This is a genomic window from Haloferax sp. Atlit-6N (assembly GCF_003383195.1).
Lineage (GTDB): Archaea > Halobacteriota > Halobacteria > Halobacteriales > Haloferacaceae > Haloferax > Haloferax gibbonsii.
This window is the reverse complement of sequence record NZ_QEQJ01000004.1, coordinates 224,933-280,153: the sequence shown is the minus strand read 5'-3', so window position 1 is coordinate 280,153 and position 55,221 is coordinate 224,933. Positions and strand designations below refer to the sequence as shown.

General features: G+C 68.9%; 57 protein-coding genes (2 of these 57 only partly in view). 22 read left to right on the top strand and 35 right to left on the bottom strand.

What is annotated here, in order from left to right; translation table 11 throughout:
• The 3 genes in view from DEQ92_RS15390 to DEQ92_RS15380 are tightly spaced (at most 24 nt apart) and all read right to left on the bottom strand, a layout consistent with a single transcriptional unit that may run on beyond the window.
• Window positions 1–280, bottom strand: the 5' portion of a protein-coding gene (locus tag DEQ92_RS15390; protein WP_115805356.1) for a phosphate ABC transporter ATP-binding protein. The gene continues 587 nt to the left of window position 1, outside the view; only the first 280 of its 867 coding nucleotides appear in the window; its start codon is at window positions 278–280; the stop codon falls past the left edge of the window.
• Window positions 277–975 carry an ABC transporter permease gene (locus DEQ92_RS15385; RefSeq protein ID WP_004976378.1) on the bottom strand — a complete coding sequence of 233 codons (699 nt, stop codon included), beginning with the start codon at window positions 973–975 and terminating at the stop codon, window positions 277–279. Before DEQ92_RS15385 ends, DEQ92_RS15390 begins: the two co-directional genes overlap by 4 nt.
• Window positions 976–999: 24 nt before the next feature.
• Window positions 1,000–2,028: a substrate-binding domain-containing protein gene (locus DEQ92_RS15380; RefSeq protein ID WP_115805355.1), complete on the bottom strand. Its 1,029-nt coding sequence runs from the start codon at window positions 2,026–2,028 to the stop codon at window positions 1,000–1,002.
• A 231-nt stretch (window positions 2,029–2,259) separates the two neighbouring features.
• Here DEQ92_RS15380 and DEQ92_RS15375 point away from each other — a divergent pair, with 231 nt between their 5' ends.
• The gene (locus DEQ92_RS15375; RefSeq protein ID WP_115805354.1) at window positions 2,260–2,736 is read left to right on the top strand and encodes a PIN domain-containing protein; all 477 of its coding nucleotides are present in this window, start codon (window positions 2,260–2,262) and stop codon (window positions 2,734–2,736) included.
• 39 nt (window positions 2,737–2,775) lie between these two features.
• On the opposite strand, the gene DEQ92_RS23930 is transcribed toward DEQ92_RS15375, so the two are convergent.
• The 12 genes from DEQ92_RS23930 to DEQ92_RS15320 form a co-directional block, all read right to left on the bottom strand.
• Complete coding sequence (locus DEQ92_RS23930; protein WP_004976375.1) at window positions 2,776–2,949, bottom strand: hypothetical protein; 174 nt, start codon at window positions 2,947–2,949, stop codon at window positions 2,776–2,778.
• Window positions 2,950–3,167: 218 nt separating this feature from the next.
• Window positions 3,168–3,575 (bottom strand): ACT domain-containing protein, encoded by a 408-nt coding sequence (locus DEQ92_RS15370; protein ID WP_115805479.1) that lies wholly within the window; start codon window positions 3,573–3,575, stop codon window positions 3,168–3,170.
• A gap of 97 nt (window positions 3,576–3,672) precedes the next feature.
• Window positions 3,673–4,305 (bottom strand): non-canonical purine NTP pyrophosphatase, encoded by a 633-nt coding sequence (locus tag DEQ92_RS15365; protein ID WP_004976372.1) that lies wholly within the window; start codon window positions 4,303–4,305, stop codon window positions 3,673–3,675.
• A 54-nt stretch (window positions 4,306–4,359) separates the two neighbouring features.
• Window positions 4,360–4,638: a DUF5808 domain-containing protein gene (locus DEQ92_RS15360; RefSeq protein WP_004976371.1), complete on the bottom strand. Its 279-nt coding sequence runs from the start codon at window positions 4,636–4,638 to the stop codon at window positions 4,360–4,362.
• Window positions 4,639–4,703: 65 nt separating this feature from the next.
• Window positions 4,704–6,362, bottom strand: coding sequence for a bifunctional N(6)-L-threonylcarbamoyladenine synthase/serine/threonine protein kinase (locus DEQ92_RS15355; protein ID WP_115821102.1), 1,659 nt, complete (start codon window positions 6,360–6,362; stop codon window positions 4,704–4,706).
• A gap of 33 nt (window positions 6,363–6,395) precedes the next feature.
• A complete protein-coding gene (locus DEQ92_RS15350) occupies window positions 6,396–6,701 on the bottom strand; it encodes a 30S ribosomal protein S24e (RefSeq protein ID WP_004976369.1) in 306 nt (101 codons plus the stop codon).
• Between the two features lie 68 nt (window positions 6,702–6,769).
• Window positions 6,770–7,309, bottom strand: a complete 540-nt coding sequence (locus DEQ92_RS15345) for a GTP-dependent dephospho-CoA kinase family protein (RefSeq protein WP_004976368.1) — start codon at window positions 7,307–7,309, stop codon at window positions 6,770–6,772.
• A 2-nt stretch (window positions 7,310–7,311) separates the two neighbouring features.
• On the bottom strand, window positions 7,312–7,509 hold the full coding sequence (gene spt4, locus DEQ92_RS15340; protein WP_004041779.1) for a transcription elongation factor subunit Spt4: 198 nt from the start codon (window positions 7,507–7,509) through the stop codon (window positions 7,312–7,314).
• Window positions 7,509–8,081 (bottom strand): DNA-directed RNA polymerase, encoded by a 573-nt coding sequence (locus DEQ92_RS15335; RefSeq protein WP_004041780.1) that lies wholly within the window; start codon window positions 8,079–8,081, stop codon window positions 7,509–7,511. The genes spt4 and DEQ92_RS15335 overlap by 1 nt, the downstream gene beginning before the upstream one ends.
• 7 nt (window positions 8,082–8,088) lie before the next feature.
• On the bottom strand, window positions 8,089–8,457 hold the full coding sequence (locus DEQ92_RS15330) for a hypothetical protein (protein WP_004062994.1): 369 nt from the start codon (window positions 8,455–8,457) through the stop codon (window positions 8,089–8,091).
• Between the two features lie 22 nt (window positions 8,458–8,479).
• Window positions 8,480–9,715 carry a translation initiation factor IF-2 subunit gamma gene (locus DEQ92_RS15325; RefSeq protein WP_115821101.1) on the bottom strand — a complete coding sequence of 412 codons (1,236 nt, stop codon included), beginning with the start codon at window positions 9,713–9,715 and terminating at the stop codon, window positions 8,480–8,482.
• Window positions 9,716–9,952: 237 nt separating this feature from the next.
• Window positions 9,953–10,762 (bottom strand): DUF6517 family protein, encoded by an 810-nt coding sequence (locus DEQ92_RS15320; RefSeq protein ID WP_115805352.1) that lies wholly within the window; start codon window positions 10,760–10,762, stop codon window positions 9,953–9,955.
• Window positions 10,763–10,887: 125 nt separating this feature from the next.
• On the opposite strand from DEQ92_RS15320, the gene DEQ92_RS15315 reads away from it, so the two are divergent.
• Entirely contained in the window at window positions 10,888–11,871 is a 984-nt protein-coding gene (locus DEQ92_RS15315) for a DUF5787 family protein (RefSeq protein WP_199522923.1), read from the top strand.
• Window positions 11,872–11,895: 24 nt separating this feature from the next.
• Here DEQ92_RS15315 and DEQ92_RS15310 read toward each other — a convergent pair whose 3' ends face one another.
• From DEQ92_RS15310 to DEQ92_RS15290, 5 genes are all read right to left on the bottom strand, one after another.
• Window positions 11,896–12,078, bottom strand: coding sequence for a hypothetical protein (locus DEQ92_RS15310; protein WP_231608255.1), 183 nt, complete (start codon window positions 12,076–12,078; stop codon window positions 11,896–11,898).
• Window positions 12,079–12,140: 62 nt separating this feature from the next.
• Complete coding sequence (locus DEQ92_RS15305; RefSeq protein WP_115821100.1) at window positions 12,141–12,353, bottom strand: hypothetical protein; 213 nt, start codon at window positions 12,351–12,353, stop codon at window positions 12,141–12,143.
• The gene (locus DEQ92_RS15300; RefSeq protein ID WP_115821099.1) at window positions 12,350–13,174 is read right to left on the bottom strand and encodes an MBL fold metallo-hydrolase; all 825 of its coding nucleotides are present in this window, start codon (window positions 13,172–13,174) and stop codon (window positions 12,350–12,352) included. The genes DEQ92_RS15305 and DEQ92_RS15300 overlap by 4 nt, the downstream gene beginning before the upstream one ends.
• Window positions 13,175–13,224: 50 nt before the next feature.
• The gene (locus tag DEQ92_RS24120; RefSeq protein ID WP_233516881.1) at window positions 13,225–13,836 is read right to left on the bottom strand and encodes a hypothetical protein; all 612 of its coding nucleotides are present in this window, start codon (window positions 13,834–13,836) and stop codon (window positions 13,225–13,227) included.
• A 50-nt stretch (window positions 13,837–13,886) separates the two neighbouring features.
• Window positions 13,887–15,308 (bottom strand): ATP-binding protein, encoded by a 1,422-nt coding sequence (locus DEQ92_RS15290; protein WP_004976356.1) that lies wholly within the window; start codon window positions 15,306–15,308, stop codon window positions 13,887–13,889.
• A gap of 348 nt (window positions 15,309–15,656) precedes the next feature.
• On the opposite strand from DEQ92_RS15290, the gene nasA reads away from it, so the two are divergent.
• The 6 genes from nasA (at window position 15,657) to DEQ92_RS23925 (ending at window position 22,352) form a co-directional block, all read left to right on the top strand.
• Window positions 15,657–17,771, top strand: coding sequence for an assimilatory nitrate reductase NasA (nasA, locus tag DEQ92_RS15285; RefSeq protein WP_199522922.1), 2,115 nt, complete (start codon window positions 15,657–15,659; stop codon window positions 17,769–17,771).
• A 58-nt stretch (window positions 17,772–17,829) separates the two neighbouring features.
• Window positions 17,830–18,462 (top strand): molybdenum cofactor guanylyltransferase, encoded by a 633-nt coding sequence (locus DEQ92_RS15280; RefSeq protein ID WP_004976353.1) that lies wholly within the window; start codon window positions 17,830–17,832, stop codon window positions 18,460–18,462.
• Window positions 18,463–18,727: 265 nt separating this feature from the next.
• Complete coding sequence (locus DEQ92_RS15275) at window positions 18,728–20,482, top strand: nitrite/sulfite reductase (protein ID WP_115821097.1); 1,755 nt, start codon at window positions 18,728–18,730, stop codon at window positions 20,480–20,482.
• Between the two features lie 2 nt (window positions 20,483–20,484).
• Window positions 20,485–20,664 (top strand): hypothetical protein, encoded by a 180-nt coding sequence (locus DEQ92_RS15270; RefSeq protein ID WP_004976351.1) that lies wholly within the window; start codon window positions 20,485–20,487, stop codon window positions 20,662–20,664.
• A gap of 130 nt (window positions 20,665–20,794) precedes the next feature.
• Entirely contained in the window at window positions 20,795–21,928 is a 1,134-nt protein-coding gene (locus DEQ92_RS15265; RefSeq protein WP_004976350.1) for a thiolase family protein, read from the top strand.
• 253 nt (window positions 21,929–22,181) lie between these two features.
• Window positions 22,182–22,352, top strand: a complete 171-nt coding sequence (locus DEQ92_RS23925) for a hypothetical protein (protein ID WP_004976349.1) — start codon at window positions 22,182–22,184, stop codon at window positions 22,350–22,352.
• Window positions 22,353–22,401: 49 nt separating this feature from the next.
• Here DEQ92_RS23925 and DEQ92_RS15260 read toward each other — a convergent pair whose 3' ends face one another.
• From DEQ92_RS15260 to DEQ92_RS15245, 3 genes are all read right to left on the bottom strand, one after another.
• Complete coding sequence (locus DEQ92_RS15260; protein ID WP_050459271.1) at window positions 22,402–24,309, bottom strand: cation:proton antiporter; 1,908 nt, start codon at window positions 24,307–24,309, stop codon at window positions 22,402–22,404.
• Window positions 24,310–24,438: 129 nt separating this feature from the next.
• On the bottom strand, window positions 24,439–26,439 hold the full coding sequence (locus tag DEQ92_RS15255; protein WP_115805345.1) for a long-chain fatty acid--CoA ligase: 2,001 nt from the start codon (window positions 26,437–26,439) through the stop codon (window positions 24,439–24,441).
• 231 nt (window positions 26,440–26,670) lie between these two features.
• A complete protein-coding gene (locus tag DEQ92_RS15245) occupies window positions 26,671–27,579 on the bottom strand; it encodes an MBL fold metallo-hydrolase (protein ID WP_115805344.1) in 909 nt (302 codons plus the stop codon).
• Window positions 27,580–27,809: 230 nt separating this feature from the next.
• On the opposite strand from DEQ92_RS15245, the gene serS reads away from it, so the two are divergent.
• Window positions 27,810–29,192, top strand: a complete 1,383-nt coding sequence (gene serS / locus DEQ92_RS15240) for a serine--tRNA ligase (RefSeq protein ID WP_004976345.1) — start codon at window positions 27,810–27,812, stop codon at window positions 29,190–29,192.
• Window positions 29,193–29,262: 70 nt separating this feature from the next.
• Here the strand turns inward: serS and DEQ92_RS15235 are convergent, their stop codons facing one another.
• On the bottom strand, window positions 29,263–29,616 hold the full coding sequence (locus tag DEQ92_RS15235; RefSeq protein ID WP_004976344.1) for a nuclear transport factor 2 family protein: 354 nt from the start codon (window positions 29,614–29,616) through the stop codon (window positions 29,263–29,265).
• A 112-nt stretch (window positions 29,617–29,728) separates the two neighbouring features.
• Here DEQ92_RS15235 and DEQ92_RS15230 point away from each other — a divergent pair, with 112 nt between their 5' ends.
• A complete protein-coding gene (locus DEQ92_RS15230; protein WP_004976343.1) occupies window positions 29,729–30,226 on the top strand; it encodes a DUF367 family protein in 498 nt (165 codons plus the stop codon).
• Window positions 30,227–30,265: 39 nt separating this feature from the next.
• Here DEQ92_RS15230 and DEQ92_RS15225 read toward each other — a convergent pair whose 3' ends face one another.
• Entirely contained in the window at window positions 30,266–31,042 is a 777-nt protein-coding gene (locus tag DEQ92_RS15225; RefSeq protein ID WP_115821096.1) for a hypothetical protein, read from the bottom strand.
• Between the two features lie 137 nt (window positions 31,043–31,179).
• Window positions 31,180–31,542, bottom strand: a complete 363-nt coding sequence (locus DEQ92_RS15220) for a DUF5518 domain-containing protein (RefSeq protein ID WP_004976340.1) — start codon at window positions 31,540–31,542, stop codon at window positions 31,180–31,182.
• A gap of 211 nt (window positions 31,543–31,753) precedes the next feature.
• Here DEQ92_RS15220 and DEQ92_RS15215 point away from each other — a divergent pair, with 211 nt between their 5' ends.
• On the top strand, window positions 31,754–32,731 hold the full coding sequence (locus DEQ92_RS15215; protein WP_049967425.1) for an NOG1 family protein: 978 nt from the start codon (window positions 31,754–31,756) through the stop codon (window positions 32,729–32,731).
• A 145-nt stretch (window positions 32,732–32,876) separates the two neighbouring features.
• Here DEQ92_RS15215 and DEQ92_RS15210 read toward each other — a convergent pair whose 3' ends face one another.
• The 4 genes from DEQ92_RS15210 to DEQ92_RS15195 form a co-directional block, all read right to left on the bottom strand.
• Entirely contained in the window at window positions 32,877–33,614 is a 738-nt protein-coding gene (locus tag DEQ92_RS15210; protein WP_115821095.1) for an SIMPL domain-containing protein, read from the bottom strand.
• Between the two features lie 90 nt (window positions 33,615–33,704).
• Window positions 33,705–35,009 (bottom strand): TIGR00341 family protein, encoded by a 1,305-nt coding sequence (locus DEQ92_RS15205; RefSeq protein ID WP_004976337.1) that lies wholly within the window; start codon window positions 35,007–35,009, stop codon window positions 33,705–33,707.
• Window positions 35,010–35,051: 42 nt separating this feature from the next.
• Window positions 35,052–35,774 (bottom strand): 5-formyltetrahydrofolate cyclo-ligase, encoded by a 723-nt coding sequence (locus tag DEQ92_RS15200; protein ID WP_115805339.1) that lies wholly within the window; start codon window positions 35,772–35,774, stop codon window positions 35,052–35,054.
• Between the two features lie 84 nt (window positions 35,775–35,858).
• On the bottom strand, window positions 35,859–36,521 hold the full coding sequence (locus DEQ92_RS15195; protein ID WP_049905171.1) for a helix-turn-helix domain-containing protein: 663 nt from the start codon (window positions 36,519–36,521) through the stop codon (window positions 35,859–35,861).
• 485 nt (window positions 36,522–37,006) lie between these two features.
• Between DEQ92_RS15195 and DEQ92_RS15190 the strand changes: the two genes are divergently transcribed.
• On the top strand, window positions 37,007–37,339 hold the full coding sequence (locus DEQ92_RS15190) for a hypothetical protein (protein ID WP_115805338.1): 333 nt from the start codon (window positions 37,007–37,009) through the stop codon (window positions 37,337–37,339).
• 139 nt (window positions 37,340–37,478) lie between these two features.
• Window positions 37,479–38,096, top strand: a complete 618-nt coding sequence (engB, locus tag DEQ92_RS15185) for a GTP-binding protein EngB (RefSeq protein ID WP_004976333.1) — start codon at window positions 37,479–37,481, stop codon at window positions 38,094–38,096.
• Window positions 38,097–38,141: 45 nt separating this feature from the next.
• On the opposite strand, the gene ddh is transcribed toward engB, so the two are convergent.
• Window positions 38,142–39,068, bottom strand: coding sequence for a D-2-hydroxyacid dehydrogenase (gene ddh / locus DEQ92_RS15180; protein WP_049905169.1), 927 nt, complete (start codon window positions 39,066–39,068; stop codon window positions 38,142–38,144).
• 334 nt (window positions 39,069–39,402) lie between these two features.
• On the bottom strand, window positions 39,403–40,635 hold the full coding sequence (locus tag DEQ92_RS15175; RefSeq protein ID WP_115805337.1) for an NUDIX domain-containing protein: 1,233 nt from the start codon (window positions 40,633–40,635) through the stop codon (window positions 39,403–39,405).
• Between the two features lie 60 nt (window positions 40,636–40,695).
• On the opposite strand from DEQ92_RS15175, the gene DEQ92_RS15170 reads away from it, so the two are divergent.
• From DEQ92_RS15170 to DEQ92_RS15160, 3 genes are all read left to right on the top strand, one after another.
• Window positions 40,696–41,190 carry a metallophosphoesterase family protein gene (locus DEQ92_RS15170; RefSeq protein WP_004976330.1) on the top strand — a complete coding sequence of 165 codons (495 nt, stop codon included), beginning with the start codon at window positions 40,696–40,698 and terminating at the stop codon, window positions 41,188–41,190.
• Between the two features lie 118 nt (window positions 41,191–41,308).
• Window positions 41,309–42,064, top strand: coding sequence for a coenzyme F420-0:L-glutamate ligase (locus DEQ92_RS15165; protein ID WP_004976328.1), 756 nt, complete (start codon window positions 41,309–41,311; stop codon window positions 42,062–42,064).
• Window positions 42,065–42,105: 41 nt separating this feature from the next.
• Window positions 42,106–43,092, top strand: coding sequence for a 5,10-methylenetetrahydromethanopterin reductase (locus DEQ92_RS15160; protein ID WP_004976327.1), 987 nt, complete (start codon window positions 42,106–42,108; stop codon window positions 43,090–43,092).
• Here the strand turns inward: DEQ92_RS15160 and DEQ92_RS15155 are convergent.
• Entirely contained in the window at window positions 43,046–43,282 is a 237-nt protein-coding gene (locus DEQ92_RS15155; protein ID WP_004976326.1) for a hypothetical protein, read from the bottom strand. The genes DEQ92_RS15160 and DEQ92_RS15155 overlap by 47 nt on opposite strands.
• A 154-nt stretch (window positions 43,283–43,436) precedes the next feature.
• Between DEQ92_RS15155 and DEQ92_RS15150 the strand changes: the two genes are divergently transcribed.
• Window positions 43,437–43,724 (top strand): hypothetical protein, encoded by a 288-nt coding sequence (locus tag DEQ92_RS15150; RefSeq protein WP_004976325.1) that lies wholly within the window; start codon window positions 43,437–43,439, stop codon window positions 43,722–43,724.
• A 111-nt stretch (window positions 43,725–43,835) separates the two neighbouring features.
• On the opposite strand, the gene mutL is transcribed toward DEQ92_RS15150, so the two are convergent.
• Both mutL and mutS read right to left on the bottom strand, forming a co-directional pair.
• Window positions 43,836–45,539 carry a DNA mismatch repair endonuclease MutL gene (mutL, locus tag DEQ92_RS15145; RefSeq protein WP_115821094.1) on the bottom strand — a complete coding sequence of 568 codons (1,704 nt, stop codon included), beginning with the start codon at window positions 45,537–45,539 and terminating at the stop codon, window positions 43,836–43,838.
• Window positions 45,536–48,298, bottom strand: a complete 2,763-nt coding sequence (mutS, locus tag DEQ92_RS15140; RefSeq protein WP_115821093.1) for a DNA mismatch repair protein MutS — start codon at window positions 48,296–48,298, stop codon at window positions 45,536–45,538. Before mutS ends, mutL begins: the two co-directional genes overlap by 4 nt.
• Window positions 48,299–48,505: 207 nt before the next feature.
• Here mutS and DEQ92_RS15135 point away from each other — a divergent pair, with 207 nt between their 5' ends.
• From DEQ92_RS15135 to DEQ92_RS15115, 5 genes are all read left to right on the top strand, one after another.
• Window positions 48,506–49,462, top strand: a complete 957-nt coding sequence (locus tag DEQ92_RS15135) for a MoxR family ATPase (protein WP_004976321.1) — start codon at window positions 48,506–48,508, stop codon at window positions 49,460–49,462.
• A gap of 5 nt (window positions 49,463–49,467) precedes the next feature.
• Window positions 49,468–50,496 carry a DUF58 domain-containing protein gene (locus DEQ92_RS15130; protein WP_115805333.1) on the top strand — a complete coding sequence of 343 codons (1,029 nt, stop codon included), beginning with the start codon at window positions 49,468–49,470 and terminating at the stop codon, window positions 50,494–50,496.
• Between the two features lie 61 nt (window positions 50,497–50,557).
• Window positions 50,558–52,855, top strand: a complete 2,298-nt coding sequence (locus DEQ92_RS15125; protein ID WP_115805332.1) for a transglutaminase domain-containing protein — start codon at window positions 50,558–50,560, stop codon at window positions 52,853–52,855.
• Window positions 52,856–52,907: 52 nt separating this feature from the next.
• Complete coding sequence (locus tag DEQ92_RS15120) at window positions 52,908–54,182, top strand: hypothetical protein (protein ID WP_115805331.1); 1,275 nt, start codon at window positions 52,908–52,910, stop codon at window positions 54,180–54,182.
• Window positions 54,183–54,329: 147 nt separating this feature from the next.
• Window positions 54,330–55,221, top strand: the 5' portion of a protein-coding gene (locus DEQ92_RS15115; protein ID WP_004976317.1) for a hypothetical protein. 146 nt of this gene lie beyond the right edge of the window; only the first 892 of its 1,038 coding nucleotides appear in the window; its start codon is at window positions 54,330–54,332; its stop codon lies beyond the right edge, outside the window.

Here is a 55,221-nt window from a genome sequence, read left to right as displayed (position 1 = left end):
CTTCGACCGTCCCCTCGTCCGGCCGCTCGAACATGGCGAGCAGTCGGAAGAGCGTCGTCTTGCCCGTCCCCGAGGGACCGACGACGGCGAGAATCTCCCCCGGTTCGACGGCCAGCGAGATGTCTTCCAGCACCGCGCCGTTGCCGAAGCCGTGGCCGAGGTCGTGAGCCGCGAGTCGGGTCCCGCCGCGCCCCGCCCCGTTCGACGCCGGGTCGGGTGCGGTGGACCCGTCGGACTCGCCGACACCGGGCCCGCCGGTTCCGGGTCTCTCGGTCGTCATCGTCCCCTCCCGTTCCGTCCGGGGGTCCGGTCGCGGAAGCGCGCGCCGAGGGCGTTCACGCCGAGGACGAGCGCGAGCAGGATGGCTCCGAGCGCGATGCCCGTCTCGATGTTCCCCTTCCGCGCTTCGACGGTGATGGCCGTCGTGAGCGTCCGGGTGAACGACGTGCTGTCCGAGAAGACGATGTTGCCGCCGACGATGAGCACGGAGCCGACCTCGCTGATGGCGCGGCCGTAGGCGGCCAGAAGCGCCGTGACGATGCCGTAGCGCGCCTCGCGGACGACCAACAGGGCGACGTCGGTCGAGGTGCCGCCGGCGGCGAAGGCGGCGTCTCTGAGGTCCTGTGGAACCGACTGGACCGCCGACAGCGAGACGCTCACGAGGACGGGGAGCGCGAGGATGGTCTGCGAGAGAATCATCGCCTCGGGGGTAAACAGCAGGTCGAACGTCCCGAGCGGTCCCGAGCGGGACAGCGCCAAGAGGACGACGAGGCCGACGACGACGCTCGGAAAGCCCATCCCCGTCGAGATGACGGAGGTGACGACCGACTTCCCGTAGAAGTCGCGGAACCCGACCGCCAGCGAGATTGGGAGGCCGAGCGCGGCGCTCAGCGCGACCGCCGCGGTGCTCACGTACAGCGAGACGGCCGTGATGCTGACGAGGTAGGTGAGGTTCAGGTCGCCGAGGGCGAACACGGGCGGTGGTGGGGTCCGGTCGGACTAAAAGTCCTCGGGGACGTGCTGTGCCACCCACGACTCGAACTGGGCGTCGGAGACCGACGCCGACGACGAGGCGTTCTCCCCGCCGTCGTAGTTCTCGGGGACGTACTGGCCGAACTGCGGGTCCTCAGAGAGCGCGTTGGGGAAGAAGAGCTGCGACCCGTTCGCCGTGTAGTTGCTGATCATCTCCTGTCCCTCGGGGCTCGTGAGGAAGCCGGCGTAGGCCATCGCCAGCGAGTAGTTCACGTCGGGGTACTTCGCGGGGTTGACCGGGATGACGCCGTAGGGGTTCTTCAGGATGGTCGGGCCGCCCTTGAGCGGGCCCTGCACATGGATTTCGAGGTCGATGTTGTCCTGCGTCGCGAGGAACGTCCCGCGGTCGGCGAGCGTGTACGCGCCCGACTGGTCGGCCTGGACGAGCGTGTCGCCCATGCCCTTGCCGATTTCGCGGTACCACGTCCCCGACGGTTCGACGCCGGCGGCCTCCCAGATGAGGAGTTCCTTCTTGTTCGTCCCCGAGTCGTCGCCGCGGGAGACGAACGTCGCCTCGGCGTCCGCGATGGTCGCGAAGGCGTCGGCCGCGCTCGACATCCCCGAGATGCCGGCGGGGTCGTCGGCCGGGCCGACGACGACGAAGTCGTTGAACATCACGTCGCGGCGGTTGACGCCGTAGCCCTCTCGCAGGAACTCGTCTTCCGCGCCGCGGGCGTGGACGAGAATCACGTCCGCGTCGCCGTTCCGCGCCGTCTCGATGGCCGCGCCGGTCCCCTGCGAGATGGTCTTCACGCGGGCGTTGAACTTCTCTTCGAACACCGGGTTCAGCGCGTCGAGCAGGCCCGTGTCGTAGGTGCTCGTCGTCGTCGCCAGCGTCAGTTCCTGGGTCGCGCCGCTCCCGCTTTGGCTCCCCTGAGACTCCTCTGTGGTCCCGTTGTTCGCCTGCGGGGGATTCGCGTCTCCCGTGCATCCGCTCAGTCCGAGAACCGCGCCGACACCAGCAGCCTGTAAGAAACGCCGTCGCTCTATCGCCATGCATTGTGGTTCGCCGAACGCGGATTAACTGTTTCCCACGCAACGTAATCACAAACAATTTCAATACCAGAGAATCGTAACGATTCGAGTACGAAACCGGTTGCGTCGGATTCTTTTCGAGCCGTCCCGTGGTGACGGACATGAGTTGGGAGTCGCTTTTCGCTCGCGCCGCCGCCTACGAGACGACCGAGGCCGACATCACCGAGGCGCTCCGCGCCCGCCGAGGTGACGATGCCTGAGTCGGAGCCCTCGCCCGCGCGGGTCGTCGCCGACGCCGACGTGCTCGCGGCGGATCTCCTCGCCGACGGCCCCGCCAGAGCGGCGCTCGACCACCTCCGGCGGCACTCGTGGACGGCGCTCGTCGCCAGCGACCCGCTCCTCGACGACGCCGAGGCGGTCATCTCGTCGCTCGCGGACGCCGACCTCGCGGCCGACTGGCGCGAGAAGGTCGAGTCGTGGGCCGAGCTCGTCTCCCACCCGGACGGCGACAACCCCGCGCTGGCGTCGGCCTACCGCGGCGGCGCGATGCACCTCCTCACGTTCGACGACCGCCTCAGTTCGGCGCAGGCGGGCGCGGCGCTCGGCGGTCGCTTCCCCGTCAGCGTCCGACACCCGAAGGCGTTCGCGACGCTGTTCGCGCCAGAGAGCCTCTACGTCGAGGTCGAAGGCGGGTCGTACCCCGGCCCGGACCGCGACCCGCGGGCGTAGACGCCGGCAGCCCGCCCGACTGCCGGCCCAACCGCCGGCTCAGTCGTTGAGGACGCGAGTCACCGCGAAGATGGCGAGAACGGTCACGAGACCGAAGGCGAGGGCGACGCCGAGGCTCCGGGAGGCGTCGCCGAAGAACACCGCGATGGCGGCGAAGACGGCGATGCCGTAGCCGCTCGCCGCGCCGGCGGCGACGACGTTCGCTCGGTTCATGCGTCTCCGTAGGCGCTCGCCGACCCTGAGTGTGAACCCCCACGATTGTGGGGAGTGGCGGGGCCAGGGCCGGCTGTCAATCGGACGGAGCGCATGCAGTCGATACCGTTGGAGGGGTCGGTGACGAGTGGGAGGGGTTCGTCGCAGTCGGGGAACATCACGACTAGTGTGCCACCCCCGGACGTATCAACCTGTTTGCTCGCGAACCAGTTTTGACGTTAGTTCTCGTCTCCAGAGCTCCCGGCGTGCTCGACGGTACAGCCGAGCGATTCGAGTTTCGTCGCGGCCGCCGCCGCGTTATCCTCCCGGACGAGCACGTGGTCGGTCGAGTACGCCGACAGCGCGAATATCGAGATGTCCTCCTCGGCGAGCGCGCCCGCCACCTGCGCCAGAAAGCCGACGAGTTCGAACGGCAGGACCATCTCGAAGGTGAGCCGCTTCCAGCCCCGCTCGACTTCGACGGCGGTCGCCTCGTCGACGCGCCCCTCTTCGACGACGACCGTCGTCTCGTTCTCGTCTCGAATCGTCGCGAAGGCGTCCGGGTCGCCCCGCTCGGCCTTGACGACCGCGTAGGTCGCCGCCGAGACGGTGACGGTCCCGCCCTCGAAGAAGTCGCTCGGGTCCATGCGGTTCGGGGTTGCGCCGGCGAAGTAAACGTAGCGGTCGGTGGGGTGGTCGGCGACGGCTCCCGTTCGCTCGGTTCGCCAGACGAGATTCGCCTCGCTACCGCTCGGCGTACCACGTCGCGAACTTCGCTAACGCCCGCCCGCGGTGGGAGATACCGTTCTTCTCCTCGGCGCTCAGCTCCGCGAACGTCGCGCCGTCGTGTTCGAAGATGGGGTCGTAGCCGAAGCCCCCCTCGCCGCGCGGCGGGACGATACGGCCGTTGACGCTCCCCGTAAAGAGCTTCACCGGGAGCGCCTCCGTCTCCTCCGCGTCTTGTTCCGCGCCGCGGGCGGCCGCCACGGTCCGGTCGTCGCGGTCTATCGGGTCCGGACTCGCCTCGAAGGCCTCGCCGTCGCAGTACGCGAGGACGCAGCGGAACGAGGCCCGACGGGGCTCGTCGAGTTCGGCCGCGGCCAGTCGGTGGACCGCCTCGACGCCGAGGGTGTCCTCGACGTACGAGGAGTACGGGCCGGGAAAGCCCTCGAAGCCGTCGATAAAGAGGCCGGCGTCGTCCACGAGCACCGGCTCGTCGGCGTAGCGGTAGGCCTCGCGCGCGCCGTGCGCCGCGATGGGACCGAGTTCGGACGCCTGTACCTCGGTGTAGTCGAAGTCGAGTTGGGTCACGTCGTCGTCGAGGTACGAGAGCGCCTCGCGGACCTTCCCCGCGTTCGTGGTGACGTATCGGAGCATGCCCGCCCCTCCGCGGGCGGACGTGGAAAAGTCGTCGGTGTCGGTCGCTTCGCCTCAGTCGACGATGACTTCGACGGGGCCGTCGTCGGCCTCGGCCTCTTCTTCGGACTCCTCCGCCTTCTGGCGCTCGTTCCAGAGCAGGCCGCCGGCGACGAGGAGGACGACCCACGACCGCCAGCTCGCGAGGTTCAGGGTGTAGCCGATGCCGAAGGGCTTCTCGACCAGCATGCCCTTACCGGGCTGCCAGTACGACGAGAGCAGTCGGCCGGCGCTCGGGCGCTCGAAGTTGTACGGGATGCCGAAAAGCGTTCCGCGCTGCGGTTTGTCTGCCATGTGAGACGAATACGCCGGCTCGGGATAAATCGTTTTGGCCTTCCGACGAGTTCGGCCGCGGCGACCTACCGGTACCGACCGCGGGATTCGACCTCTCGCAACCGGGCGATGACCTCCTCGGAGCCGACGGCCTCGTAGCCCGCTTCGAGCGCGTCGAGGAGGGGTTCGGCGTCGTCGGCGGTCCCCTCGACGCTCTGGGCGAAGACGTGGAGGTCCATCGCGTGGTCCTCGACGTGACCCGTGTGGAAGCCGAGGCCGAAGTCGATGAGGTACACGCGCGGTTCGCCGTCCGGTCCGGTTCCGACCCGAACGTTCCGCGTCGTCGGGTCGCCGTGGACGATACCCGCCTCGTGGAGGCGCGCGAGGTACTCGCCGACGACGCGGACGGCCTCGGGGTCGAGTCGCTCCGCGAGGTCCGCGTCGCCGACCCGCTGGAACGTGATAACGCCGTCGACGGGGTCCACGTCGCGGACGACGGGCGTCCGGACGCCGGCGCGCCGGGCGTCGCTCGTCAGCCGCGACTCGGCTTTCGTCCGCTCGCGGCGGAGTTTGTCGTCCAGTTCCGGGTGGCGGTACGTCTTCGGGACGCGCCGCTTGACGACCTCCTCGGAGCCGATGTCGACGGTCGCCTCGGCCCCGCGAATCGCGCCGTCGTCGGTGTAGGCGCGCGCGACCGACTCGTCCGCGCCGCGCCACGTCACGTCGACCTGGTCGGGACGGAAGTTCGGGTCCACGGTGGATTTCTCGACCGCGAGCGTGTCGCCCGCGGCGAGCATCCGCGCGCCGAGCACGGCTATCATGCCGGCGTTGTCGCGAAGGAACCGCGGCTCGGGCGCGTGGAACTTCGCGCCGCGCTGGTCGCACATCTCGGCGAGCATCTCGCGCAGGCGGGCGTTCTGGCCCACGCCGCCGCCGAGGACGAGTTCGTCGGTCCCCGTCAGCGACAGGGCGCGCTCGGCCACCTCGGTGAGCATGGCGAAGATGGTCTCCTGCAGGCCGGCGCAGATGTCGGGCACGGGCGTGCCCGCGTCCGCCTCGTCCTTCGCGGCGCTCATGATGCCGGAAAACGAGAAGTCCATCCCCTTGACCACGTACGGCAGTTCGACGTACTCGCCGTCCTTCGCGGCCGCCTCGACTTTCGGGCCGCCGGGGTGGGTCCAGCCGACGTGGCGGGTGAACTTGTCGATGGCGTTGCCGACGCCGGTGTCCATCGTCTCGCCGAGGACGCGGTAGCGGCCGTTGTGATAGCCCAAGAGGTGGGCGTTCGCGCCCGAGGCGTTCAGACAGACCGGCGAGTCGAAGCCGGACTGGTAGCGGCCGATTTCGAGGTGCGCGACCATGTGGTTGACGCCGAGTAGCGGCACGTCGAGCGTCTGGGCGACCGAGCGCGCCGCGGTGCCGACGATGCGGAGACACGGGCCGAGCCCGGGGCCGCGGGAGAAGGCGACGCCGTCGACGACGGGACCGTCGCCGTCGTGTCGCTCCGCGGCGTGCGCCAGTGCGGTCTCGACGACCTCGGGGATGGCGGTCCCCATGTGCTCTGCGGCCTCTCGCGGGTGGATGCCGCCGCTGTCGGGCTGGTACGGGTCAGATTCGATGAAGACGTGGTCGGCCGAGGGGTCCGGCGTCCGCCCGGTTCCGGAGCGGAGCGCGTCGGGGTCGTCGGTCTCGAAAACCGCGGCGCTCGCGGCCCACGCTGTACCTTCGATTCCGAGAATGCGCATCGAGTGTGAAGAAACGGCGGTTCGAAGCCGGGACTACGCCTCTTCGGCTTCGACTTCGGCGTCGGTGATCTTGTTGCGCTCGAGCATGTGCTCCTGCTCGACGTCGCGCGCGAACTCGGGGCTCTCGTAGACCTTCGCGTAGCCCGCGGTCTTGCGCATGCCGAACTTCGTGTCGAGCTCGTGGACGACGACCTCGTCGGAGTCCTTGTTCAGCTTGGCCGCGAGCGAGTCGCGAACCGACAGACGCGAGGGCGTCGCTTCCTCGTGGACGATCTCGAATCGAACGTCCGTCCGGTGCAACATGGGGTTCTCCTCCTCGGAGATGATTTCGATATCCATGGTTCAGTTACCAGTAATTCCCCCCGAAGCAAGTAAAAGGATTTCGAAGGGACGAGCGCGCCCGCGTCTCAGGCGTCGATGGGCGCGACCACGGCGTCGAAGTCGCCGTCGAACTGCGCGAGGAGGTCCCGCATCTCGGTCTTGGCCGCGTCGGTGACGGTCACGCGGACCATTCCCTCGTCGGGCTGGCCGTAGACGACGGTCGAGCCGACGGGCGCGGCGAGCACCGCCGGGAGCGTGGCGAGGTCCTCTTCGCCCTCGACGAGGAGCGTCGTCGGCTCGTCGGCGTCGAGCGCAGTCACGAGCGCGGCCACGAGGTCGACGGAGACGGTTCCCGGTTCGTTTTCGACCTCGACGAGACGGCCGGTCTCGACCGCCCGGCGAATCTCCTCGCCGACGGCCTCGCGCTTCGTCTTGCCGTCGATGACTGCCACGTCCGGCGGGCGACCGGCGCGGCGGAGGTGGAAGGTGACGACGTCGCCGACGGCGACGAGCGGCGCGTCAGCGTCCTCGCTGGATGCGTCTGCGAGGAGCTCGTCGGCCTCGGTGTACACCGGGCCGAACGGCTCTTTGAACGCCGCCCGAAGCGCCGTCGGCAGGGTGAGCATGCTCAGCGGACCTTAAGCGCGTAGCCGCCGGGTTCGGTGACGTTCATCTCGGTGGCGATTTCGCTGTCTTCGGGGTGGGTGATGACGACGTAACCCGCCCAGTCCTCGGTGAGACTGCTCGACCCGCAGTTCTCGCACGTCTGTTTGTCCGGGTCGTTGACGAAGTGGCACTCGCGGCAGGCGAGACGGGGCTTCGCCATCAGTTACCCTCCGCCGAGGCCTCGCTCTGCTGGCGCTTCGATTCGAGCCAGCCGTGCTTGCCGAGCCCCGGCTGTTTGGCCGTGAGGCCGATCTTCGAGTCGCGCGGGTTGCGCTCGTCGATGCTCTTGGTGACGATGCGTGCGCGAACCTCGTCGTCGACGGCGAGCGTCTGGTTGGACTCGGTCGACGCGAGCTGTTGGTTCTCGCCGTCGTAGGCGAGGTATTCGTCGGATATCTGCGAGACGTGGAGCAGCCCGTCGACCGGCCCGATGCCGACGAAGGCACCGAACTCGACGACTTCGACCACGATGCCGTCGACGACCTCCTGCATGTCGGGGTCGTAGGTGATGGCGTCGAAATCGGCCTCGTAGTAGACGCCGGGGCGGTTGGGCAGCACGGTGCCCTCGCCGATGTCGTTGACGTTCACGACGCTCACGACGCTCCCCACGTCCTCGTCCATCCGTCCTTCCAACTTGTCCTGCAACAGTCGCTTGACCCGCTCGGGCGTCACGTCGCCCAGGTGTCGGGGTGGGACTTCGACTGTATCTTTGAGTCGTACCCGTTTGTACATAGTTTCGTTAAGGTTCCGTGATTGCCAGCGTGGCGTGCCCCCGGATGCCGACGACGGGAATCCCGCAGTCGAGCACCCGGTCACGGAGGGGCTTGTCGTTCGTGACGACGTAGTCGACCTCGCCCGATTCGGCGAGTTCGACGACCGCGTCGTCGGCGTACGATTCCTCGGTTTCGACCGCCCGGCACCGGGTCGCCAGGTCCGCGCCCACGCTCGCCGCGACGCCTTCGGTCCCGCCGCCCGACGAGAGCTTCTCCAGCTCGTCGAGGACGGCCGTGGGGACCACGAGGTCCGCGTCGGCCGCGAGCAGCCGGTCGAGTTCGTCGAACACGCGAACGTCGAGTTCGACCGGCATCATGAGCGCGTTCGTGTCCATGACGACTACGGTGGCGGTCACGTCACTTGAGCGTCCCGATACCGATGAGCCGCCAGCGGGCGCCCACGCGGCGGTTGATGGCTATCTTCGCGCCTTCGGCGGCGCAGACGGGGCGCTTGAGCGAGACTTCCGCCTCGCCGCTTCGCGCGCTCGTCACCGCGCCGACGGTCGTCGCGGTGCCGACGGTGAGCATCAGGGGCTCGCCGGTGGATATCTCGTCGATACCCTCGTCTTCCTCGCCGCCGACGACGCGGTCGAGCAGTTCGACGTCCATGGTGAACTGCTCGCGCGTCGGCGGGAGCGTGCCGGGCTCACCGGCGACCTGTCCCGCGAGCGCGTCGCCCTTCGTGAAGCTCGGGTCGAGACCGGTCCCGACGCCGCAGAGGCCGCCGGGCCGGACTTCGTCGACCATGTTGCCGCCCGCCTGCAGCGAGCGGACCTCGGTCGTGATGGAGCGCCATTCGGTCTGGCCCTCCTCGTCGACTTCGCGGCCGGGGCGGAGTTCGAGTTCGTCGCCCTCCTCGAGCTTGCCGGCGACGACGCTGCCGCCGATGACACCGCCCATGAGGCCGTCCCAGGTCGTCCCCGGGCGGTTGATGTCGAAGCTGCGCGCGACGAACATCCGGCTGTCTTCGGTCTCGTCGCGGTCGGGCGTCGGAATCTCCTCCTCGATGGCCTCGATGAGGAGGTCGAGGTTGACCTCCTGCTGGGCGCTGATGGGGACGATGGGCGCGTCTTCGGCCACCGTTCCCTCCACGAACTCCTTGATCTGTTCGTAGTTGTCGAGGGCGCGCTCGCGGTCGACGAGGTCGACCTTGTTCTGCGCGATGACGATGTTCTCGATGCCGATGATATCGAGCGCCATCAGGTGCTCCGCCGTCTGGGCCTGCGGCACGTCCTCGGTCGCGCTCACGAGCAGGATGGCGCCGTCCATGATGGCGGCACCAGAGAGCATGGTCGCCATGAGCGTTTCGTGGCCGGGCGCGTCGACGAACGAGACGGTGCGGCGCACTTCGGTCTCTTCGCCGTCTTCTGTCTTCTCTTCGACCGTGTAACACTCCGGCGCGTCAACGCCGGGAATCTGACGGAACGTCGCGTCGGCGTACCCGAGTCGGATGGAGATTCCGCGCTTCATCTCCTCCGAGTGCTGGTCCGTCCACGAGCCGGACAACGCTTGAACGAGCGTCGTCTTTCCGTGGTCGACGTGACCGACGAGTCCGATGTTCACCTCCGGTTGTTGTGGGTTTTTCGTCACCATTGACCTCCTGAGAGTAATCTTGCGTGAACTTGGCTCCGAACGACTGATAAAGGTGCTGTTCTCGGACCGGGGCTGCTGTGGCTACGTCGGGCGGTCACACACCGCGCGCGGCGATTCAGCGGCGTCTCCCGCTCCCGGCGCTGCTTCGGAAAATGGTTCGTCGTGCCCCCCAGCACGACGGTTCGTAGACCGATTCGAGTAACCCCTCGAACGGCTATCGGCTCCGGAATCCGTCGGTTATTCGACGCCCTTGACGAGCGAGCGAAGCTCGTCTCGGTAGGCGTCCGGCGTGAGTCCGAGGTCGATGTCGACCGAGACCTCGATGGCCTCGGTCGGCTCCTTGGTCACGCTGAGTTCGATGTTCTCGCCGGGGTGTGCGCCACCCGCGACGAGAATCGTCCCGTCGTGCTCCCAGACGGCCAGCATCCCGCTGACGTCGAACTCCTGTCCTTCGATTGTGAACTCCTTTTCGTCCGTGAACGGGAACGTAATCGTGTCGAAGGAAATCGTCGCCCCGTAGTCGGTAACGCGCGCCGAATCGCCGGTATCGACCGTCGTCGACCGGGTGTCGGTCTGTTCGATGTCCGTGACGCCAACGTCCGATAACTGCGTCTCGTAGTGTTTCCGCGCGTGCTTCTCGACCAAGTCGACGACCGTTCCGCGGACCGTCTCCGGGAGGTTTGACAGGCCCGGGTCGAGCGTCACGCGCGTCGCGAAGAACAGCGAGAACTGCCCCTCGGCCTGCCCGAGCGTCTTCTCTTTCAGCGTCTCCGAGAGGTCCATGTCTTCGTACACGACCGTCTCGAACGCCGCGGAGACGCTCGCCGGGCCGACCGACCGCTCGAACGCCGGGTCGAGGGAGTGCCCCCCGATGTACTCCCAGCCGCCGGCTTTGAGCGCCCCCTTCGGAACCTTCGGCGGTGCCCGCGCGGCGCTCGCGGTCGTTCCGGAACTACAGCCGGCGAGACCGGCGAGCCCCGCGCTGGCCGCGATACCGAGGTACGTTCTCCGTCTGATACTGTGGGTTGCGTTGTCTTCCCCCTTCATCGGTCAGTACTGCCCCGCTCTGTTTCAAATAGGTATCTCCCCGAAAATCAAATGCGAGAACACCGACACGACGGTCGACCGCTCTGAGAGCGAGCTTTTTGTCGCTCCGCCTCCGACCGTCTCGCGTGCCCGCTCCGGTGTCGTCACCCTCGGAGTTCGCCTTCGAACTGACGCTCTGCGCCCGGCTCGAACAGACGACAGACTGGCTGCCCGCGCGCCAACTCGGCGCGTCGGTCGCCTCGCCCGGGAGCCGCATCATCGACGTGTGCGCCGTCGTTCCGGGCCCGGAATTCGACGAACGCGCCCGCATCACCGACCGCGCGATTCCCGCGGCGGCCATCGAGAGCGACGTGGGGGCCGGAAGCGCCGTCTTCTGGCGCGACGGCTTCGACTGCCACCCCGGCCGCGCCCGCCGCGCCACCGACCGCGCCGTCGAGGTCGGCTTCTTCGAGTCCGAGCGCCGCCGGAGCAGGGAGTACGTCCGCCGCGCCGCCCGCTATCCCGACGACTGGTTCTCCCGGCTCGTCGGCATCGAGAACAAACCCGACCTCGGCAGTCCCGGCGACCTGCTCCGACAGCTCCGCCTCGACGTGAGTCTCGCGGTCTTCGACGAAGTGATTCTCTCGACTGAGAGCTACGTCACCGGCGCGCACCTCAACCGCATCCCCGGGGAAGTCGGCGTCTGGCGCTTCGACCCCGACACCGGCGACCGCGAGGTCGTCCGCGAGCCTCAGCCGCTCTCGCCCGGTTCGACCGGCGTCGAACCCACCGAGTATCACTCGCTACACACCGACGTGGCGCTCGTCTCGCCCGCCGAAAAGCGAACCGCCCGCCTCCGACTCGCCGAGCGCGCCTACGGAAAAGGGTGGCGCGCCTACGACCTCCCCGCCTGCGCTCACGCCCGCGTCGACGCCGACGGCCGCCCGGCCTGCGCCCACTTCGACCGCGTGGTCGACCCCGGTTCCGAGTGCGGTGCCGACTGCTCGGCGTTCGAGGCGGCCGACCCGCCCGAACTTGACCGCGACGGCCTCCGCGAGTCGCGGACGGGCTGGGTCGCCGACCCGGCCGGGGCGGTTCGCAGACAGTCGGGACTCGACCGGTACTTCTGACTCGGCCGGTCTCTCGCCGGGTCGCTACTCGTTCCGCTCGTCGGAGTAGTGCCAGCCGAGCGTGGCGACGACGCCGAAACCGACGACGAACACCGCGCCTTCGACCCAGTTCGGCTCCCCGGACCACGAGGCAACGAGGTACCAGACGACGCCGGCGACGAGGGCCAGCGGCGTGCTGTATCGAAGCGCGTCGACGATATCGGACACGGCCGTCCCGACGCGCTCCGGCCGCAAAGTCGCATCGGACCGGCGCGTTCGCTCCCCGACTCTCACTCCGAGTCGGCCCGTCGCTCCACGTAGTTCCAGTAGGAGACGAGCGCGACGCCGATGACGACGACGAGGGTGAACTGCACGGCGACGGCGAAGAAGTCGAGTCGGCCCGTATCGAGGTAGGTCAGGACGAAGTTGGCCGCGGCCGCGACGACGCCGGCGACCATGAGATACCTGAACGCCCTGTCGTCGGCGACGGTCCGGAGCTTCACAGTTCGTACACCTCGCCGTCGACCGCCAGCGGCTCTTCGAACGCCTCGTCGGCGGGGTAGTAGTGCGCCACGTGGACGAGGCGAGTCTCGTCGGCGTCGAGTTCCTCGCCGAGCGCGATGGCACCCTCGCGGGTCATGTGCTTCGTGCCGAAGGTCCGCGCGACCCCGTTTTCGTCGTAGTCGTCGCCGCCGATGGGGTGGTACTCGCAGACCGACGCGGGGACGATGGCCTCGGCGAGAAGCAGGTCGGGGTTCCGGAGCACGTCGCGGGACTCCTCGGGGATGGCGTAGGTGGAATCGCCCGAAAGCGAGAGCTTCGCGCCCGTCACGGGGTCCTCGATGGCGACGCCGTAGCAGACCAGCGGCGGGTGAACGACCGGCACGAACGTCACGTCGAGGCCGCAGGCGCGGAACGACTCGAACGGCGTCTGGTCTTCGACCGAGATGCGGTCGAGGTAGGAGAACTTCGAGCGAATCGCGTCGGCGACGCTCTCGCCCGTGACCGGGTCGACCTCGTCGGCGGCGTGGACCGCGAGGTCGTCGAGGAGGCGGTAGACGTTCCCGAGGCCGTCGAGGTGGTCGAAGTGGATGTGGGTGACTAAGGCCTCGTCCGGCAGCGGCACGTCCTGCGTGAGAAACTGGTGGCGGAAGTCGGGGCTGAAGTCCACGAGGAGCGACTCGCCGGTCCGCTCGTTCTGCACGTGGACAGAAAAGCGCGTCCGCTCGATGCCCCGCTCGCGGGCCGCGAGGCAGGTCTCGCAGTCGCAGCCGACGGTGGGCGTGCCGGTCGTGTCGCCGGTCCCGAGGAGGGTCACGCGCATCGACTCAACCACGGGGGCGGCGAGGTATAAACGTGGCCGACCGCGGCGAGTCAGGACCGGTATCTCTGCCGGAATTCGACCAGGGGGTGGAACGTCCCCGAGAGCGTCGCCGCTTCGAACCGGAAGTTCGCAGTAACCGTGCGCGGAACCGCCGAGACGAGCGCCTCGAATTCGACGGCCGGCGTTCGCGTTTCACCGCCCCGATTCGGCCACACCTCGTAGCCGAGCATCACCCGCCTCTCGCCCCCGTCGTTGTACCCCATTCCCGGGCTGACGTTCTCTACCGAGTCGACGCCGAGTCGCTCCCGCGCCGTCGCCATCGCCTCGGCTCCCGCGACGGTCCCGCCGACTCGCGTCACCCACGACGACGCCGGTTCTCGCTCGGATATCGGCTCTCTCGTCGTTCCCGACTCGTTCACGTGCTTGCGATAGCCGGTGCGTCGTCGAATCTCCGCGGCATCCGGATAGTAGTCGTACTTCGAGGACGCTCGGTAGTCGCGCGAGATTGTAATCGGGTCCCCAGAGGCGGGCGCAGGATTCGGCTCAGGTTCGGGAAGGGGCGTCGCGGTGGACGGTTCGAGGTCCGATGTACACCCGGAGAGCGCCGTCAGAACTCCGCCCGCCGCAATCGTCCGAACGAATCGGCGTCTGCTGGAGGGCATCGGCTCGCCGTTTGCGGCCCACTAGTAAATGTTTTGTCAGAAAGGCGGAGTTACTGCGCCGCGCCGGCGTCTTTCTGCGTCTCGCCTTCGTGTTCGTCCGCGTGACCGTCGTGGTCGTGGTCGTGGTCGTGGTCGTGACCGTCGTTGGAGCCCGCGACGAGTTCCGACGAGTCGGACATCATGTCGAGGTTCTTCAGGTTGTCGCGCTCTTCGAAGTCGGCGACGGCCTCGAGCAGGTCGTCCTGCGTGAGTTCCATCCGCTCTTCGGTGAGCGCTTCGAGGACGGCCTCGCGGAGGACGAGTCGGAGGTCAGAGCCGGTGAGGCCCTCCGTCACGTCGGCGATGGCCGAGGGGTCGAACTCGTCGATGTCCATTCGGTTCGTGATGACCCGGAGGATGTCGGCGCGCATCCCGCGGTCCGGCTTGGGGAAGTTGACGATTTCGTCGAAGCGCCGCCACGCCGCCGAGTCGAGCTGGTCGGGGTGGTTGGTCGCGCCGATGAGGATGACCTCGTCGCGAATCAGCGAGATGTCGTCGATGCTCTTGAGCAGCGTGTTGACCGCGCGCTTGAGCGCCGCGTGCTCGTCCGACCGGCGGGTCTTCGCCACCGAGTCGAACTCGTCGATAAAGAGGATACACGGCGACAGCCGCTTTGCGACCTCGAAGGTCTTTTCGACGTTCTTGGCCGTCTCGCCGAGGTACTGGCTCGTAATCATCGAGAGCTTCACCTCGACGAACGGGAGGCCGAGCTCGTGGGCGAGCGCCCGCGAGACGGTGGTCTTGCCGGTCCCCGGCGGGCCGACGAAGAGGATTTTCCCGATTTCGCGGAGGCCGATGTCCGCGAGGTACTCGCGGTGCTCGATGGCCTTCATCAGCTTGTGAATCTCGCCTTCCTGGTCCGTCGTGAGCACGAGGTCGTCGAGGGTCATCTCGATTTCCTCGGGCGCGCGGACCTGCACGAGGTCGAGCATCTCGGCGTCGTCCTCGTCGTCGAAGTACTCGTCCAGCAGGCTGTCTATCCACACGCGGTCGGCGTGAATCGGCCGGGTCTGTTCTCTGGCGTCCGCGTGGGTCACGTCCACGTCGTCCCGGTCCTCGACCGACTTCGCGACCGTCGGATTCGTCACGAGCCGGTCGTAGTCGGCTCGTTTGACGAACCACTCCAGCGCCATCTCGGGCTGCGTCAGAGAGAGGCGGCCGGAGAAGTCCTCGCGCTGGGTGAACATGAGGTCGGAAATCGCGTCCCAGGGGTGTTCCACGCCGGTCGCCTTCCGCGCGACGGACTCGGTCACGACGAGCGGTCGCTCGATGCCGCCCATCGACGACTCGTCCTCGTCGCCGTCGTCCTCGGCGTCCGCCCAGAAGACGCGTCGATACCGCGGGGGAAGGTCGTTTTCGTCAAGCGTTCGGTCGTCGGTGTAGAGGTGGGCCGTCAGCAGAAACTCGACAACCTCGAGCGCCCGTTCACTCATCCCCCAGAAATTGCCCGGGGAGACGCATAAGAGCGTCGGAGCGCCGCCGCTGGTGCGCGCGGCCGAACTTCCCCGATGACAAGGAACTCGGCGCGACTCCGCCGCACAACGTTAATTTCAGAAAAACAATTCAAAAACATATCCGAAAATGGATTGATTACGCGATTATATTCCTTTCATATGCTTGTATATTGTCTCTTTCTTCAGAATACTCGGGGAAAATATCCTTTCTTAAACGATTAGGGTTTTATGGTTATCTTCCGCCACTGTGAGCCAAGATAGTGAAATGATATTCACGAATGGACCGAGATGCCCGCCCAAATGCGGTACATTCTCGACGAATAGCCGGTGGTGAATCGCGTGGCGAAACAAGTCCCGACGACCTGCATGCGCTGTGCCGTGGGCTGTGGACACGTCCACCTCGGCTCCGACACCTCGTACGGGCTGGAAGCGGTTCGGGGGGACCCTTCACACCCCGTGAACAACGGGCTGGCCTGCGGTCGCGGTATCCGCGAATCGGCCGACCCCGACGGGTCGTGGCTCACGCGACCGCTCGTCAGGGAGGACGGGGAGCTCCGGCAGACCTCGTGGTCTGACGCGCTCGCGCGCGTCGGCGACGCCATCACCGACGCGATGGCCGACGACCCCGACGAGGTCGCCGTCCTCGGCAGCGGCCAACAGACGAACGAGGCCGCCTACGCCCTCGGGAAGCTCGCCCGCGGCGGTATCGGCACCCGAAACTACGACGCGAACACGACGCTCTGCATGGCGAGCGCGGTCAAGGCCTACTACCGCGCCTTCGGGAGCGACGCGCCGCCGCCGACCTACGACGACATCCCCGAGGCCGAGACGCACCTCGTCTGGGGGGCGAACCCGGCAGTCGCCCACCCGGTGATGTTCCGGTGGATTCGGCAGTCGGCCGACGACGGCGACCTCGTCGTCGTCGACCCCGTCGAGACGAAGACCGCGGCGGTCGCCGACGACCACGTCGCCATCGACCCCGGCGGCGACCTCGCGCTGGCGCAGGCGGTCCTCGGTCACCTCGTCGAGACCGACCGCGTGGACGACGCGTTCGTCGAGGGGTACACGGAGGGCTTCGACCGCGTCGTCGACGAACTCCCCCCGGTCGAAGAGGCGGCGTCCGAGGCCGGCGTCTCGCTCGACGAAGTCGAGAAACTGGCGTCGCTCCTCGACGCCCCCACGCTCGTCTACTGGGGCATGGGCGTCAACCAGAGCGTCCGCGGCACCGCGACCGCCGGCGCGCTCGTGAACCTCTGTCTCGCCTCCGGGAACCTCGGCCCCGGCTCCGGCCCCTTCTCTCTCACCGGACAGGCGAACTCGATGGGCACTCGCGTCGTCTCCTCGAAGGGGACGTGGCCCGGCCACCGACCGTTCGAACACCCGGACCACCGCCGGACCGTCGCGGAGGCGTGGGGCGTGCCCGTCTCCCGACTCCCCGACGACAACGGTCCCGGCCCGGTCGGGATGTTCGAGTCGTCGCCGTCGGTCGTCTGGACCGTCGCCACCAACCCGCTCGCCGGGTTCCCGGACGCGACGGCCGCCCGCGAGGTCCTCGAAGACTCCTTCCTCGTCGTGCAGGACGCCTTCCGGTCCGAGACCGTCGAACTCGCCGACGTGGTGCTCCCCGCGGCGACGTGGGGCGAGTCCGAGGGGACCACGATGAACATGGAGCGGACGGTCTCGCGGGTCCGCCCGGCCACCGAGACGCCGCCGGGCGTCAGGCAGGACCTCGACATCATCGCCGACGTTGCCGCCCGCGTCTCGCCCGGACTGCTCCCGAGACCGTCGGTCTCGCCGAGCGACGTGTTCGACGAGTTCGCCGCACTCACCGCGGGCACCGACGCCGACTGCTCGGGGCTCTCGTACACGCGACTCGACGGCGAGCGCGCCGTCCGCTGGCCCGCGCCGGACCCGACGAGCGAGGGCGGTTACCGCTACTACGACGACGCCGACGGGGAGTCCGACGACCCGACGTGGTCGTTCCCGACGCCGTCCGGGAAGGCGCAGTTCAGCGCGCTCTCGGGGTCGTCGCTCCCCGAACCCGCGGACGAGTCGTACCCGCTGACGCTCACGACCGGCCGCGAGGCCGACGGGTACAACACCGGGGTCCGCACGCGCAGCGACACGCCGGACGAGCCGGTCGCCCGCGCGCACCCCGACACAATCGACGCGCACCGCGACGCGGTCGCCGACCCCGAGGGCGACCGCCGAACCACCGTCGTCTCCCGTCGGGCGTCGGTCCCGGCGACGCTCGACCCCGACGACGCCGTCCCGCCGGGACTCGTCTGGCTCTCTATCCACCACCCGATGACTAACCGACTCACCAGCCCTGCGGTCGACCCGCAGTCGAACGAACCGAACTTCAAGCAGTGCGCCGTCCGCCTCGAACACCCCGAGACGACCGCGTCCACCGACCTCCTCGCGGCCGAGGTGAGCGACTGATGGCGCTCGTCGTCGCCGGCGGACGGCTCCGCGAACTCGAACGCGCCGCCGCCTGAGAATGGCCGACGAGTCGCACCCACACCTCGACACCGGCCGTGCGGGCATCATTCTCGCCGGCGGTCGGTCGACTCGATTCGGCGGCATCGACAAGGCGACGGCCACCGTCGGCGGCCAGCCCATGATTCACCGTGTCGCCGCCTCGCTCGACCCCGTCGTCGACGAACTCGTCGTCAACTGCCGCGCCGAACAGCGGGACGCGCTCGCCGGCGCGCTCTTGGACTTCGACGTCCGGTTCGCGGAGGACGCCCATCCCGACCGGGGGCCGGTCTTCGGCCTGCGAACCGCGCTGCGGGCGACGAGCGCCGAGTACGCGGCGGTCCTCCCGTGCGACATGCCGCTCGTCCCGAGCGGATTCATCTCGCATCTCTTCGGCCGCCTGCAGGGCGGCGCGGGCGTCGTCCCGCGGGTCTCGGAGACGACCCAGCCGCTCCCCGCGGTCATCCACTGCCGCGCCGGCGAGGTCGCCTGCACCGACACCATCCGAGCCGGTGACGACCGCCTACAGGCCGTGATGTCCGCGCTCGACGTCACCGTCCTCGACGACCGCGAAGTGGAGGCTCACGCCGGAACGCACGCGTTTCACAACGTGAACTCCTTCGACGACTTGCGCGCGCTCACCGTTCGTCGGTGAACCGCGTTCGAGTCCCATACCACATTATCGTCCATTATGGTCTGTTTAGATTATCCAATAATCAGCCGATTATCTGCGCAGATTATGACCTTATATTCGGAATATTCGGTTATAGAATGGACGAATACGCCTTAGAGGGCCTATTTCTAAAGATTCTCAACGAATACTCTTATCAACCTCTGTCGAGTCGTGTTATCACGAAACATGACCAAGTTCGCAAACAAACGCACAGGAATAGTGGATGATTGCCCACTGGTGGTCGGAAATGGCGAGTAAAAAGGAAGCGTGGAAGTCGGAGCTCTACGGCGACGCGGTCCGCGAGAAGATCGAGGAGTTCGCCGAGCAAGGCGTCGACGCCATCCCCGAAGACGAGCGCGACGAGTGGTTCACGCGCTTCAAGTTCTGGGGCGTCTTCCAGCAGCGGACGGGTCAGGACTCGTACTTCATGATGCGGCTGACGAACGCCAACGGCGTCCTCGAACCGGGGCAGCTCCGGGCCATCGGGGAGGTCGCGCGCGACTACGCGTCCGGGCCGGTCGAGAACCCCGAGTTCGGCGACGCCTGGTTGGACCTGACGACGCGCCAGTCGATTCAGCTCCACTGGCTCGAACTCGAGGACATCCCCGAGGTCTGGGAGAAGCTCGAAGCGGCGGGCGTCTCCTCGCGGTCCGCCGGCGGCGACACGATGCGGAACATCACCGGCTGTCCGGTCGCCGGCCGCGACAAACACGAACTCGTCGAGTCCCAGCCGCTCCTCGACCGCTTCCAGACCGAGCTCCGCGGGAACGACGCCCTGTCGAACATGCCGCGGAAGTTCAACATCAGCGTCACCGGTTGTCGCGAGGGCTGCGCGCAGGACTCGATAAACGACGTGGGGCTCGAACCCGCGAAGAAAGAAATCGACGGCGAGACGGTCACCGGCTTCAACGTCCGCGTCGGCGGCGGCCTCGGCTCCCGGAAGCCGCGCGTCGCCCGCGACCTCGACATCTTCGTCGCCGACGAAGAGCGCGCCTACGAGGTCGTCCGCGGCTTCGTCGAACTCTACCACGAACACGGTAACCGCGACGTTCGGGCCCGCGCCCGCAGTCGCTTCTTCGTGGACGAGTGGGGCACGGAGAAGATCCGCGACCTGCTCCAAGAGGAGTACGTCGACTTCGAACTCCGGTCTGCGGGCGAGAACATCCGCGACGAGTACACCTACAACGCGGGCCGCTCGGAGTCCGCCGGGAAACACGACCACGTCGGCGTCCACGAGCAGGCCAACGGCGACTACTACGTCGGCCTCAGCGTCGCGGTCGGCCGGCTCACGGCGTCCGACGCCATCGAACTGGCCGACATCGCCGACGAGTACGGCTCCGGCGAGGTCCGACTCACCCGCCGGCAGAACCCGCTTCTGATGGACGTGCCGGAGGAGAAGCTCGACGACCTGCTCGCCGAGCCGCTCCTCGGCAAGCACACGCCCGTCCCGAACCCGTTCCAGCGCGGCACGGTCGCCTGCACCGGCACGGAGTTCTGCTCGCTCGCGCTCACGGAGACGAAAGCCCGGACCGCCCGGATGCTCCGGTGGCTCCGCGACAACGTGGACGTGCCCGACGACGTGAGCCAACTGAAGATTCACTACTCCGGCTGTACCGCCGACTGCGGGCAGGCGAACACGGCCGACATCGGCCTGTTCGGCATGCGCGCCCAGAAGGACGGCGAGATGGTCGAGGCCATGGACATCGGCGTCGGCGGCGGCATCGGCGAGGAGCCGTCGTTCGTCGAGTGGGTTCGGCAGCGCATCCCGGCCGACGAGGTGCCGGGGGCAATCGCGTCGCTCGTGGAGGCGTTCGCGGAGCGCCGCGAGCCCGGACAGACGTTCCGCGAGTGGGTCGAAGCCGAGGGGACCGAGGCGGTCACCGAGTACTGTGTCCCCGAAGAGACGGACTTCGAAGCGCCGTACATGCACGACGCCAAGCAGTCGTGGTACCCGTTCGCCGAGGAGGAAGCGGAGGCCGAACAGCCGGTCACGAGCGACTGACCATGACCGAACGCATCGCATCCGACGACCCGGCGGACGCCGCCAGCGCCGACGACGTGCCCTTCGAGCACGCCTCGGCCGACGTCGCGCCGGAACTCTTCCCGGCGGAGCCAACGGTCGCCGACGCGGGTACCGGCGGAATCCCCGGTCGGCCGGACAGCGACTCCGCCACTCGTTCCTGACGCTCCGAGACTCGGTGCCGTCGTCTCCACTTTCACCGCTTTCTCGGCGTTTTTCGACCCGATAAACAACTCGTCACGACGAATAGTGAGTTCTAAACTATTTATGGTGTTCGAACCCCGATGATGTGCCATGCCAGAGCCAGTCATCGCGGCCGCGTACCGCACGCCGTTCGGCAAGGCGGGCGGCGTGTTCGAAGACGTTCGAAGCGAGGACCTCTCGGTCACGCTCATCGACCACATCCTCGACGAACACGACGTCGACCCCGACGACGTGGAAGACCTGATGTGGGGCGTCGCCCAACAGCGCACCGAACAGGACAACAACGTCGCTCGCGTCATCGCGCTCCTGTCGGACCTCGGTGAGGGGACGCCCGCGACGAGCATCAACCGCTGGTGCGCCTCCTCCATGCAGGCCATCATCTCCGCGTCCGACGCCATCGCCGCCGGCAACCGCGAGTGCATCGTCGCCGGCGGAGTCGAGAGCATGTCCCGCGTGCCGATGGACGGCGACTCCTACCAGCACCTCCACCCCGAACTGAGCGAGCAGTACAACATCTTCCAGTTGCAGATGGGGATGACCGCGGAGAAGGTCGCCGAGGAGTACGAGGTCTCCCGTGAGGCCCAAGACGAGTTCGCGTTCCGGAGCCACCAGCGCGCCGCCGACGCGACCGACTCGGGCCGGTTCGACGACGAAATCGTCCCGGTCGAGACGGACGACGGCGTCGTCACCGAGGACGAGGGCATCCGCCGCGACACCTCCATGGAGATTCTCGGCGGCCTCGACCCCGCCTTCTCCGGCGACGGCTCCGTCACCGCCGGCAACTCCTCGCAGATAACCGACGGCGCGGCCGCGGTCCTCGTCACCAGCCGCGAGTTCGCGGACGAACACGGCCTCGACGTGCTCGCCTCGGTCGGCACGAACAACGTCGCCGGCGTCGACCCGACGGTCATGGGCATCGGCCCGGTCCCGGCGACCCGCGGCCTCCTCGACCGCGCCGGCACCGATATCGACGACTACGGCCTCGTCGAAATCAACGAGGCGTTCGCCAGCCAATGTGAGTACTCCCGCCGCGAACTCGGCATCGACGCGGACAAACTCAACGTCAACGGCGGCGCAATCGCCCTCGGCCACCCCCTCGGGGCCTCCGGCGCGCGCCTCCCCGTGACGCTCATCCACGAGATGCAGAAGCGCGACGTGGACCGCGGCCTCGCGTCGCTCTGCGTCGGCTTCGGTCAGGGCGCGGCAATCGAGTTCAGCAGGTAGGGTGGGAACTCGGCTGTTTTTTGGTCCAGATTTTTGCCGAGCGGAGCGAGAGAAAAAGGTGGCAGCGGTGCGGCAATCGAGTTCAGTCGGTAGGGCCGCCCTGCGTTTTTTATCCTGATTCGTCCCGGGAAGCGAGCGAAATTCGTGGACCGCGTGTCGGCGGTTCCCCGAACCGCGGACCTCGGCTATCGCTCACGAATATACGTGCGCCTTCCGTCACGTTCATACTCCGCAAGTCGAGAACAACGCGGTGATGAATCTAACGACGACCGTACTGTCGGGGGCCTTCGCGGCGCTGGCGGCCGCGGGGGCCGCCTCCGCGGGGTTCGTTCCGAGGCCCGACCTCGGCGCGCCCGTCTGGTACGTCCTCGTCGCGCTCACCGTCGGCTACTGGGCGGTGTTCGTCCGCTGGGCGCGGCGCTGACCGGCCGGAGACGGCGTGAAAATCGACGGGTCGCGGGCGGCGAGAGCCGCTACTCGGGGTGGACTAACTCTTCTGCGTCCCGGACGGCCTCGCGCTCGCCGATGATGGTGATGCGGTCGCCCTCCTGGAGCGTGAACTCCGCGTTGGGGACCGTCGTGTCGCCGTTCCGCGAGACGAGCGTGACGAGACAGCCGTCGGGCAGTTCGGGGCCGACTTCGCGGATGGTCCGGCCGATGAGTTTCTCGGCGGTGACCTCGACCTCCTGAACGTCGCCGGAGCGGCCGATTTCGCCCATCCAGTTCGACATCGACGGGCGCTCGATGTAGTTGTCGAGCGCCTGCGCCGTGGCGATGGTCGAGGAGATGGTCCGGACGCCGAGTTCTTCGAACGCCTCGACGTTGTCGGGGTTGTTCGCCCGCGCGAGGACGCTCTCGGGTTCGAACTTCGAGTTCGCCAACTGCGCGACGAGCAGGTTCACGTCGTCGTCGCCGGTCGCGGCGACCACGAACTTGGCGTTCGCGGCCCCCGCGGAGCGTAAGACGCTCGTGTCGGCTCCGTCGCCGTGGTGGACGGTAAAGCCCATGTTCCGGGCCGTCTGGACTACTTCTTGGTCCTCTTCGATGAGGACCACGTTCTCTCCGCGGTCTGCGAGGCGTTCGGCGAGCGCACGGCCCACTTTCCCGCCTCCGATGATGAGTACACGCATTGGGATGACGTCGAGGTATTCTGCGATCTGACGAGCGAGGCCGGCCTCGAAGACGACGGTCGTCAGGATGACGAGAAAGACCGTGCCGACGAGAATCGAGGCGCTCTGATTCAGCATTGCGGCCTGCTGGGCCATTCCTTCGGCCGCGAGCCGCGTCGCCTCCTCCTGGAGGGCGATGGCGAACAGCGAGGCCACGGACGCGGGGATGATGCCGCGCGGGCCGACGAAGCTCATGAAGAGCTTCTCTTCTCTCGTGAACCGGTCGCCGCGCGCCGAGATGAAGACCAACAGCGGTCGAATCACGAGCGCGACGGCGGCGACGACGGCGAGGCCGCCGACGCCGAGGTTCAGGAGGTTCTGGAAGTCCAACAGCGCCGCGAGGGCGATGAAGACGAACGACAGCACGAGCAGCGTGATGTCGCCTTTGAACGCCGAAATCTCCTCTTCGTACGGCACGTCCGCGTTGCCGAGGAGGATGCCGGCGGTCGCCACCGCCGCGATGCCGGCCTCCGTGGCGACGTAGTCGGCGGCCGCGTAGGACACGAGCGCGCCGGCGAGGACGAGCAGACGCGCGTTCTGCGGCGCGTTACCCGGCGAGAGGTCGACGTACCGGAGCGCGTAGTACAGCGACCCGGCGACGATTGCGCCAACGACGACGCCGACGCCGAGTCGCTCGGCAAACAGCGTCACGAGAGCGTCGGGACTACTGACGCCTTCGAGGATTGCCTCGAAGATGACGACGGCGACGATGGCCGCCGTCACGTCGTTGACGATGCCCTCCGTATCGAGCGCCGCGCCGACCCGGTCGCGGACCGGGACGACTTCGAGAATCGGTGCGATGACCGTCGGCCCGGTCGCGACGAGGAGCGCGCCGACGAGGAACGACACCGCCCACGGCGCGCCGAGCGCGTAGCGGACGACGACGCCCGTCGCGACGAACGCGATTATCGCCCCGACGGTGACGAGTCGGAACGTCGCGGCGGGCGCTTCCCGTAGCTTGTCGATTCGAAGGTGGAACGCGCCCTCGAACACGATGATAGCGACCGAGAGACCGACGATGGCCTGTAGTGCGTTCCCGAACGAGTCGGGAGAGATGACGCCGAGGACCTCCGGACCGAGCAGGATACCCGACGCGATGAGGAACACGACGCTGGGGACCTGAAACCGGTCCGAGAGCACCTGCGAGACCACGCCGATGCCGATTATCGCGGCGACGAGCGGGATGAGGTTGGCCCCTCCTGCTGCGGCCACTTATATCGCCTCCATTGATTCGGTCCATGTGACGACGGAAGATAAGTCCACACATCTCGGGCGGTATCTCCGCGGAGTTGGGGAGACGCTCGGCGAAAAGACGGCTGGGGACGGTTCGGCTGTCCGACTTCACTGAGTCGCGGCCCGCCCGCCACCCCGCCGCTCTTCGCTCCGGCGGTCCTCGTCGTAGATGAGAGACACCTCGTCGGCGTAGCGGTCGAGGATGTTCCGGCGCTTCTTTTTCATCGTCGGCGTCATCAGGTCGTTCCCCTCCGTGAACTCCTCGGGAACGACGCGGAACTGCTTGATTCGCTCGTAGGGCTCGAAGTTCTCGTTGGCCGCCTCAACCTCGGCTTCGATGCGCTCGTACACCCGGTCGTCGCGGCAGATGGCTTTCGGCTCGTCGGGGAGGTCGATGCCCTCCTCGTCGGCCCACTTCCTCAGCCCGTCGAAACTGGGCACGATGAGCGCCGAGACGAACTTGCGGCCGTCGCCGAGGACCATGCACTGTTCGACCACCGGTGAGGAGGCGAACGCGTCCTCGATGGGGCCGGGCGCGACGTTCTTGCCCGTCGAGAGGACGAGAATCTGCTTGGCGCGCTCGCGGAAGGTGATGTAGCCGTCGGGCCGGAGTTCGACCACGTCGCCGGTGCGGAACCAGCGCTCGCCCTCGTCGTCCTCGACGAACGCCGCCTCGGTCTCCTCGGGGTTGTTCCAGTAGCCCTCGGTGACGCTCGACCCGCGGACGAGCAGTTCGCCGACTTCGCCGCCCGCATCGCCGAGTTGGTCGCCGACGACGGTCGTGTCGAGTTTCGTCTCGACGTTCCGGAGCGGATAGCCGATGGTTCCGATTTTCGGTTCCTCGGGGGGGTTGACCGAGATGACGGGCGACGTTTCGGTGAGGCCGTAGCCCTCGTAAATCGGGAGGCCCATCGCGTGGTAGAGCGCGCACAGCTCGGCCGAGAGGCTCCCGCCGCCGCTGATGAAGAAGTCGAGGTTGTCGCCGAGCGCCTCGCGCACCTGCCCGAACACGAGCCGGTCGGCGAGGCGGTGTTTCGCGGTGAGCAGGTAGCCCGGCGCGTCGGTCGTGTGGTACGCCTGCCCGACGCCGACGGCCCACTCGAAGATGCGCTTTTTCGCCGGCGACTCGCTGGCTTGCGCCCGAATCGCGTCGTAGAGCTTCTCGTACACGCGGGGGACGCTCGTCCCCGTGGTCGGCCGGACGAGCTGGAAGTCCTCGCGGAGCGTGTCGGGACTTTCGGCGTAGGCGACGGCCGCGCCCGCCGCGAACATCATGAAGTGGCCGGCCATGCGCTCGAAGACGTGCGCGAGCGGCAGGAACGACAGCGCGACCGAGTCGGGGCCGATGACCGGCGTGTCGCCTTTGTCCGGGCGGGGACCGAACCGCCGGTAGCTCTCGTTGACGTTCGACCGGAAGTTCCAGTGGGTGAGTTGGACGCCCTTCGGCTGGCCGGTCGTCCCCGAGGTGTAGATGAGGCTGGCGAGGTCCTCGGGCTCGCGCTCGTCCAGCCACGACTCGTAGGCCGCCTCGTCGTACACTTCCTCGCCGCGGCGGTAGAGTTCGCCGAGCGTCAGCACGTCGTCGCGGTCCTCGTGGCCCTCGTACTCGTCGACGACCACGATGAAGCGCAGGTCGAGTTCGTCCTCGACGGCGAGCACGCGCTCCAGTAACTCCTGATTCTCGACGACGACGGCGTTCGCGCCGGGGTCGGAAAGCAGGTACTGCACCTGCCGCTCCGACGACGAGGTGTAGACCGTGGTGACGACGCCGCCCGCGCCGAGGACGGCGAAGTCGGTCTGGGCCCACTCCATGCGCGTGTGCGAGAGGATGCCGACCCGGTCGCCGGTCTCGATGCCGAGGTCGCGGAACCCCGCCGCGAGGCGACGGACGATGCCCCGCATCTCCTCGTAGGTCAGGTCGGCGTAGTCGCCGTCGGGGGCCGCCGGAACGACGCCCTCGGCGACCAGCGACCGGCGGTAGACGCCGCCTTTGTACCGCTGTGCGACTCGCGTGGCGTTCCGCGACGCGCTCGATTCGAACATCCGTGGGAGGGTCGTCCGCTCGATGACAGGGTCGTCGAACGCCGCCTCCGCGTCCCGCCAGTCCATGCTCTGTTAGTAATGATTCAACATTTAAAACTATGTACGTTCGGTCTGTTGAAACCCCGCGATACCGCGGGGAAAAACCGATTACGAACCCGTTCGCGCCGGTTTCAGGTGTCTGGTGGCGGTGTCAGCGCGCCGTTCGCGCCGGTAGGTCCGTCCAATCCGTCCGAGCCGCCCGAGTCGCCCGAACCGCCTGAATTGCCTGAATCGCCCGGACCAGCCGACTCGCTCGTGTCACTCGTCGTCGCCGATGTAGTCGAGGTAACCGAGCACGCCGCGGGTGTTCAGGCGCTCTTCGTCGTGTGCCTTCCGCTCGCCCCACACCTCGGCCATCTGGGTGTGCTCGACGAAGTGGTCGATGACGGCCTCGTCGTCACCGAGTTCCGCGCGCTTCTGTCGGATGGCCTCGACCCACTCCACGAGGACCCGCTTGTACTCTCCGGCGAGGTCGCTGTCGTAGGGTTTCGGTCCGAAGTGGCCGAAACAGACCGTCTCCGGGTCGATGTCTTCGATAGTGCGCACGTCGTCGAGCGCCTTCTGGAGGTGGAACTGCGAGGGCGGCGAGGTCTGTCGGAGCGTCCGCGACTTCGGCTCCCAGATGCCGAGGGCGTCTCCGACGAACAGCACGTCGTCGCCGTCGTCGTGGAACATCACCTGATGCGGCGCGTGGCCGGGCGCGTGGTGGACCGTGAGCGTCCGGTCGCCGAGGTCGATTTCGTCGCCGTCGGTGAGTCCCTCGACGCGGTCCTCGGCGATTGGGAGCGGTTCGTCGTAGAACTGCCACTGGTCTTCGACGGCCGCCTTCGTGCCCTCGATGAGCCGCGACGGGTCCACGAGGTGCGGCGCGCCGATTTCGTGGGTCATGACGGTCGCGTCGGGGTAGCGCTCGGCGAGGTAGCCCGCGCCGCCCGCGTGGTCGAGGTGGACGTGCGTCGGCAGGATGTACGCGAGGTCGTCGACGCCGACCTCGTCGAGCATCCCGAAGACGTGTTCTCTATCGGCGGCGATGCCGGTGTCGACGAGCGCCGGTTTCTCGGCGTCGACGAGGTAGACCGAGCCGTACTTCTCCACCTCGTACATGCCGCTGTCGACGTAGTAGAGGTCCGTGCTGTCCGGGACGGGTTCGACGTCGCCAATAGCCATAGTTGACGGCCGTCTCCGGGGAAGAAAAGCGTTCGGTCGCCCGCCCCCCGCGTTGATTACGGGCGACCGCAAAGCGGTCTCCACGCTCGAATCCGGGAGCTGCGGCCGCTTTCACGTGGGTTCGTCGCGCTCCCCAGATGCGGGTTCGTCGCGCTCGTCCGCCGTTGATTTGCCCCCCGTCCCTCGGCGATGCGATACGATTTTCCCGCCCGCCCGGAAACCACAGCCCAATGATTGACAGGCAACTGCTCCGCGACGAACCGGAGCGAGTTCGCGACGCGCTCGCCGCCCGTAACATGGAGGGCGTGGACATCGACCGCGTCCTCGACGTGTACGACGAGTGGCGCTCGCTGAAGGCCGAGGGCGACGACCTCCGCCACGAGCGCAACGAGGTCAGCCAGAAAATCGGCCAGTTGAAGCAAGAAGGGAAAGACGAGGAAGCACAGGAGGCCATCGACCGCTCGGGCGAACTCAAGACGGAGCTACAGGAGCTCGAAGCCCGCGCCGACGAACTCGAAGCGGAACTCGACGAGGCGCTCATGGAACTGCCCAACCTCCCCCACGAGTCGGTTCCCGTCGGGGCCGACGAGGCCGACAACGAGGAGGTCCGCCGCGTCGGCTTCGACGACCTCCGCGAGCTTCCCGACGAGGTGACGCCCCACTACGACCTCGGCGAGGAACTCGACATCATCGACGAGGGTCGCGCGGCCAAGACCACCGGCTCGGGCTTCTACTTCCTGAAAGGCGAGGGCGCGATGCTCGAACACGCGCTCGTGCAGTTCATGCTCGACGTGCACCGCGAACAGGAGTACGTCGACCTCTTCCCGCCGATTCCGGTCAAGACCACCTCGATGGAGGGCACCGGTCAGCTCCCGAAGTTCGCCGAGGACGCCTACCGCATCGGCGGCTCGGAGACCGAGAACTACGAGGACGACGACCTGTGGCTCTGTCCCACCGCGGAGGTCCCGGTCACGAACATGTACCGCGACGAGATTCTCCTGAAGGACGACCTCCCGCTGAAGCACCAGGCGTACACGCCGAACTTCCGCCGCGAGGCGGGCGAACACGGCACCGAGACCCGCGGTATCGTCCGCGTCCACCAGTTCAACAAGGTCGAACTCGTCAACTTCGTCGAGCCCGAGGAGTCGTACGACCGGCTCGAAGCCCTCGTCGACGAGGCCGCCGAAGTGCTCGACCGCCTCGGGCTGCCGTACCGCGTCCTCTCGCTTTGCACCGGCGACCTCACCTTCGCGTCGGCGAAGACCTACGACCTCGAAGTGTGGGCTCCCGGCACGGAGTCGGACGACGCCCCCGAACAGGGCGGCCGCTGGCTCGAGGTCTCGTCGGCCTCGAACTTCGAGGACTTCCAGGCGCGCCGCGCCGGCCTCCGCTACCGCCCCGAGCGCCACGAGTCGGCGGAGTACCTCCACACGCTCAACGCGTCGGGCACGGCCGTCGGCCGCGTCATGGTCGCGCTGCTCGAATACTACCAAAACGAGGACGGCACGGTCGACGTGCCCGAACCGCTCCAGCCCTACATGGGCGGCCGCGAGGTCATCGAGGGCCACGAGCCCGTCGGCGAGGCCGCCGTCGGTGCGGGTAAGAAGGACTGACCGGGACGAACCGCGCCCGGGCGTTTCTCTCTCACTCTCTCCGTTCTCCTTTCTCCCGAGACTCGCCCCGTCAGTTCGCCGTCGACGACTTGACGAACGTCTTCAGCTCCGAGAGCTTCCCGTCGTGGGCACGGAACCGGTCGAGAAAGACGAACAGTTCGTCGCCGTCGCGGTCTTCGAGGTGGCCGCGGACGACGATTTCGTCGTCGGACTTCGACTGGATGTAGCGCTCGATGACGTGTCGCGTGTCCTTCTGCGGCCTGTCGTCCCGCATGAACGAGACGAACTCCTCGCGCCCCGAGAGCGTCATGTCGCCGCGGTGCTGGACGAACTCCGGTTCGAGGATGTTCCGAAGCATGTCGTATCCGTGGTGGTCGAGCGCCGTGTAGTACTGCCGGGCCAGATACGTCGCGTCGGGATGCACGCCCTCTCTTCGTCGGCCGACCGGAAGTATCCGACGCCGGCCCTGCCGTCCGACTCCTCGCGCGCGCCGCCGCGTTCGGGACGCTTTTCTCGGCCAGTCGCGTATCGTGGCTGTGGACCTGCACGTTCGATACGAGGGCGACGACGACCCGAAGAAGTGCACGGCGAAGAAGCTCGAACGCTTCGACATGGCCGCCCTCCACGGCTCCGACCGAGAGACTCCCTACGGCGTCGTGCTCAACCCCCACGCCGACAGGGCGCTGTCGCCCGCCGACGCGGACACCGGCGCGCTCGTCGCGCTCGACTGCTCGTGGGAGTCGGCCGGCGAGGCCATGTTCTCGCTCCCCGGCGAGCACCGCGCGCTCCCCTATCTCGTCGCCGCCAACCCCGTGAACTTCGGCCGCCCGATGCAGCTGACGACGGTCGAGGCGATAGCCGCCGCCCTCGTCATCTTCGGCGAGAAGAAGCGGGCCGAGGGTATCCTCTCGAAGTTCAACTGGGGCCACACGTTCCTCGAACTCAACGAGGAGCCGCTCCGCCGGTACTCGGAGTGTGCAGACTCGACCGAAGTCGTGGAGATTCAGCGGGAGTACCTCGAACGCGGCGAGTAGACCGCGCCCGCGGAGCGGCGAACCGCGTCGATTACGCCTTCAGAGTCGGCTCGACGTCCAGTTGAGCGCGACGGTCGTCCCGGTGTCGACGCGCTCGGTCGGCGTCACCTGAATCACTCGCGCCCACGTCCCGCCGCTCGGCGCGGTGTAGTTCATCCCGCCGCAGTAACAGTCGACTTCGAGCGCGGGGTCCTCCTCGTCGTGGCCGTCGTACGGATAGCCGGTTCGAGACCACGCGCTCCAGTCGAAGGTGTCGGTGTCGTGGCGCGCGACGAGCGTGACTTTCAGCGGTTCTCCGACGGTCGTCGTCCCGTAGTGGATGTCCTCGCGGTCGGTGTCGACGGTATCGAGCGCCTGCGGCGACTCGGGGAGCAAGTCGACCTGCGAGAGGTCTTGGGTGTCGTAGGTCTCCGTCGCCTGCACCTCGGCGTCGTCCGGCGCGCGGTACACCTCGGTCGTAAACGGGAGCGACGAGTCTTCGAGCCGAAAGCCGAGCAGCACCTCGTCCGAGGGGACCGACGTCGCTTTGACCAGCGTCGGGTGTATCTCCTCGGGGTTCTCGACGAAGTCGGCGGCCTCGAGCCCGCTTTCGGTTGTTTCCTCCGCCCGTTCGGTCGTCTCGTTCGCGGTCGTCTCGTTCGCGGTCGTCGTGGTCTGCGTCTCGGTCGCGGTCTGCGTCTGCGCGTCGGTCGTTTGCGTCGTCGAGTCAGAGTCCCCGGACGAGCTACAGCCAGCGAGACCGGTGAGACCGGCGACGGCGACGCCGCAAATCGATTGGAGGGTTCTTCGACGGGTGTGCGTTGGCTCCTTACCCATGGCCGTCGGGTGTGGTCCCGCTCCCTTAGAGACCCGCGACCGTTTACGTGAGATAACGGACTTAGCACCATGCTAAACCCCGTTTTTTGGGACTATCGCGTTCGGGGAGAGTCCGAGTCGCGGCCGCGTTCGTCTGACTATCCTTTCACCCACGCGCCGACGGCCCCGGCGATGGCGCTGTCGATTGCGAAGATGAGCGTCAGCACGACGCCCGCGACGAGGACGCCGACGCCGCCGAGGAGTCCGCCCAGCGGCCCGCCGGCGAGTCCGAGGAGGCTCCCGAGCAGGGCCGCGAGGAGCGTCACGACGATACCCGAGATGGAGCCCGCGACGAGGCCGTTCCACGCGCCGTTGCCGAGCGTGCCGCCCGCGAGGTAGCCCGCCGCGAAGCCCCCGAGCAGCCCCGCCCCGATTTGGCCGATGAGCGGGAGCGCGAGCCCGCCGGTGCCGACGACGACGATGACGACGAAACCGACGGCGACAGCTTTCCAGTCAGTCATGGGTCGACGTAGACCTCGGGCGGGCAAGAACTTCGTGGCGGTCGCGGGGGATGTTCGACCGCTCGCTCACGTCCGCGTCCGCGCGTCGGTCGCCCGCGACCCCCTCGCTTCCGGTCGAACCGTGCGTGAGACCTGCACGGCGAATCCACCGCTCGAAGCGCCGAGCCCCAAACGGACGCGCTTTTACGGCTCGGCCATGTAGCGGACTGCAATGATTTTCGAGTCTCTCCCGACCACGCCCCGGTCGGACGAACTCATCGACAAGGCCTTCTCGCGGGCCGCGCGCACGGGGCGAGCGAAGCAGAACAAGTTGGAGGCTCAGCAGTCGATGCTCCAGACGGCGTCGAACATCCTTTCCGACAACCTCGAAAACGTCGTCGTCGAGTGGCCCGACTTCGGGACGGTCGACCCCTTCTACTACGAGCTCGCCGACGCCATCGTCGACGTGGACGAGGTCCGAAAGAGCCTCTCGGAAGTGATGTGGGCCTCCCGGCAGGTCGACAACATCGCCCGCGAGTACCAGCCGAAGCTCCGCAAGACCGACGCCGACCTCGCGCGCAAGCACCGAAAACAGGCGTTCGCCCGCATGGCGAGCGTCGTCGAAGAGGTCGAAGACGACCTGCTCCGCATCGGCGAGGCGCGCGACGCCCTGAAGGACCTCCCCGACATCCGCCCGGACGAACCGGCAATCGTCGTCGCCGGCTACCCGAACGTCGGAAAGTCCTCGTTCGTCAACGACGTGACCCGCGCGTCGAACGAAATCGCCCGCTACCCCTTCACCACGAAGGGCGTCCAAATCGGGCACTTCGACCGCGACCGAATCCGCTACCAGATTATCGACACGCCGGGGCTGCTCGACCGGCCCGAAGACGAGCGAAACGACATCGAGCGACAGGCCGTGAGCGCCCTCGAACACCTCGCGGACGCCGTCATCTTCGTCGCCGACGCCAGCGGGGCGTGCGGCTACCCCATCGAGTCGCAGCTCGAACTCCGCGACGCCGTGAAGGCGCGCTTCGAGGAGCGCGACATCCCCGTCCTCACCGTCTGTAACAAGAGCGACCGCTCGACCGACATGGACGCGGACCTCTACATGAGCGTCGAGACGGGCGAGAACGTCGAGGCCGTCCTCGACGCCGCGGTCGAGGCCATCGGGTTCGAACCCGACATCCCGCCGTCGCGCAACGAGTAAGCGACTCGGGACTTTTCCGGTGCTGTCGTTCTGTCTTGCCGCAACGCCTCGACGAGAGCTGTGGCTACGGGGTAGCTGTCGGAGAAATGGGGGTGCAGGTTGGTCGAAACCGGGAGTTCGGTCTCGGTCCGCGGGGCGCGGTCGCTTACTCGGCTTCGTAGACCATCTGGACGGTCGCCGAGACGGTCACGGGGCCGGGCGAGAGCTCGGTCGAACCGGACGAGGCGCGGGCGGCGTCCTCGGCGTAGGCGACCGGGTACGGCCCGGGCGAGGCGCTGCCGCCGACGGTGGCGGTGTGGACGCCCGTGACGGTCAGGTCGGCGGCGCTGGCGACCGCGTCGGCGTCGGCCTTCGCGGAGGCGACGGCGCGGGTCAGGGCTTCTTCGCGGAGTTCGGCGCGCTTCTCGTCGGTCAGCGTGAAGGCGACGCCGCGGATTTCGCTGGCACCGGCACCGACCGCGAGGTCGATGACCTCGCCGGCGCGGTCGGGGGCGACCTCGACGCGGAGGGTGTGGGTGGCGCGGTAGCCGAGGAGGTCGCGCTCCTGGCCGCTGTAGTCGTACTCGGGGTAGATGTTGAAGCCGGTCGTTTGGATGGCGTCCTCGGCGACACCGGCGTCGGTGAGGGCGGCGCGGACGGCGGCCACGTCGTCGGCGACGGTGCCGCGGGCTTCGTCGGCCGAGTCGGCGGTGGTCGTCACGGCGATGGAGACCACGGCGAGGTCGGCGTCGGCGGTCACTTCGCCGGTGCCGGTCGTGGAGATAGTCGTCGCGTTCGTCGCGTCTACGCCGCCGTCGGTCGTCGCCTGCAGGGGTGCCGAGAGGCAGCCAGCGAGGAGGACGAGGCCGACGAGGAATATCGGAGCAATCGTGCGTCGTTGCATACCCACCGTACGTCGGTTCAGCTATTCAAGCCGCGCTAGAGACAAAGAGCGACTGTAGCCTTCGAAACGGGGGACGGGACGCCGGTCGCCCTACTCCACGACGGCGACGTAGCGCACTTCGACGTCGATTTCGCCGGTGGCCCACGGCGACAGCGGCTCGGGGGCGACGGCGTTCACCCGCCTCGTGAGTTCGCGTTCGACCATCGGCGGGTCGGAGGCCGGGTCGTAGCCGACGGTCACGACGACGCCGTCGGGCTCCTGTAGCGGCCCGCTGTCGTACTGCAGTTCCATCGACAGTAGTCGGGCGTCGGTTCCCGAGAGTGCGTCCTCGATGGCGTCGCGCGCGTCGCCTTGGAAGTCGGCGTTCCGGTAGGTCGTGTAGGTGACCGCGCCGAGGAACGACGAGAGGACGAGCAGTCCGACCCCGATGACGGCGATGCGGAACAGGGCGGCTCGCCGGGCCTCGTCGCGGCGAATCCAGCGCTCCGGCCGGTAGCCCTGCTGCCAGAGGACGCCGATGGCGACGAAGTTGACGGAGAGGATGTTGACGAGGACGAGGATGGCCGAGCCGACGACGGCCTCGGGCGCGCCCCACGCGATGCCGATGCCGACGACGGCGGTCGGCGGGACCAACGCGGCGGCTATCATGACGCCGACGAGCGCGGTCGAGACGCCGGAGGAGAGCGAAATCGCGCCGGCGGCTCCCGCGCCGAGCGCGATGACGAGCGACAGCACGTCGGGCGCGAGGCGCTCGTCCACCTCGGGAATCGACAGGACCTCCGCGGACGACAGCGGGACCGCCCCGGTCTGTTTGAGCAGGAAGGCGAAGACGGCGGCCGCGCCGACCGCGAGGACGCCGCCGAGCGCCTGCAGGCGAACCCCGCGGCCGAACATCTCGTCATCGTCGACGACGGTGCCGACGCTCGCGGACATCGCGGGGCCGACGAGCGGGGCGATGACCATCGAGCCGACGACCACGGCCGGCGAGTCGAGAAGCAGGCCCGCGGTGGCGACGAGCGCCGAGATGACCGTCATGAGCACGTAGGTCGAAACCGACGGCGCGAGGTCGGCGGCCTTCGAGGCCAGTTCCTCGCGGGCGATGCGGTCGCCGTTCTCGTCGTCTTCCTCGTACTGCTCGCGCAGTTGGTCGAACCGCTTCGACGCGACCGTCTCGGCGGCGACGACCACGGTGTAGGCGTCGCGCTCGACGCCCGCCTCGCGGAGTCGCGCTAACACCGGTTCGACGGCCTCCTTGGGGACCGGGAAGGTGACGACGGCGACGAAGCCGCGCCCGGACGTCTCCTCGGAGACGGCGTAGTCGACGCCCTCCTCGTCGAGCGTCCGCAGGACGGCCTCGCGCTTGCCGGTCGGCACCAACACCTGTACGAGTCGCACGGCCTCACGTCGGCCCGGGCGGTGAAATAAGCAGGGGCTCGGCTACTCCGACGACTCGTCGTGCAACCGCCGGAGGACGGGCATCTCGTCGAGGCGCTCGTCGGGGAGCGCGTCCCAGTCGATGCCCGTGGGTCTCGGGTGCGAGGTCTCGGTTCGGACCAACCGTTCGGGAGTGACGACGAGGTCCATCGGCACGTCGTGGGCGTCCGGCTCCGGCAGGTCGTCGCGGACCTGTCGCTCGTGGACCGTCGTCGCCACGGTCGTCTCGTCGGTGACGGCCCCGAGACCCCGCAACACCGCGTATTCGAGGTCGCTGAACCCCTCTCCCTTCCCGATGCGCGCGCCCGCCTCGGAGACGGCGACCGACCCCGAGACGACGAGGTCGACGGGCGGCAGGGCGTCTGGGCCGACCGTGTCGGCGTAGGTCTCGACGTGGGAGACGGTCGGCGCGCTGTCGAGGTGTTCGTCGTCGATGCGCGCGGGGTCGAGTTCGTAGAAGCACTCCTCGTCGCGGAGCCGGGGGACGGCCATGTAGACGGTTTTCCCCTCGCGGAGCGCCCGTCGCCTGACGGGGAGTTGCGGGGCGTCCGGGTTGGCCTTCACCGCGTCGGCGTCGGCCCACTCGGGCGTCGCCGCGAGTCGCTCGGCGGCCGCGCTCGCGTCGGCGAAGTTCGGGATGCGGCCGTGCGGCGGGAAGGGAAACCGTGCCGCGCCCGACGATTCGAGGTCGTCCCACACCGTCGTTCGGAGCGTCGCTTTGTCCATCGCGTCGCCGTCGCGTACTCGCGGCGGACCAATAGCTCCCCCGTTCGTGTCGCGGGCGAACCGCGTCTCGGCGCGGGCAGTCGCCTACGAGAGGTCCGCCGCCGACTGCGACAACAGCACCTTCCGCAGGACGGTGTCGGCCCCGCGGCGGACGCGCTCGGAGGCGGCCTGCGGGCTGATTCCGAGTTGGTCCGCCACCTCGTTGAGCGTGGTCTGCCGGGGGACTTCGAAGTAGCCCTCCGAGACGGCGGTGACGAGCGCCTCCTGTTGTCCGTCTGTGATGTCGAAGTTGTAGACGCCCGGCTCGCCCTCTGCGAGGGTATAGATGCGCTCAACGTGGAACTCGATGTCCTCTTCCTGACAGAGGTTGTGGAAGTCGGTGAGCGCCGCGTGGTCGTTGAACCGGAGGCGGAACATCCACGGGTCGTTGCCGTGGGCTTCGAGAATCGTCGCCTCGCTGTCTGTGAGAATGCGGGTCAGGCTCGACGTGGTCTCGCCCCAGTTGACCTTGTACAGCACGCGGTCGGCGACGCGCGCAACCGCGGTCAGGTCGTCGACGAGTCGGTCGTGCCGGACGGCGTGTTCGAACGCCTCGAAGTCGGTCCCCTGCGCCCAGAAGAACGGCATGACCTCACCGCCAGTCGGAACGACGCGCTCTAGCTCGATGTGGACGCCGCTCGACACGGCGGTGACCCTCCCGAGGTCGAAATCCCTTGAATCAATCGTCAGCTCGACGATTACTGCCATTACTAGCTGACCTTCAGCGGCCGCTGTATTGAACTCTCTTGTCAGCATACTGTCTGATATTCTCTCGGGGGAGGGGGTGATCAGACGCCGAAAATTCACCGTTTCCCCCTAGTATTTGGGCCGATAGCGTCCGTTCGTGACCTCATTCGGTTCATAACATGTAACGTAGGCTTCCGGATGCATTACTTCAATGACCGGACTGTGAAAGCAGAAAGAGAATGCCAACTTGCTATCTATACCCCTTCGGGGAACGTAGTTGTGAACACACACAGACATCGACAGCCGTACGCCGTCAAACCGCGCCGTGGTGGCGCAGAGGCGTGCGAACGTGTGATTGACGGGCCGCGCTCTCGACGGTACCGGTATCGGGTGGTGTCCACCGGGTGCCCAGAGCGGGGCCTTCCGGCGACTTGCGGGAGACGCTTTGCCTCGGCGTCTCGCGCCCGTCGCGCGACGCCTGTTCGGATCCAACGGGGGTCGCGCCGATGGTAGCCGCGACGTCCCCCCGCCTTGACGAGGCGTTCGACGCTCTCGGAAACGTCCATCGGCGACGGTTGCTGATGGGTCTTCGCCGACGGCGGCACGCGCGCCTCGAAGCGGCAACGCGGGACGCGGCCGTTGGTGGCGGCCGCAACCGCGACCGACTGAAGGTGGAACTGTTCCACATTCATCTCCCGAAACTCGCTGACGCCGGCTTCGTCGAGTGGAACCGTCATCGCGGTTCCGTCGCGCGCGGCCCTCGATTCGACGAAATCGAGCCGCTGTTGCGATTTCTCGACGAGAACGCGGGCGAGTTATCGGCGGGCGGCCGTGACTGACGCGGCCGCCTCATTCACGCGTCGTCGGCGAGCCGTCGTGGGGGCGACTCGCCCGGAGACGTGATTTTTTCGGCGTCGACGCCCCGGAGCGCGGCGTCCGTACCGTCCTCCTTATCCGTCGCGGCGGCGAACCGCCGGTATGTTCGAAGACCGACCGAACCGCGACGAAATCGTTCTCGTCGGGCGGTCGAACGTGGGGAAGTCGACCCTGATGCGAGAGCTGACGGGTCACAGCAAGTTCACGACGGGTAAGAAGCCCGGCGTCACCCGCAAACCCAACCACTTCGACTGGAACGCGGAGAAATTCATGTTCACCGACCTCCCCGGGTTCGGATTCATGTCCGGCGTCGACCGCGACACCCGCGAGGCAATCAAGACGGACGTCGTCCAGTACATCGAGGAGAACGCCGACGACATCCTCGCGGCGGTCCTCGTCGTCGACGGGAAGAGCGTCATCGACATCATCGACCGCCACACCACGGAAGACTCCATCCCGCACGACGTGGAGATGTTCTTCTTCCTCGACGAACTCGACATCCCGACCGTGGTCGCGGTCAACAAGATGGACAAGGTCGACGACCGCGACGAGCGCCTGAACGACCTCTGCGACCGCCTCGGCCTCTTCCCGCCGTGGAAGCAGTGGCGGAACGTCATCGCGCCCATCACGGCCAAGCGCGGCGACATCTCGCACCTCGAAGACGCCCTGCGGTCGCACCTCCACGAGCAGGGCCGCGACGACCTGTTCAAGTTCCTCTGACCCGCTCGCCGTCGCTTCGAACCCCTCGGCTCGACCCCGGCGAACTCACACTACGCGGTTCGTGAGCGGGTCGCCGGCGGCCGTCTTCTCGACGTTCTCCCGCACGAGCGCCGCGATGTCCTCGTGGTACTTCCCCGTCGCGGCGCTCACGTGCGGCGTGACGAGCACCTCGTCGAAGTTCCACAGCGGCGACTCCGCGGACAGCGGCTCCTCGGCGAACACGTCGAGCGCCGCGCCGGCGATGTCGCCTCGGTCGAGCGCCGCCACGAGGTCGTCCTCGTCGACGACGGGCCCGCGCGCGACGTTCACGAGGTAGGCGTCCTCGCGCATCGCCTCGAACGCCGGCGCGTCGACCATGCCCGCCGTCTCCTCCGTCAACGGCATCGCCAGCACCACGAACCGGGCGTCGGCGATGGCCTCGTGGAATCGGTCGGGCGTGAACACGGTCGAGACGTTCTCGACCGGGTCGCCGGAGCGCCGGACGCCGACGACCTCCATGCCGAGGGCGGCCGCGCGGTCGGCGACGCCCCGGCCGAGCGTGCCGAGGCCGACGACGCAGACGCGCTCGCCGTCGAGGGTGAACGGCTCTTTGTAGCGGGGCAGGTCCCACTCGCGGTCGCGCTGGGCGTCGCGGTAGGCGTGGAGGCGGCGGGCGAGCGTCAGCATGTAGGCGACGACCGTCTCGCCGACCGTCGTCCCGTGGACGCCGGTGCTGTTCGTGAGCGCCGTCCCGGCCGCCTCGTAGGCGTCCACGGGGAACTCGTCGTAGCCGGCGCGGACGCAGTGGACCCAGTCGGCCTCGACGAACGCGTCTCTGTGGCCGAACGAGACGACCGCGTCGCCCGGGCCGAACGCCTCGCCCTCGTCGACGAGTTCGACCGGAGCGTCGGAGTTCGAAAGCGCCTCCACGAACAGGCCCGGCGGCATCACGCGACCGACCGACTCGTCGACCGCGATGCGTTCGATGTGCATGACCGAGGGGTCACCGCGGCCCACGAAGGAAGTTGCGCCTTCGGCGTCGGTGTCCGGTTTTCGGGTGTCCGACGAGAGCCCGTTCGGTCCCAGCAGGTGGCCCGGTTCGCGAGAAGCGCGTACGCGTCGCTCCGGGGTGAAGTCGGTTCGGTGTAACGGGAGGCGCGTCGTCAGTAGTTGGTGGCTCGGATGAAATCTATCATCACAAGGGGCTGAGTGGGGGTAACCTTCGTCATCGCCACCGAGTCGGAGTCCGGGGCGGACGCCCAAGAATCCACCCTTTTCGCCCCGCCGAGCGGTGGTCCCGACGGTTCCCCGAAACGCCACACTCGCCTCAGTCGTCCCACGCCGCCAGCGCGGCGTGTTCGGCCGCCACCGTACCGATTCCGTCCGCGTCCAACACGCCGGATTCGGTGACGACGCCCGAGACCAGGTCCGCGGGCACCACCTCGAAAAGCGGGTTCTCGGTCCCTACCGCGGCCTCGCCGTCGTACAGTCTCCCGGCGTCCTCGCCGAGGACGCGGCCGTCACCGCGAATCTTGTCGCGGGCGCAGACGGCGAAGACGGGGACGTCGGCGCGGGCGGCCGCGAGCGCCACGGGGAGGCTTCCGACCTTGTTGACGACGCCGCCGGACGCGAGCACGGAGTCGGCCCCGAGGAGGACGGCGTCGGCTTCGCCGCCCGCGACGAGTCCGGGGAGCGCCGCGTCGGTCGTCAGCGTCACGCTGAGTCCCAGACGGACGAGTCGCTCCGCGACGCCGACGCCCTCGCCGCCCGGTCGGGACTCGGAGACGAGGACACTCGCCCCGGCGGCTTCGAGCGCCGCGAGGACCGTCCCCGACCGCGAGAGCGTGGCGATTCGGTCGAACCCGCGCTCCCGGACGAGTTCGGCGGCGCGGGCGGCCGCCGAGTCGTCAGCCTCTGCCGCGGCGTCGATGGCCGCCTCGGCCCGTCGGCGGACCGATTCGGGGTCAGTCTCCGAGTCGGCCATGACGCGGTTGACGCGGTTCTCGACGGCGGCCATGCTCGGGCGGGCGTCGCGGAGTCGCCGGGCGACCGACGCGACCGCGTCCCGCGAGTCCGCCTCGGCGGCGGCGTCGCGCAGGACTTCGAGCGCCCGGAGCGAAATCCACGCCGAGCCGTGGGTCTCGTCGGCGGCGACGGTCTCGACCGCGGGTGCGACCCGGCGGTAGGCCGTCCACAGTCCGGGGACCGTCTCGCGGTCCCGAATCGCGGTCGGGTGGACCCACTCGACCGCGGCGAGTTCCTCGTTCGGGTCGACGTCGCGGCTCCGCGCGTCGAACAGGAACGGGTGGACGGTCCACTCGCGGCCGTCGTCGGCGACGGAGACGGGCGTTCCCGCGCGGACGAGGTCGGCGTCGGCCTCGCGGACGCCGAGTTCCTCGGCGAGTTCGCGTCGGGCGTCGCGCTCGGCGTCGTCGGGGTCGCCCTCGACGTAGCCCGAGACGCCAGCCCAGCGGCACTGGTACGTTCCGACCGCCTCGCTCCGGCGGGCGAGGAGGACGCGGCCGCCGTTTCGGAGGAAGACGGTGACGACGTGTGGCATATCCAGACTTACGTCCGCGACTGACAAAACGACTATTCAGGCCGGTCGCGTGGTGTCGGTATGCGACTCGCTATCCTGAGCGACACGCACGTTCCGGGGCGGGCCGACGGGATTCCGGGGTGGGTCGAAGACCGGGTCCGATCGGCCGACCTCGTGATTCACGCGGGCGACTTCGACTCGCCGGACACCCTCGACCGCCTCCGCGACCTCTCGGCGCGGTTCGTCGGCGTCCGCGGGAACATCGACCCGCCGGCCATCGACCTCCCGTTCGTCGAGGTCGCGGAGGTCGACGGACTCACGTTCGTCGTCACCCACGGCACGGGCACGAGAACGGGCTACGAGTCCCGCGTCGCCGACGCGGTCAGGGACGCCGCGGGCGACGGCGCGGTCGGCGTCGCGGGCCACATCCACGAGGTGGTCGACGAAGTGGTCGACGGCATCCGCGTCCTCAACCCCGGCACGGCGACGGCGGCCAACCCGGGCGACGACGCCACGATGATGGTCGGCTCGGTCGTCGACGGCTCGCTGTCGGTCGAAGTCGTCCGCGACGACTGAACTCGGCGCAGTCGGCGTGTCGTCGCTCCCCGAACCGCTCTCCGGTCGACCGCCTGCGATACCGGCCCGGTTCGCCAGCATCCCGTCGTTTTTCACCGCCCTCGCCTTCCGACTCGGTATGGAGCTGTTTCCCGTCCCCGACGTGCCCGAGGTCCGCGAGGGCGACGACCTCGCCGCCCTCGTCTCGGAGCGCGTCGACCTTCGGCCCGACGACGTGGTCTGCGTCGCCTCTACCGTCGTCTCGAAGGCCGAAGGGCGGTTCGCCGACCTCGACGACTTCCCGGCCGGCCCGCGGGCGCGCGAACTCGCCGCCCGCCTCGCCGAACTGACCGGCGACGAGAAGGACCCGCGGTTCGCGCAGGCGGTCCTCGAAGAGAGCGTCGACCTCGTCATGTCGGAGCCGTTCCTCCTGACCGAGACGCGGTTCGGCCACGTCGGCGTCAACGCCGGCATCGACCGCTCGAACGTCCCCGACCACGACCTGCTGTTGCTCCCGAAGCGCCCGAGCGAGTCGGCCGAGCGCATCCGCGCCGGCGTCGACGCCGACCGGGTCATCGTCACCGACACCTGCGGCCGGCCGTTCCGACACGGGCAGCGCGGCGTCGCCATCGGCTGGGCGGGGCTGAGCGCCTCGCGCGACTGGCGCGGCGAGGCCGACCGCGACGGCCGCGAACTCGGCGTCACCGTCGAGAGCGTCGTGGACGAACTCGCCGCGGCCGCGAACCTCGTGCAGGGCGAGGGCGACGGCGGCACGCCCGTCGTCGTCGTCCGCGGCTTCGAGTGGGGCGACCACGGCGAGAGCGACGCCCACTTCCGCGACATCGACGGTGACTTCGTGCGACAGGCGCTCCGCGAGTGGCGCTACGACCCCTGACGACTCGCTCCACCATTCCACGCTCACACCACGCTCACACTATGCTCGGACTCGAACTCACCCCGGAACATCCCGTCGACGACCTCGTCGAACTGGGCACGCAGGCGGAACGCGAGGGCTACGACTCCCTGTTCGTCTCGTGTCACTACAACAACCGCGACCCCTTCGCGGTCCTCGCGCGGCTCGCGGCCGAGACCGACGACATCCGCCTCGGCCCCGGCGTCGCCAACCCCTACGAGCTACACCCCGTGACGCTCGCCGGCAAGGTGGCGACCGTCGCCGAGGCATCCGGCGGCCGCGGCCTCCTCGGTATCGGCCCCGGCGACCCCTCGACGCTCCGCAACCTCGGCCTCGAAGACGAGCGCGGCCTCCGCTCCGTGCTGGAGGCGTTCAAGGTCGCACAGCGGCTCTGGGACGGCGAGCGCGTCACCCACGACGGCACGTTCGAGGCGACCGACGCCGGCCTCAACTTCGACGTGCCCGGCGAGGTGCCGGTGTACGTCGGCGGCGAGGGGCCGCACATGTGTCGCATGGCCGGCAAGCACGCAGACGGCCTGCTGTTCAACGGCTCGCACCCCGACGACCTCGCGTGGGCCAGAGAACAGGTCGATATCGGCGTCGAGGACCGCCCCGACTCGCGCGGCGAGTTCACCCTCGCCGCCTACGCCAGCGTCTCCGTCTCGGAAGACGAGGACGCGGCTCGCGAGGCCGCCCGCCCGCCGGTCGCCTTTATCACCGCGGGGGCGGCCCCGCCGGTCCTCGACAGACACGGCATCGACGCCGAGCGCGCGGGCGACATCGGCGAGAAGATTTCCGCCGGCGCGTTCTCCGAGGCGTTCGGCCTCGTCACGCCGGCGATGATAGACGCCTTCTCGATGGCCGGCACGCCGGACGACGTGGCCGACCGGATGGACGCGGTGCTCGAACACGCTGACGGCGTCGTGGTCGGGTCGCCGGTCGGCCCCGACCTCGAAGAAGCGATTACTCTCGCTGCGGCGGCCTACCGGTCGACGAGCCGACGCCGATGATGCCGAGTTCCGCGCCGAGCGCGCCGACGACGAGATAGGCGAACGCGCCGACGGCGAGGAGGATGAAGATGTTGCCGAAGAGGAAACTCACCGTGGAAAGCGGGTCGCTCAGCGCCACGTCGGCGAAGGTCACCACCAGTTCGAGGACGCTCGTGAGGAGCGCGATGACGAAGTCCGTGAGTGTTGCCATGCGCGACTCTCGGGATTCGGGGGTATTGATTGTGTGGGTTTCGCACGGCGCTCGCCCCGTCCGGTGAGTCGCTCGCCGCCCCGCGGTTCGCGGCGGCCGTCAGCGGCGCGGCTCGGTCGGCACCGATAAGGACCGCGCCCACGGACGCTGAGTCATGCCGAACCGCTCGCTCGACGACTTCGCCGGCGGCGACGACGGAGCGGCCGACGAACCGACGGCCGACGACGACGCTGACGGTTCCGACGTCGCCGACGACGCCGTCGATTCTGCCGACGCCGACGACGCCGTCGATTCCGACGCACCCGACGACCGCGACGTGAGCACGCTCGCCACGTACCGATGGACCCCCGAAGCCACGCCGTGCCCCCAGTGCGGCGAGTCGGTGCAAAAGCGGTGGCTCGACGGCGACGAGTACGTCTGTCTCGACTGCAAGGACTGGTAGCGGCCGGGCGCGCCACGCTGGTCGCTACGTCGTATTCATCTCCCCACCAGCAACCGCGCCATTTCGAACGACGGCGACGGGGTGGCTCGGCAAGGTTGCTCCCGCCGAGCGCTACCCGAGCCGGCCGCTTCGCCGGCCGAACCCGCGGACGAACGTCTCCTCGTCGATTGCGAGCACCGTGGGCCGGCCGTGCGGGCAGGTGTACGGCGTCTCGCACGAGCCGAGTCGCTCGACTAACCGCGCGGCATCGTCGTCGGTGAGGTCGTCGCCGGCTTTTATCGACGGATGGCACGCGAGGTCTTTGAGGAGTTCGTCCCGCGGGTCGGCGTCGTCGCCGGCGGCGACATCGGCCACCACGTCCGCGAGCGCGTCCGGGGCGAACGGCCGGCCGAGCGGCGCGGGCACGGCCTCGACGCGGTAGGTTCCGGTCCCGCTCCCGCTCCTGCTCCCGTCGCCGAACTCGGCGACGCGGAAACCCAGTTTCTCCACGAGGTCGCGGTTCGCGTCGAGGAGCGCCGCGTCGGTCGGCGACAGCGAGACGGTCGCCGGCGGGTCGACGGAGACGGCGTCGATGCCCGCCGACTCGACCGCCTCGCGGAGTCGCTCGTAGTTGATGCGCTCGTGGGCCGCGTGCTGGTCGACGACGAGGAGTTCGTCGCCGGCCTCACAGAGCAGGTACAGGCCGCGGAAGCGCCCGATGACGCGGAGGTCGTCGAACACCGACGCGGCCTCGACGGGCGCGAGCGAGCTATCGAGGTCCATCGCCACCTCGCCGCTCCGCCGGAGGTCCGCGGTCGAGAGCGCGTCGCGGACGCTCGATTCGACCGCCTCGGCGACCGCGTCGGCGTCTCTGAAGCCTACCTCGTCCTTCGCGGGGTGGACGTTGTGGTCGACCCACGCGGGCGGTAGACGGAGTCGGACGACGCCGACCGGTTCGCGTCCGTCGGGAAGCAGCGTCCCGTAGCCGTCGGCGACCGCCCGGCGGAGCCGCGGTTCGGCGAGGGCGCGGCCGTTGACCGAGACGTGGACGTGGTCGCGTCGGGAGCGCGTCACCTCCGGGTGACAGAGCGCGCCGTCGACCTCGACCGTGGCCGTCTCGCCGGCCGCCGAGACCTCCCGCGACGAGTCGAACGTCGAGGCGTGGCTCGCGGCGTCGCGGCCGTACACCGCCAAGAGCGCGTCGGCGAAGCGGTCGGTGCCGGGCGTCGCGAGCGTCTCCCGGCCGTCGTGTCGCAGGACGAACCGCACGTCCGGCCGCGTGAGCGCGTAGCGCGTGACGACCGCCGAGACGCGGGCGAACTCGGCTTTCGGCGACGCGAGCGACTTCTTCCGGGCCGGGCGGTCCGAAAAGAGGCCGGTCACTTCGACCGTCGTCCCGCGCGCCCGACCCGCGGGCGAGACGGTCTTGTCGTGTTCGCCGTCGGTCGCGTCCCCGCCGCCGTCGACGACGACTCGCGTCCCGCGCGGGCCGCCGTCGTTCGTCGTCAGTTCGAGTCGGGCGGCGGCCGCGGCGATGCTCGGGAGCGCCTCGCCCCGGAAGCCGAGCGTCTCGACGGTTTCGAGGTCGTCGGCCGCCGAGAGCTTGCTCGTCGTGTGCCGCTCGACCGCGAGGGCGGCGTCAGACTCGGCCATCCCGCGGCCGTCGTCGGCGACGCGGATTCGGTCGGTCCCGTCGCCGTCAACCTCGATTTCGACGGTCTCCGCGCCGGCGTCGAGGGCGTTTTCCACCAGTTCGACCGCGACGCTCGCGGGGCGGGCGACGACCTCGCCGGCGGCGATTTTCGAGCGCGTCCCCGGGTCGAGTCGGCGAATCATTCAAGCTTCCCTTTGAGGTCGGAGAGGAGGTTCAGCGCCTCCAGCGGCGTAGTGTCCGCGAGGTCGGCCTCGCGGAGCGCCTCGGCGACGGCTTCGAGCTCGGGGGTCGGTTCGGCCGTCGCGGTCGTCGCAGTTGCTCGGTTCGGACTCTCGCTCTCTCGGTGGCCGTTCTCCAACCCATCGACGTAGGCCGCGAGCGTGCCGTCTTCGGCGGCCTCGGCGACCTCGCCGTTCGCGGCGGCGGCGACGCCATCGCCTTCGGTGTCGTCCGCGCTCTCGGGGTCAGTCTCGTCCACGAGGTCCCGAGCGCGCGCCACGACGCTCGCCGGCACGCCGGCCAACTGCGCCACTTCGACCCCGTAAGACGACGAGGACGGGCCGTCGGCGACGCTGTGGAGGAACGTGACTTCGCCGTCGCGCCGCGCGGCGGTGAAGTGGAGGTTGAACACGCCCTCGCGGTCGTCGGCCGCGTCGGTGAGGTCGTGGTAGTGGGTCGCAAAGAGCGTCGTCGCGCCGACCTCGTCGTGCAGGAACTCGGTGGCCGCGCGGGCGATGGCGAGGCCGTCGGCGGTGGAGGTGCCGCGGCCGACCTCGTCGAGGAGGACGAGCGAGTCGCCGGTGGCGTTGTGGAGGATTTCGGTCAGTTCGCTCATCTCGCGCATGAACGTCGACTGCCCGCCCGCGATGTCGTCGGACGCGCCGATGCGGGTAAACACGCGGTCGAGGACCGGCAGTCGGGCCGACGCTGCGGGGACGAAGCTCCCGACCTGCGCGAGGACGCAGCCGAGCGCGACCTGCCGCATGTACGTCGATTTCCCGGACATGTTGGGGCCGGTGACGAGCGCGACGCTCCCCCGCGGGAGGTCGGCGGGGTTCGGCACGAACTCGTCCTGTGCGCGCTCGACGACGGGGTGTCTGCCGCCGTCGATGTGGATACCGCCGTGCTCGTCGGTCGGGTCGCCCGCGTGGAACTCGGGGCGGGCGTAGTCGTTCGCCACCGCCACGTCCGCGAGCGTCCGGAGCACGTCGAGGTCGGCGAGGGCGTCGGCGACGGCCTGAATCCGGGCGGACTCGGTCGCCACGTCGGCGCGAACCTCGCAGAACAGGTCGTATTCGAGGGCGTCGGCGCGGTCCGAGGCGCGGAGAATCTCGTCTTCGCGCTCCTTCAGTTCGGGCGTGTAGAACCGCTCTGAGTTCTTCAGCGTCTGGCGGCGCCGGTAGTCGTCGGGGACGCGGTCGAGGTTCGGATTCGTCACCTCGATGTAGTAGCCGTGGACCTGGTTGTAGCCGACCTCCAGCGAGTCGATGCCGGTGCGCTCCTGCTCGCAGGCTTCGAGGTTCGACACCCACTCGCGGCCCGCCTCGGCGGTGCCGCGGATGTCGTCCAGCTCGGCGTCGAAGCCGTCGGCGATGACGCCGCCTTCCGTAATCTCCTGGGGCGGGTCGGAGACGATTGCGTCGCCGACGAGGTCGCGCACGTCTTCGAGTTCGTCCAGCGAGTCGCGGAGGTCCGCGAGGAGGTCGGAACCGGTTCCGGCGAGCGCCTCGCGGACCTTCGGAACCCGGTCGAGCGTCGTCTTCAGGGAGCGCAGGTCGCGGGCGTCGGCGCGCTCGCGGGAGACGCGGGCGACCAGCCGTTCGAGGTCGTACACCGACGAGAGGTGCTCTCGGAGGTCGGCGCGGGCGAGCGCGTCGTCGCAGAGGGCGTCAACGGCGTCCAGTCGCGCCTCGATTTCGTCGCGGTCGACGAGCGGGCGGCGGAGCCACGCCTCGAGTCGGCGGCGGCCGAGCGCGCAGGCCGTCTCGTCGAGGACCGAAAACAGCGTGCTTCCGGCGCGGGCGCTCCGCGACTCGAACAGTTCGAGGCTCCGGATGGCCGTCGCGTCGAGTTGGAGGAACTCGCGGGGGTCGAACCGCGTGACGCGGGTGACGTACTCTAGCGTCGAGTCGCCCTGCGCGTACTCGGCGTAGGCGAGCGCCGCGCCGACCGCCCGGAGTTCGGCGTCCGACTCGACCACGGCGTCCGGCCGGGGCGCGTACGCCGACAGCGTCTCGCGGGCCGCGTCGGCGTCGAACGCCCCCGGTTCGAACGGCGTCTCCATCGGGTCGAACGAGAGGTCCGGGAGGTCGCAGTCGGGGCCGACGACGAGTTCGGCGGGCGCGAGGCGCTCCAGTTCTTCGAGCGCCAGCGCGCGGTCCGCCCCGGTGACGAGGCACTCGCCGGTCGACACGTCCACGACGGCGAGGCCGTAGGTGTCGGTGTCGTCCTCGGCGTCGCTGTCGCGGCTCTCGACGTCGCCGCCGCCTCGGGCGACCGCGCCGAGGTAGGTCGCCCGCCCGGCGTCGAGCAGTTCCTCGTCGACGACGGTGCCGGGCGTGATGAGTTGGGTGACGGCGCGGTCAACGAGCCCGGACGCCTCCTCGGCGTCTTCGACTTGTTCCGCGAGCGCGACCCGGTAGCCGGCGTCGAGCAGGCGTTCGAGGTAGCCCGCGGCGTTGTCGATGGGGATGCCCGCCATCGGCCACGTCCCGGTGGAGTCCTCGCGCTGGGTCAGCGTCACCTCGCAGGTGCGGGCGACGGCCTCCGCCGCGCCGCAGAACGCCTCGTAGAAGTCGCCGACCTGAAACAGCACGACGGCGTCGTCGTGTTCCGCACAGAGGTCGGCGTACTGCGAGAGCATCGGCGTCAGGTCGTCCCGCACTTCCAGCATCTCCGGCGGCGCGCCGTACACCGCCTCCCGCTGGGCGTCCGCGTTCATACCCACACCCGGGTCGCCGAGCGATAAAAACGCCCGGGAACGGCCCGAGAACGGTCCGGGAACGGCCCGGTCGACGGCCGTCCGCTCGCTCGCCGCCCGCGGTTGACTCGTGCACACACCCAGCAAGGTTAGGTAGACTGAAGCAATAATAGCACACAGAGACCCGTCGTCCCTCTCGGCACGGTCGGCGGGTAATCCGGGATATCAATGACTGATGCACATGCAGACGCCGACTTCGACCCCGCGCTCTCGGTCGAGGCGGTGTCGGACCTCGCGACACGAATCTCCGAGAACGTCGAACGCGTCATCGTCGGCCACCACGACGCCATCGAAGACATCATCGTGGCGCTGTTCGCCCGCGGTCACCTCCTCTTGGAGGACGTGCCGGGCGTCGGCAAGACGATGCTCGCCCGCGCCATCGCCACCTCGATAGAGGGGGAGTTCGAGCGCATCCAGTTTACGCCCGACCTCCTCCCGTCCGACGTGACGGGCGTGAACGTGTTCAACCAACAGACCAGCGAGTTCGAGTTCCGCGAGGGGCCGGTCTTCGGAAACGTCGTCCTCGGCGACGAGATAAACCGCGCGCCGCCGAAGACGCAGGCCGCCCTCCTCGAAGTCATGGAGGAGCTACAGGTCACGGTCGACGGCGTCACCCGCCGCGTCCCCGACCCCTTCACCGTCATCGCGACCCAGAACGACGTGGAACCCGACCGAACGTACGACCTCCCGCTGGCCGAACTCGACCGGTTCATGAAGAAGATTCACCTCGGCTACCCGAACGAGGCCGAGGAGACGGAACTGCTCGGCCGCGTCTCGGGCCACCACCCCATCGAGTCGCTCGAACCCGTCGCGTCGGCCGGCGACGTGCGCGACGCCCGCGAGCGCATCCTCGACGTGACGGTGAGCGAGCCGGTCCGGCGCTACGTCTCTCGGCTCGCCGCCGACACCAGAGCGCGCGCCGACCTCGGCGTGAGCCCCCGCGGCTCCATCGCGCTCGTCCGCGCCGCGCAGGCCCGCGCCGCCCTCGACGCCCGCGACTACGTCGTCCCCGACGACGTCCAGCGCGAGGTGCGGAGCGTCTGGGCCCACCGCGTCCGGACGACCGACGAGCGCTCCGGCCGCGACGTGGTCGAGCGGGCGCTCGACACCGTCGCGGTCGAGTGAGACCGATGAAGCTCACCCTCCGCGGCTGGGTCGCCGTCGCGGTCGTGGTCGTCGGCGTCGCCAACGCCGTCGCCTACGGCCCGCGGGCGCTCAACGCGGTCGTCGTTCCGGTCGCCGTCGGCCTCGTCGTCGGCGCGGTGCAGGTCTGGCGCGTCTCGCCGCCCCGCGTCGAGCGCGTCGCGCCCGACGACGGCTTCCCCGGCGAGACCCACACCGTCTCGCTCGACCTCGACGCCGACAGGCCGTTTCCGGCGACCACGACCGACGCGCTCTCGTCCGGTCTCGACGGCGACACCGCGGTCGACTCGGTCGTCGGCGACGGCCGCGTCGACTACGAGGTGACCTACCGCGGTCGCGGCCCGGCGACGCTCGGCCCGGCGACCGTCGTCGCCCGCGACATCCTCGGGCTGTTCTCGAAGTCGTTCACCGCCGGCGGGACGACCGAAGTGCTCGTCTTCCCGCGGGTCCGGTCGCTCGGGGCGGCGGCCCGGCGAGATCTCTCGGCGCTCGCCGACGCGGGGCGCACCGACGAACGCGCCGAGTTCGACCGCCTGCGCGAGTACGTCCCCGGCGACCCGCTCCGCGACATCCACTGGAAGTCGAGCGCCAAGTCCGGCGACCTCATGGTGAAAGCCTACTCCGACCGGGTCACGGCCGACGCGGTTCGCGTCTCCACCGGCGCGACCGACGGCCACGAGGACGACGCCGCGGAGGCGGCCGCGACGCTCTGCTGTGCGCTTCTCGACGCCGGCGTTCCGGTCCACCTCACCTCGCCCGCGGGGGTCGTGGAAGCGACGCCCGGCGACCGCCGGCGCGTCCTCGTCCACCTCTCGCGGCTCCGGTCGGGGTCGGTCCCCGACGAGACCGCCGAGGTCGTCGTCAGCGGCGACGCCGGAAAGACGTACGTCACGCTCGGCGGGCGCGAGACGACGTTCGACCGCCTACGCGCCGAGCGCGACGCGGCCGAGTCGTCGGTGCCGAACCCGACGAGTCGCGTCGGAACCCGCGGTGCCGACTCGGGGGTGTCGGCGTGACGGTTCCACGTGCCCGTTCTGACGGCGCGAGCCGGGCCCCTACACGGCCGGAGGTGCCGCGATGAGCACGGACACGAACCGGAGCGGCTCGGACTCGTCGCGGTCGGCCGCGAGCGCGTCGGCGTCAGCGACGGGGTCGGCGTCCTCCGCGACGAACACCGTCTTCGGCGTCCCCGCCGACCTCCTCGCGACGGCGGCCTCGCTGGTCCTCATCGGCGCGTTCCTCGCGGTCGTCTACGACATCACGAACGTCGTGGGTCGCCGCGACCAGTTCGTCCTCCTCGCCGCGGGGACGCTCGCCCTCGCGACCGTCGTGGGCTGGACGCTCCGCCCCCGCTACGCGCTCGGTCTCGCGGCCCTCATCGCCGCCGGCGGCTTCGCGGCGTACTTCCTCGCGCTCCCCGAGAGCCAAGTCGCGTTGCTCTCGCCGGAGCGCCTTTTGGCCGACACGTTCGCGCTCCTCAGCGGCCTCTCGGCGCTCCGACTCCTGTCGGCCGACGTGTGGGCGCTCGCGGTGACGCCCGGCCCGGTGTTCCTCGCGTGGTACCTCGCGGTCCGCGGGCGAATCGCGCCGGCCGTCGCGGTCGCCGGGAGCGGCCTCGGCCTGTTCGTCCTCACCACCGACGCGACGGGGACGCTCACGCTCCTCGGCGTCGGCGCGGGCATGGCCGCGGTCGGCTTCGACGGCATCGACCGCTTCGGGAGCGCCGGCGGCCAACTCGACGTGCTGACGGTCGTCCTCGCCGCGATGGTCGTCCTCTCGGCCACCGTCACGGTCCTCCCAGGCGCGGGCGGGTCGCCGGTCATCCCCGACGAGGGCGTGGCCGAACAGCCGACCGTCGAGGCCAGCCTCGTGAGCGCCGACGACCGCATCTCCATCGTCGGGAGCATCAGCCTCTCGCCGCAGGTCCGCTTCGAGGTCCAGAGCACCTCGCCGGACTACTGGCAGACGGCGACGTTCGACCGCTACACCGGCGACGGCTGGGTCAGAACGGGCGACACCCGCGACTACGAGGGCGGTCGGCTGGCCGGGCCCGAGGGGCCGTCGCGTTTGGTCCGCCAGACCGTCACGCCGGCGACGCCGCTCGACTCGATGCCCGCGGCGTGGCGGCCCGTCGCCGTCTCCGGCGACATCGAAAACGAGACGCTCGTCACCCAGCAGGGGAACCTCCGCCCCGACCGAGCCGTCGAAATCGGCGAGACCTACAACGTCACGAGCGCCGTCCCGCAGTACACCGCGGCGTCGCTCCGGCGGACGGGCACCGACTACCCCGACGAGATTCGCGAGCGGTATCTCGCGCTCCCCGACAGCACGTCCGACCGCGTCCGCGACCGCGCCGCCGAGATAACGGGCGACGCGGAGACGCCGTACGACAAAGCCGTCGCCGTCGAGGAGTGGCTCGAAGCCAACAAGGAGTACTCGCTCCGGGTGTCCCGTCCCGACGGCGACATCGCCGAGTCGTTCCTCTTCGAGATGGACGCCGGCTACTGCACCTACTACGCCTCGACGATGGTGGTGCTGCTCCGTTCGGAGGGCGTCCCCGCGCGCTTCGTCACCGGCTACACGACCGGCGAGCGCGTCGACGGCGACCGCTACGTCGTCCGCGGCCTCGACTCCCACGCGTGGGTCGAAGTCTACTTCGAGGACACCGGCTGGGTCCGCTTCGACCCGACGCCCGCCGGCCCCCGGCAGGACGCGGAGTCGACCACCCTCAGCGACGCCCGAAACGAGGGTCGACTGGGCGTCGACACCAACGAGACGAACGCCGAGTCCAACGAGACCGAACAGCCCACGACGACCGCGAACGACACCGAGACGCCGACGGAAAACGGGACCGAGACGAACTCGACGCCCGTCGACAGCAGCGCGCCGGGTCCCAACATCGACGAGCGCCTCGGCATCACGCCGACCGGCGACGGCGCGACGGAAGACGACGAGGACGACGGACTCGTCCCCGAGATGCCGTCTCGGGAGACGATATTCGTCGGTCTCGTCGGCCTCCTCGGCGTCGTGGCCGGCGTCAGGCGGACCCGGCTCCCGGCGCACCTCCGGTTCGCCACCGCGGCGTATCAGCGGCGCACCGACTCGCCGGCGGACGACGTGTTCCGGGCGTACGACCGCCTCGAACTCGCCCTCGAACGCGACTACCGCCCGCGCCGCCCCGGCGAGACGGTCAGGGCGTACCTCGATTCGCTCTCCCGCGTCGGCGTGGACGAGCGGACCCGACAGGTCGGCCGACTCTACGAGCGCGCCAAGTACGGCGACGGCGTCACCCGCGCCGACGCGGACGAGGCCGTGGCCGCGGCGAACGCCGTCGTCCGCGCTCGTCTGCCGCTCGTCAGACGCTGGGCGGACTGAGCGGCGCGAAGAACCGCGTCACTTTTTCTGCGTGCGCTCGCACGAACGGTCAATGGCGACACGAGACGCTGTCTTCGCAGTCCTGTGTGCCGCCCTCTGCGTGCTCGCCGTGGTCGCGCCGACCGCGGCCGCACAGGAGGGCACCGCGAGCGGGCCGGGCGTCGAACCGCTCGTCCAACAGGGCGTCGAACCGGACAGCACGCGAATCGTCGTCGAGGTCTCCGAGAGCGGCGACGCCCGCTGGGAGATTCAGTACTGGACCCGGCTCGACGACGAGAACACGACCGATGCCTTCCAGTCGCTCCGAGACGACGTGCGGGCCAACCCGGACGACTACACCTCGGCGTTCGCGGAGCGCATCGCCTCGACCGTCGGGGCCGCCGAGAACGCCACCGGCCGGGAGATGGCCGCCACGAACGTCTCGGTCTCGGCGGAGACGCGGTCGCTCCCCGATAGCTTCGGCGTCGTCTCGTACTCCTTCGAGTGGTCCAACTTCGCGGCGGTCGACGGCGACCGCCTCGTCGTCGGCGACGCCATCGAGGGCTTCTTCCTCGACAGTAGCTCCCGGCTCATCCTCTCGTGGCCCGACGAGTACGACGCGACGACCGTCGAACCAGCGGGCGACGAGACGCGAGAACACACGGTCATCTGGCGCGGCTCCCAGACCGAGTTCGTCTCGGGCGAGCCGAACGTCGTCCTCGAACGCGGCGCGGGCGGTCCGGGAACGACGGCGACGGCGACCCCGACCGACTCGGAGACGCCCGCCCCGGGCGACGACCCGTTCCCGACGACCACCGCGCTCATCGCGCTCGCTCTCGTCGTCCTCGTCGGGGCCGGCGCGCTCTATCTCCGCTCGCGGGGCGCGTTCGGCGGCGGCGACGGCGACAGCGGCGGCGCAAACGCGGCCGGCGCGGCTGGCAGCACGGACGCCGGCGCGTCCACCGACTCGGCCACCGCGAGCGCGGGCGAAGCCGACTCGGCGGCGGCCGACGACGCAGCGACCGCAGCGGCGAGCGCCGGAGCCGGTGCAGACGAAGCCGACGACGACTCCGCCGCGGGCGACGAGGACGGCGAGCCGAGTCCGCCGCCGGAACTCCTGAGCAACGAAGAGCGGGTCCTCCGACTCATCGAGTCCCGCGGCGGCCGCATCAAGCAACAGGAGGTCGCCGGCGCGCTCGACTGGACCGACGCCAAGACGAGCAAGGTCGTCCGCGGAATGCGCGACGAGGGAACCATCGAGGGCTTCCGCCTCGGCCGCGAGAACGTCCTCCGTCTGCCAGAAGACGACGCGGACGACGAGGACGGCGGCGGCTCGAAAGGGGAATAAATACCTTACGACCGTTTAGGTCGGTGGTCGGTCCCTAATCGGAAGACGGCGGCGACCCGTACGCGGCGCTCAAACTGCCGTTGACTGGAGTTGATTCGGGGGCACGACCGCACGTTTATATCGGAACGGGGTTCCAAAACGAGAGTGATGAGTCGACGAACCGCTGCGCTCGCCGTCGTCGCCGCCGTGTTGCTGGCGACGGTTGGCGCACCGCTCGCTCTCGCCGCCCCGGCCGGACCGATGGGAATAACGGCCACCGATGGCTCGGCCGCCGCTCCCGTCGCACAGACGACCGCGAACGACAGCGCGACCAACGACACGGCGGCCAACGATAGCGCCGCGTCGTCGGAGACGCTCCCCGGTCAGCGCCTGTCCGCCGTCATCGGCGTGCAGGGCTCCGAGACCGACGGGGAACTCGAACGCCGTACCTTCGAAGCGCGCTTCGCGAACGCGAACTCGAACGCCTCGAAGGCCGCGGTCGTCGCCACGCAGGTCGTGACGGTGCGCGAGCGCCTCACCGAACTCGAACAGCGCAGGGACCGCCTCGAAGCCCAGCGCGAAAACGGCACCCTCTCGGAGGGCCAGTACCGCGCGCGGCTGACCCAGACGGTCGCCGACATCGAGCGCACCCGGAGCATGCTGAACCAGACGGCCGACGCCGCCTCGACGGTCCCCGCCGAGGAGCTCTCGGCGCGCGGCGTCGAGACGGCCGAACTCGATAGGCTCCGCACGAACGCGAGCGAACTCACCGGCCCCGAAGTCGCCGAAATCGCCCGCGAAATCGCGGGGAACCCCGGGAAGGGAATCGGCCGCGACCGCGCCGAAAACGAGTCGGAAACCGGCCGCAACGGGCGGTCTGACGAAGCGGGACGGAGCGATGCCCCGGGAAACTCGCGTTCTGAGGCGAGCGGCCGCGCCGATGACGTTCGTGAAGACGCCGGAAACGCGACCGACGCGACCGGCGTGACCGACGACGCGTCCGAGGGTTCGTCCGGCGACGGCGACCGCGGCAACGCCCCGGAGACGCCGCCCGGAAACG

Bases quoted from the DNA above. Each gene is read 5' to 3' on its own strand.
- mutS (WP_115821093.1), bottom strand. From the start codon at position 48,298: ATGAACGCGGACGCCCAGCGGGAGGCGGTGTACGGCGCGCCGCCGGAG.
- DEQ92_RS15280 (WP_004976353.1), top strand. From the start codon at position 17,830: ATGGCCGACGAGTCGCACCCACACCTCGACACCGGCCGTGCGGGCATC.
- spt4 (WP_004041779.1), bottom strand. From the start codon at position 7,509: ATGGCGAAGCCCCGTCTCGCCTGCCGCGAGTGCCACTTCGTCAACGAC.
- DEQ92_RS23925 (WP_004976349.1), top strand. From the start codon at position 22,182: ATGAATCTAACGACGACCGTACTGTCGGGGGCCTTCGCGGCGCTGGCG.
- serS (WP_004976345.1), top strand. From the start codon at position 27,810: ATGATTGACAGGCAACTGCTCCGCGACGAACCGGAGCGAGTTCGCGAC.
- DEQ92_RS15270 (WP_004976351.1), top strand. From the start codon at position 20,485: ATGACCGAACGCATCGCATCCGACGACCCGGCGGACGCCGCCAGCGCC.
- DEQ92_RS15265 (WP_004976350.1), top strand. From the start codon at position 20,795: ATGCCAGAGCCAGTCATCGCGGCCGCGTACCGCACGCCGTTCGGCAAG.
- DEQ92_RS15330 (WP_004062994.1), bottom strand. From the start codon at position 8,457: ATGGACACGAACGCGCTCATGATGCCGGTCGAACTCGACGTTCGCGTG.
- DEQ92_RS15380 (WP_115805355.1), bottom strand. From the start codon at position 2,028: ATGGCGATAGAGCGACGGCGTTTCTTACAGGCTGCTGGTGTCGGCGCG.
- DEQ92_RS15165 (WP_004976328.1), top strand. From the start codon at position 41,309: ATGGAGCTGTTTCCCGTCCCCGACGTGCCCGAGGTCCGCGAGGGCGAC.
- DEQ92_RS15210 (WP_115821095.1), bottom strand. From the start codon at position 33,614: ATGCAACGACGCACGATTGCTCCGATATTCCTCGTCGGCCTCGTCCTC.
- DEQ92_RS15375 (WP_115805354.1), top strand. From the start codon at position 2,260: ATGCCTGAGTCGGAGCCCTCGCCCGCGCGGGTCGTCGCCGACGCCGAC.
- DEQ92_RS15190 (WP_115805338.1), top strand. From the start codon at position 37,007: ATGGTAGCCGCGACGTCCCCCCGCCTTGACGAGGCGTTCGACGCTCTC.
- DEQ92_RS15155 (WP_004976326.1), bottom strand. From the start codon at position 43,282: ATGGCAACACTCACGGACTTCGTCATCGCGCTCCTCACGAGCGTCCTC.
- DEQ92_RS15220 (WP_004976340.1), bottom strand. From the start codon at position 31,542: ATGACTGACTGGAAAGCTGTCGCCGTCGGTTTCGTCGTCATCGTCGTC.
- DEQ92_RS15370 (WP_115805479.1), bottom strand. From the start codon at position 3,575: ATGGACCCGAGCGACTTCTTCGAGGGCGGGACCGTCACCGTCTCGGCG.
- DEQ92_RS15335 (WP_004041780.1), bottom strand. From the start codon at position 8,081: ATGTACAAACGGGTACGACTCAAAGATACAGTCGAAGTCCCACCCCGA.
- DEQ92_RS15215 (WP_049967425.1), top strand. From the start codon at position 31,754: ATGATTTTCGAGTCTCTCCCGACCACGCCCCGGTCGGACGAACTCATC.
- ddh (WP_049905169.1), bottom strand. From the start codon at position 39,068: ATGCACATCGAACGCATCGCGGTCGACGAGTCGGTCGGTCGCGTGATG.
- DEQ92_RS24120 (WP_233516881.1), bottom strand. From the start codon at position 13,836: ATGCCCTCCAGCAGACGCCGATTCGTTCGGACGATTGCGGCGGGCGGA.
- DEQ92_RS15135 (WP_004976321.1), top strand. From the start codon at position 48,506: ATGACTGATGCACATGCAGACGCCGACTTCGACCCCGCGCTCTCGGTC.
- mutL (WP_115821094.1), bottom strand. From the start codon at position 45,539: ATGATTCGCCGACTCGACCCGGGGACGCGCTCGAAAATCGCCGCCGGC.
- DEQ92_RS15350 (WP_004976369.1), bottom strand. From the start codon at position 6,701: ATGGATATCGAAATCATCTCCGAGGAGGAGAACCCCATGTTGCACCGG.
- DEQ92_RS15345 (WP_004976368.1), bottom strand. From the start codon at position 7,309: ATGCTCACCCTGCCGACGGCGCTTCGGGCGGCGTTCAAAGAGCCGTTC.
- DEQ92_RS15130 (WP_115805333.1), top strand. From the start codon at position 49,468: ATGAAGCTCACCCTCCGCGGCTGGGTCGCCGTCGCGGTCGTGGTCGTC.
- DEQ92_RS15300 (WP_115821099.1), bottom strand. From the start codon at position 13,174: ATGCGCGTGACCCTCCTCGGGACCGGCGACACGACCGGCACGCCCACC.
- DEQ92_RS15225 (WP_115821096.1), bottom strand. From the start codon at position 31,042: ATGGGTAAGGAGCCAACGCACACCCGTCGAAGAACCCTCCAATCGATT.
- DEQ92_RS15170 (WP_004976330.1), top strand. From the start codon at position 40,696: ATGCGACTCGCTATCCTGAGCGACACGCACGTTCCGGGGCGGGCCGAC.
- DEQ92_RS15120 (WP_115805331.1), top strand. From the start codon at position 52,908: ATGGCGACACGAGACGCTGTCTTCGCAGTCCTGTGTGCCGCCCTCTGC.
- DEQ92_RS15160 (WP_004976327.1), top strand. From the start codon at position 42,106: ATGCTCGGACTCGAACTCACCCCGGAACATCCCGTCGACGACCTCGTC.
- DEQ92_RS15325 (WP_115821101.1), bottom strand. From the start codon at position 9,715: ATGGTGACGAAAAACCCACAACAACCGGAGGTGAACATCGGACTCGTC.
- DEQ92_RS15245 (WP_115805344.1), bottom strand. From the start codon at position 27,579: ATGGCTATTGGCGACGTCGAACCCGTCCCGGACAGCACGGACCTCTAC.
- DEQ92_RS15290 (WP_004976356.1), bottom strand. From the start codon at position 15,308: ATGAGTGAACGGGCGCTCGAGGTTGTCGAGTTTCTGCTGACGGCCCAC.
- DEQ92_RS15195 (WP_049905171.1), bottom strand. From the start codon at position 36,521: ATGGCAGTAATCGTCGAGCTGACGATTGATTCAAGGGATTTCGACCTC.
- DEQ92_RS15150 (WP_004976325.1), top strand. From the start codon at position 43,437: ATGCCGAACCGCTCGCTCGACGACTTCGCCGGCGGCGACGACGGAGCG.
- DEQ92_RS15175 (WP_115805337.1), bottom strand. From the start codon at position 40,635: ATGCCACACGTCGTCACCGTCTTCCTCCGAAACGGCGGCCGCGTCCTC.
- DEQ92_RS15275 (WP_115821097.1), top strand. From the start codon at position 18,728: ATGGCGAGTAAAAAGGAAGCGTGGAAGTCGGAGCTCTACGGCGACGCG.
- DEQ92_RS15125 (WP_115805332.1), top strand. From the start codon at position 50,558: ATGAGCACGGACACGAACCGGAGCGGCTCGGACTCGTCGCGGTCGGCC.
- DEQ92_RS15255 (WP_115805345.1), bottom strand. From the start codon at position 26,439: ATGGACTGGCGGGACGCGGAGGCGGCGTTCGACGACCCTGTCATCGAG.
- DEQ92_RS23930 (WP_004976375.1), bottom strand. From the start codon at position 2,949: ATGAACCGAGCGAACGTCGTCGCCGCCGGCGCGGCGAGCGGCTACGGC.
- DEQ92_RS15365 (WP_004976372.1), bottom strand. From the start codon at position 4,305: ATGCTCCGATACGTCACCACGAACGCGGGGAAGGTCCGCGAGGCGCTC.
- engB (WP_004976333.1), top strand. From the start codon at position 37,479: ATGTTCGAAGACCGACCGAACCGCGACGAAATCGTTCTCGTCGGGCGG.
- DEQ92_RS15200 (WP_115805339.1), bottom strand. From the start codon at position 35,774: ATGGACAAAGCGACGCTCCGAACGACGGTGTGGGACGACCTCGAATCG.
- DEQ92_RS15355 (WP_115821102.1), bottom strand. From the start codon at position 6,362: ATGCGCATTCTCGGAATCGAAGGTACAGCGTGGGCCGCGAGCGCCGCG.
- DEQ92_RS15320 (WP_115805352.1), bottom strand. From the start codon at position 10,762: ATGAAGGGGGAAGACAACGCAACCCACAGTATCAGACGGAGAACGTAC.
- DEQ92_RS15360 (WP_004976371.1), bottom strand. From the start codon at position 4,638: ATGGCAGACAAACCGCAGCGCGGAACGCTTTTCGGCATCCCGTACAAC.